42 protein-coding genes and 1 pseudogene (1 of these 43 running past the window's edge) are annotated in these 57,671 nt (G+C 40.2%); 30 read left to right on the top strand and 13 right to left on the bottom strand.

Annotated features, from left to right (window positions below):
• Window positions 1-343, bottom strand: the beginning of a protein-coding gene (locus AC5JM2_RS26435) for an alpha/beta hydrolase (protein ID WP_495837791.1). 542 nt of this gene lie to the left of the window's left edge; 343 of the gene's 885 nt are visible here — the first part of the coding sequence; it begins with the start codon at window positions 341-343; the stop codon falls past the left edge of the window.
• Window positions 344-514: 171 nt separating this feature from the next.
• On the opposite strand from AC5JM2_RS26435, the gene AC5JM2_RS26430 reads away from it, so the two are divergent.
• A complete protein-coding gene (locus AC5JM2_RS26430) occupies window positions 515-1,399 on the top strand; it encodes a helix-turn-helix domain-containing protein (protein ID WP_495837790.1) in 885 nt (294 codons plus the stop codon).
• 36 nt (window positions 1,400-1,435) lie between these two features.
• Here the strand turns inward: AC5JM2_RS26430 and gatA are convergent, their stop codons facing one another.
• Window positions 1,436-2,890, bottom strand: a complete 1,455-nt coding sequence (gene gatA, locus AC5JM2_RS26425) for an Asp-tRNA(Asn)/Glu-tRNA(Gln) amidotransferase subunit GatA (RefSeq protein WP_495837789.1) — start codon at window positions 2,888-2,890, stop codon at window positions 1,436-1,438.
• A 288-nt stretch (window positions 2,891-3,178) separates the two neighbouring features.
• Between gatA and AC5JM2_RS26420 the strand changes: the two genes are divergently transcribed.
• The 3 genes from AC5JM2_RS26420 (at window position 3,179) to AC5JM2_RS26410 (ending at window position 6,261) form a co-directional block, all read left to right on the top strand.
• Entirely contained in the window at window positions 3,179-4,534 is a 1,356-nt protein-coding gene (locus tag AC5JM2_RS26420; protein ID WP_495837788.1) for a helix-hairpin-helix domain-containing protein, read from the top strand.
• A 511-nt stretch (window positions 4,535-5,045) separates the two neighbouring features.
• Window positions 5,046-5,615: a hypothetical protein gene (locus AC5JM2_RS26415; RefSeq protein ID WP_495837787.1), complete on the top strand. Its 570-nt coding sequence runs from the start codon at window positions 5,046-5,048 to the stop codon at window positions 5,613-5,615.
• A gap of 406 nt (window positions 5,616-6,021) precedes the next feature.
• Window positions 6,022-6,261: a hypothetical protein gene (locus tag AC5JM2_RS26410; RefSeq protein WP_495837786.1), complete on the top strand. Its 240-nt coding sequence runs from the start codon at window positions 6,022-6,024 to the stop codon at window positions 6,259-6,261.
• Window positions 6,262-6,550: 289 nt separating this feature from the next.
• Here the strand turns inward: AC5JM2_RS26410 and rpiA are convergent, their stop codons facing one another.
• A complete protein-coding gene (gene rpiA / locus AC5JM2_RS26405) occupies window positions 6,551-7,261 on the bottom strand; it encodes a ribose-5-phosphate isomerase RpiA (RefSeq protein WP_495837785.1) in 711 nt (236 codons plus the stop codon).
• A gap of 186 nt (window positions 7,262-7,447) precedes the next feature.
• On the opposite strand from rpiA, the gene AC5JM2_RS26400 reads away from it, so the two are divergent.
• The 18 genes from AC5JM2_RS26400 to AC5JM2_RS26315 all read left to right on the top strand — a co-directional run bounded on the left by AC5JM2_RS26400 (window position 7,448) and on the right by AC5JM2_RS26315 (window position 38,269).
• The gene (locus AC5JM2_RS26400) at window positions 7,448-7,798 is read left to right on the top strand and encodes a transposase (protein WP_495837784.1); all 351 of its coding nucleotides are present in this window, start codon (window positions 7,448-7,450) and stop codon (window positions 7,796-7,798) included.
• Window positions 7,752-8,270, top strand: coding sequence for a transposase (locus tag AC5JM2_RS26395; RefSeq protein WP_495837783.1), 519 nt, complete (start codon window positions 7,752-7,754; stop codon window positions 8,268-8,270). Before AC5JM2_RS26400 ends, AC5JM2_RS26395 begins: the two co-directional genes overlap by 47 nt.
• A gap of 816 nt (window positions 8,271-9,086) precedes the next feature.
• Entirely contained in the window at window positions 9,087-13,325 is a 4,239-nt protein-coding gene (locus tag AC5JM2_RS26390; protein WP_495837782.1) for an SDR family NAD(P)-dependent oxidoreductase, read from the top strand.
• On the top strand, window positions 13,322-18,196 hold the full coding sequence (locus AC5JM2_RS26385) for an amino acid adenylation domain-containing protein (RefSeq protein WP_495837781.1): 4,875 nt from the start codon (window positions 13,322-13,324) through the stop codon (window positions 18,194-18,196). The genes AC5JM2_RS26390 and AC5JM2_RS26385 overlap by 4 nt, the downstream gene beginning before the upstream one ends.
• A 122-nt stretch (window positions 18,197-18,318) precedes the next feature.
• On the top strand, window positions 18,319-18,918 hold the full coding sequence (locus AC5JM2_RS26380) for a LysR family transcriptional regulator (RefSeq protein ID WP_495837780.1): 600 nt from the start codon (window positions 18,319-18,321) through the stop codon (window positions 18,916-18,918).
• Window positions 18,919-18,927: 9 nt separating this feature from the next.
• Window positions 18,928-19,614 carry a cupin domain-containing protein gene (locus tag AC5JM2_RS26375; RefSeq protein WP_495837779.1) on the top strand — a complete coding sequence of 229 codons (687 nt, stop codon included), beginning with the start codon at window positions 18,928-18,930 and terminating at the stop codon, window positions 19,612-19,614.
• 13 nt (window positions 19,615-19,627) lie between these two features.
• On the top strand, window positions 19,628-20,422 hold the full coding sequence (locus AC5JM2_RS26370; RefSeq protein WP_495837778.1) for an SDR family oxidoreductase: 795 nt from the start codon (window positions 19,628-19,630) through the stop codon (window positions 20,420-20,422).
• A gap of 180 nt (window positions 20,423-20,602) precedes the next feature.
• Complete coding sequence (locus AC5JM2_RS26365; protein WP_495837777.1) at window positions 20,603-25,519, top strand: amino acid adenylation domain-containing protein; 4,917 nt, start codon at window positions 20,603-20,605, stop codon at window positions 25,517-25,519.
• 74 nt (window positions 25,520-25,593) lie between these two features.
• On the top strand, window positions 25,594-26,610 hold the full coding sequence (locus AC5JM2_RS26360) for a fatty acid desaturase family protein (RefSeq protein WP_495837776.1): 1,017 nt from the start codon (window positions 25,594-25,596) through the stop codon (window positions 26,608-26,610).
• 45 nt (window positions 26,611-26,655) lie between these two features.
• Window positions 26,656-27,819, top strand: coding sequence for an aldo/keto reductase (locus tag AC5JM2_RS26355; protein WP_495837876.1), 1,164 nt, complete (start codon window positions 26,656-26,658; stop codon window positions 27,817-27,819).
• Between the two features lie 141 nt (window positions 27,820-27,960).
• Window positions 27,961-28,896 carry an isopenicillin N synthase family dioxygenase gene (locus tag AC5JM2_RS26350; RefSeq protein WP_495837775.1) on the top strand — a complete coding sequence of 312 codons (936 nt, stop codon included), beginning with the start codon at window positions 27,961-27,963 and terminating at the stop codon, window positions 28,894-28,896.
• Window positions 28,897-28,916: 20 nt separating this feature from the next.
• The gene (locus tag AC5JM2_RS26345) at window positions 28,917-30,548 is read left to right on the top strand and encodes a glycosyltransferase family 39 protein (RefSeq protein WP_495837774.1); all 1,632 of its coding nucleotides are present in this window, start codon (window positions 28,917-28,919) and stop codon (window positions 30,546-30,548) included.
• A gap of 68 nt (window positions 30,549-30,616) precedes the next feature.
• Window positions 30,617-31,087 carry a GtrA family protein gene (locus AC5JM2_RS26340; RefSeq protein ID WP_495837773.1) on the top strand — a complete coding sequence of 157 codons (471 nt, stop codon included), beginning with the start codon at window positions 30,617-30,619 and terminating at the stop codon, window positions 31,085-31,087.
• Window positions 31,088-31,109: 22 nt separating this feature from the next.
• Window positions 31,110-32,249, top strand: coding sequence for an SGNH/GDSL hydrolase family protein (locus AC5JM2_RS26335; protein ID WP_495837772.1), 1,140 nt, complete (start codon window positions 31,110-31,112; stop codon window positions 32,247-32,249).
• A gap of 39 nt (window positions 32,250-32,288) precedes the next feature.
• A complete protein-coding gene (locus tag AC5JM2_RS26330; RefSeq protein WP_495837771.1) occupies window positions 32,289-33,809 on the top strand; it encodes an MBOAT family O-acyltransferase in 1,521 nt (506 codons plus the stop codon).
• Between the two features lie 40 nt (window positions 33,810-33,849).
• Window positions 33,850-34,212: a condensation domain-containing protein gene (locus AC5JM2_RS26325; protein WP_495837770.1), complete on the top strand. Its 363-nt coding sequence runs from the start codon at window positions 33,850-33,852 to the stop codon at window positions 34,210-34,212.
• A gap of 161 nt (window positions 34,213-34,373) precedes the next feature.
• Window positions 34,374-35,780: an MFS transporter gene (locus tag AC5JM2_RS26320; protein ID WP_495837769.1), complete on the top strand. Its 1,407-nt coding sequence runs from the start codon at window positions 34,374-34,376 to the stop codon at window positions 35,778-35,780.
• Window positions 35,781-36,238: 458 nt separating this feature from the next.
• On the top strand, window positions 36,239-38,269 hold the full coding sequence (locus tag AC5JM2_RS26315) for an ABC transporter ATP-binding protein/permease (RefSeq protein ID WP_495837768.1): 2,031 nt from the start codon (window positions 36,239-36,241) through the stop codon (window positions 38,267-38,269).
• A gap of 214 nt (window positions 38,270-38,483) precedes the next feature.
• Here AC5JM2_RS26315 and glmS read toward each other — a convergent pair whose 3' ends face one another.
• Together glmS and psaC are read right to left on the bottom strand one after the other, a co-directional pair.
• Complete coding sequence (gene glmS / locus AC5JM2_RS26310; protein ID WP_495837767.1) at window positions 38,484-40,385, bottom strand: glutamine--fructose-6-phosphate transaminase (isomerizing); 1,902 nt, start codon at window positions 40,383-40,385, stop codon at window positions 38,484-38,486.
• Window positions 40,386-40,759: 374 nt separating this feature from the next.
• Entirely contained in the window at window positions 40,760-41,005 is a 246-nt protein-coding gene (gene psaC / locus AC5JM2_RS26305; protein WP_010997613.1) for a photosystem I iron-sulfur center protein PsaC, read from the bottom strand.
• 721 nt (window positions 41,006-41,726) lie between these two features.
• On the opposite strand from psaC, the gene AC5JM2_RS26300 reads away from it, so the two are divergent.
• Window positions 41,727-41,861 (top strand): tetratricopeptide repeat protein, encoded by a 135-nt coding sequence (locus AC5JM2_RS26300; RefSeq protein WP_495837875.1) that lies wholly within the window; start codon window positions 41,727-41,729, stop codon window positions 41,859-41,861.
• Between the two features lie 196 nt (window positions 41,862-42,057).
• Complete coding sequence (locus AC5JM2_RS26295; protein ID WP_210615159.1) at window positions 42,058-42,438, top strand: hypothetical protein; 381 nt, start codon at window positions 42,058-42,060, stop codon at window positions 42,436-42,438.
• 122 nt (window positions 42,439-42,560) lie between these two features.
• On the opposite strand, the gene AC5JM2_RS26290 is transcribed toward AC5JM2_RS26295, so the two are convergent.
• The 4 genes and pseudogenes from AC5JM2_RS26290 to AC5JM2_RS26275 form a co-directional block, all read right to left on the bottom strand.
• A complete protein-coding gene (locus AC5JM2_RS26290; RefSeq protein ID WP_495837766.1) occupies window positions 42,561-42,947 on the bottom strand; it encodes a hypothetical protein in 387 nt (128 codons plus the stop codon).
• A gap of 294 nt (window positions 42,948-43,241) precedes the next feature.
• Window positions 43,242-44,333 carry a saccharopine dehydrogenase family protein gene (locus tag AC5JM2_RS26285; RefSeq protein ID WP_495837765.1) on the bottom strand — a complete coding sequence of 364 codons (1,092 nt, stop codon included), beginning with the start codon at window positions 44,331-44,333 and terminating at the stop codon, window positions 43,242-43,244.
• A 233-nt stretch (window positions 44,334-44,566) separates the two neighbouring features.
• A pseudogene (locus AC5JM2_RS26280) lies at window positions 44,567-44,857 on the bottom strand (phytoene desaturase family protein); the annotation flags it as partial.
• Between the two features lie 348 nt (window positions 44,858-45,205).
• Window positions 45,206-46,063, bottom strand: a complete 858-nt coding sequence (locus AC5JM2_RS26275; RefSeq protein ID WP_495837764.1) for an oxygenase MpaB family protein — start codon at window positions 46,061-46,063, stop codon at window positions 45,206-45,208.
• Window positions 46,064-46,425: 362 nt separating this feature from the next.
• Here AC5JM2_RS26275 and AC5JM2_RS26270 point away from each other — a divergent pair, with 362 nt between their 5' ends.
• Both AC5JM2_RS26270 and AC5JM2_RS26265 read left to right on the top strand, forming a co-directional pair.
• Window positions 46,426-47,820 (top strand): amidase, encoded by a 1,395-nt coding sequence (locus AC5JM2_RS26270; protein ID WP_495837763.1) that lies wholly within the window; start codon window positions 46,426-46,428, stop codon window positions 47,818-47,820.
• Between the two features lie 19 nt (window positions 47,821-47,839).
• Window positions 47,840-48,547: a Crp/Fnr family transcriptional regulator gene (locus AC5JM2_RS26265; protein WP_495837762.1), complete on the top strand. Its 708-nt coding sequence runs from the start codon at window positions 47,840-47,842 to the stop codon at window positions 48,545-48,547.
• Between the two features lie 112 nt (window positions 48,548-48,659).
• Here AC5JM2_RS26265 and AC5JM2_RS26260 read toward each other — a convergent pair whose 3' ends face one another.
• Complete coding sequence (locus tag AC5JM2_RS26260; RefSeq protein WP_495837761.1) at window positions 48,660-49,448, bottom strand: glutathione S-transferase family protein; 789 nt, start codon at window positions 49,446-49,448, stop codon at window positions 48,660-48,662.
• 111 nt (window positions 49,449-49,559) lie between these two features.
• Here AC5JM2_RS26260 and AC5JM2_RS26255 point away from each other — a divergent pair, with 111 nt between their 5' ends.
• A complete protein-coding gene (locus AC5JM2_RS26255) occupies window positions 49,560-49,724 on the top strand; it encodes a hypothetical protein (protein WP_495837760.1) in 165 nt (54 codons plus the stop codon).
• Between the two features lie 145 nt (window positions 49,725-49,869).
• On the opposite strand, the gene AC5JM2_RS26250 is transcribed toward AC5JM2_RS26255, so the two are convergent.
• The gene (locus tag AC5JM2_RS26250; RefSeq protein ID WP_495837759.1) at window positions 49,870-50,310 is read right to left on the bottom strand and encodes a hypothetical protein; all 441 of its coding nucleotides are present in this window, start codon (window positions 50,308-50,310) and stop codon (window positions 49,870-49,872) included.
• Window positions 50,311-51,037: 727 nt separating this feature from the next.
• Here AC5JM2_RS26250 and AC5JM2_RS26245 point away from each other — a divergent pair.
• From AC5JM2_RS26245 to AC5JM2_RS26235, 3 genes are all read left to right on the top strand, one after another.
• Window positions 51,038-52,756: a protein kinase domain-containing protein gene (locus AC5JM2_RS26245; RefSeq protein WP_495837758.1), complete on the top strand. Its 1,719-nt coding sequence runs from the start codon at window positions 51,038-51,040 to the stop codon at window positions 52,754-52,756.
• Between the two features lie 261 nt (window positions 52,757-53,017).
• A complete protein-coding gene (locus AC5JM2_RS26240; RefSeq protein ID WP_495837757.1) occupies window positions 53,018-53,275 on the top strand; it encodes a hypothetical protein in 258 nt (85 codons plus the stop codon).
• Window positions 53,276-53,675: 400 nt separating this feature from the next.
• Window positions 53,676-54,122 (top strand): hypothetical protein, encoded by a 447-nt coding sequence (locus AC5JM2_RS26235; protein ID WP_495837756.1) that lies wholly within the window; start codon window positions 53,676-53,678, stop codon window positions 54,120-54,122.
• A gap of 188 nt (window positions 54,123-54,310) precedes the next feature.
• Here AC5JM2_RS26235 and AC5JM2_RS26230 read toward each other — a convergent pair whose 3' ends face one another.
• A complete protein-coding gene (locus AC5JM2_RS26230) occupies window positions 54,311-55,612 on the bottom strand; it encodes a cation:proton antiporter (protein ID WP_495837755.1) in 1,302 nt (433 codons plus the stop codon).
• A 267-nt stretch (window positions 55,613-55,879) separates the two neighbouring features.
• Entirely contained in the window at window positions 55,880-57,355 is a 1,476-nt protein-coding gene (locus AC5JM2_RS26225) for a hypothetical protein (RefSeq protein WP_495837754.1), read from the bottom strand.
• Window positions 57,356-57,671: the final 316 nt, after the last annotated feature.

Raw genomic sequence — 57,671 nt, 5'->3', positions numbered from 1 at the left:
GATGAAACCAATTTGCACGAGTAACATTTGCACCAATGTTAACACTATTACCGTGCAGGTAAAGCAAAACTTTGGCATTTGGTTGATTTGCTCCTATCCACCAACCATGAATCTGTTCAACCTTACCTGATTTAGCTGACACAGGCAACCAAACATCTTCAAAACGTAAATTATAAAACTCTGGTGTTGTCTCAATAACTGGAGAGGGAAAAAAAATAAATCGCGTTTGCTTGAGAAAAAGAAATATACATACAGCCAAATAGATAATTGCTACAAAAACTGCTACATAAATTAATAATGGAGATATTAGTTGCACTGAATATTGCAGCTTTTTTGCTATCATGTCAGTATTTATAAATACAAGATTTTTAGCCTAACAAAAGAACTCTATCAAGAGGAAGTGAGGAATGAGTTATCAAAAATGATTTAAAATAAGATGAGTTAAAAAGTGTACATAAAATTAAGTATCTTGTGATTGAATGGGAAAACATTAACAATAAACAAGGAGAAGATAGTGAAGCTGTTAAATAAAGATCAAGAGGAGCAACTAGCAGAAATAGTTGCACATCTACGGAAAGTACGAGAGGAAAGATCAGTACGTCTAGAAGAACTCGCAGCTTACACACGTATTCGACCCGCCATATTACAAGCCATGGAAGAAGGGCGATTTGAAGAATTACCCGAATCAATTTATGTCCAAGGATTTATACGTCACTATGGAGATGCTATAGGACTTGACGGTGCGGCTTTAGCACAAAGTGTTGCAAATATTTGTTTGACTCCTGAGGAATCAAATCATGATAATCAAGTGGTAGATGAGAAACCAACCATATATATACCTCTTTTTGTACCTTACGTCCTGTTATTAGCTGTCGCTTCCTTGGGACTATTTTATCTTCTCAATCCACAACGTTCAGTTCAATCTTCTAGTCAAAACAACTTGTCGCCGCTTGCTGCTGAACAAAAAGCGAAATCTGCAACTGTGACTTCATCATTAACATCCTCCAAACCAAAAGCAAGTCCACGTGTCACTTCATCAAAAACCAAGGCTTTATCACCTGCACTAACAACTACTATAACCCCAACTCCATTACCTACACTAACTAATATAACCCCAACTCCATCTTTGCAAGCACAGACAACAACTCCAGTCGAAGTCACTCTTGAGCTTCAGGACAAATCATGGGTACGAGTGAAAGTAGATGGCAAAACTGAGTTTGAAGGGGAATTAAACAAGGGAGAAAAGAAAACCTGGACAGCAAAAAAAGAGTTGATGGTTCGCTCTGGTAATGCTGGTGCGGTATTGATTTCTACTAATAAGAAGCAACCAACACCATTAGGAGGTGTGGGTAGTGTCAAGCAAGTGACATTCACCCCAGAAACAGTGAATAGTCAATAGTGATGAGTCACTACTCATCACTACTAATATAAATGACTATAATTGCGGCGATCGCTCTTTCCAACTCGTTGACTGCTCATAAGCATAAGCGACTTGAAACAGTTGGTCTTCTCGTAGTACATTACTGATAAGCTGTAAACCAATTGGTAGCCCATTGTTATCAAAACCGCATGGGATACTTATACCCGGTAAACCCGCAAGATTAACGGGAATAGTCATCAAGTCAATTAAGTACATACTTAATGGATCTGAAGTTTTTTCCCCTGCTTTAAATGCAGTGGTGGGAGCTGTCGGACAAACTAAAACATCAACTTTCTCAAAAGCTTTTTCAAAGTCTTCCTTAATCAGGGTGCGAATTTTTTGAGCTTTGAGATAATAAGCATCGTAATAACCAGCAGAAAGGGTGTAAGTTCCAATCATAATCCGGCGTTTGACTTCTGCACCAAAACCAGTGGCGCGGGTGCGAGCATACATTGATATCAAGTTATCTGCATCAGGAGCGCGGTAGCCATACTTGACGCCATCGTAACGAGCTAGGTTTGCCGATGCTTCAGATGGAGCAATAATGTAATAGCTGGGTAAGCCATACCGAAACCGAGGACAAGAAATTTCTTGAATTTCTGCTCCCAACTCTTTTAATTGTTTAATCGCCTTGTTGACAGCTTCTTCAACTTGTGAGTCCAAACCTTCACCAAAAGTTTCTTTGATGACACCAATTCTGAGCTTTCCTTTAGGAAGTTCTGGTTTTAAGTTGGCGGTGTAATCAGGTATTTCGACTTTCAGGCTAGTGGAGTCTTTGGAATCGTAACCGGCAATCGCCTTCAATAATATAGCTGCATCTTCCACTGTACGTGCAAATGGTCCAATTTGATCCAAAGAGGAAGCAAAAGCCACCAAGCCATAGCGAGAAACGAGTCCATAAGTTGGTTTCATTCCCACAACACCACAGAAAGAGGCTGGTTGTCTAATCGAACCACCAGTATCAGAACCCAGAGAAACAACACATTCTCCTGCTGCGACTGCTGCTGCGGAACCACCAGAAGAACCTCCTGGAACCCGCGACAAATCCCAAGGATTAGCCGTGAGTTTAAAGGCAGAGTTTTCTGTGGAACCTCCCATCGCAAACTCATCCAAATTTGTTTTACCTACCATCACCGCACCAGCATCTGCCAGTTTTTGGGTGACAGTTGATTCATAAGGTGGTACAAAATTTTCTAGAATTCGAGAGGCGCAGGTGGTGGGAATTCCTTTGGTACACAGATTATCTTTGATTCCAATCGGTATCCCTGTGAGTATGCTGATTTCTTCCCCAGCGGTGATTTTAGCATCCACTTGCTGCGCTTGCTCTAATGCCCTCTGGGCAGTCACGCATAAAAAACTGTGCAATTTCGGCTCTAATGCTTGAATGCGCTCTAGTGCTTCTTGAGTAATTTCAACTGCAGAGCGTTCTTTGTTAATTAGCTGTGTGTGCAACTCGCGGATGGACGCCATGATTACTTTATATTACGACTCAAGTCCTTGATTTTAGTACACTTTGACGACTTCTGCCCACTTGATTCAAATGTGCAGATATTCTATTTAAAAGTCAATTGGAGTGAACTAATTTTATTTCTGTCAACAACTAGGGGCGTAGGCGGATAGGAGTGCACCAAAAGAAAAATTCCCTCTTTCCCTTATACCCTTACACCCTTACACCCTTAGTTTCTGTCAAAATGGGCGTTACACGCTTTTGACAATTTTAGAAATTAATTGATTTTATAGCTTTTAGGGGCTAAGAAAATGGTTAAAATTGTAACTCGAAAAAGTTTAGGGACGCAAAATGTCTATGACATTGGGGTAGAGCGCGACCATAATTTTGTTATTAAAGATGGCTTGGTTGCTTCTAATTGTTTTAATAAATCCCATTCAACGGCATATGCTTATGTCACATATCAAACTGCGTACTTAAAAGCGAACTATCCGTTGGAATACATGGCGGCGCTGTTGACGGCTAACAGCGATGACACAGACAAGGTGCAGAAATATATTTCCAGCTGCGCAAATATGAATATTCATATAGAGCCGCCAGATATTAATCGCTCTGGTGTAGATTTTACACCGTCAGATGACAACATTTTGTTTGGATTGTCCGCTGTTCGTAATGTGGGACAGAACGCAATCGCCTGTATTTTGAAAGCCAGAGAAGAAGGAGGCGAGTTTAAGTCTCTAGCTGATTTTTGCGATCGCATGGATTTGCGTGCTGTCAACCGCCGTAGTTTAGAAGCGCTGATTTCTTGTGGAGCGTTTGACACAATTGACTCCAATCGCAACCAGTTACTTCACGATTTAGAACTAGTATACGACTGGGCACAATCTCGTGCTAGAGACAGAGCGAGCGGACAAGGAAATCTCTTTGATTTGTTCGGTGGTGCATTTTCTACTGCCGTTACTACTAATAAAAACCAAAATAGCTTTGATATAGCTCCCAAAGCTCAAAAAGTTCCTGATTTTCCCCCACAGAAAAAGTTGCAAATGGAAAAGGAGCTTTTGGGATTTTATGTATCAGATCATCCACTCAAAGCTATTCGCAATTCAGCACGTGTTCTAGCTCCAATTAATCTTTCGCAGCTTGGGGAACAGAAAGAAGAAAGTGCTATTTGTGCGGTTGTCATGCTCAACGGTGTTAAGAAAGTCATGACCAAAAAAGGCGATCCAATGGCTATTTTACAAATAGAAGATTTAACCACACAATTAGAAGCGATCGTTTTTCCTAAAATTTACGAGCGGATTCATTCTCTGCTCCAAATTGATTCTAGGTTAATTATTTGGGGTAAAGTAGACCGACGCGACGACCAAAATCAATTGATTGTTGAAGACGTAGAATTAGTAGAAACAGTACAGTTGGTGATGGTGCAATTGAATCCTCAACAAGCAGCCACAATTGAAGAACAACATCGCCTCAGAACAATTTTGCAAGAATACTCAGGAGACAGAGAAAAAGCAAAAGTTCCAGTTATAGGAATTATACAAGCCGGAACTTCCCGTCAACTTGTCCGTTTTGGACGACAATTTTGGGTGCAAGATTCTAGAACAACTGTTCAGGCTCTTCAAAATGCTAGATTCTCTGCTTATCCACAATCGCTTGCTGATGTTTAATCAAAGAGCGATTGTGGTTCATGTCATTAATTGCTAGAGGTTGCAAGATTCCCGACTTCTCCAAGAAGTCGAGAATCTGATGATCTGTAATATCAAGTCAGGTTAATTAGTGATTAGTCCTGCATGTGTGCAAAAATATTACAACATTTTTCGTCTATTTGAACCACAATCTTCTATAAGGCTGCTACGCCCTTACAACGTGGTTTATTTACCCGAAAATTGCTGTAAATTCTAGCAGGCAGTGGGGGGAAAGAATTGGAGAAAAATCATTTGTATCAGGCATTTGGTGAAATGGCATTACTACCAGAGGGTCAGGATGTCACCGTTTTTACGTATTAACACTTATAAAAAAGATGTAATAAATACAATTATGCTCTCAATAATTTACCGTAAGTAAATGAAAATAGGCTCGTTTTTTCATTACTTATGCGGATGTTTTGTTTTTAAAATACAGTGTATATTTTGATGCATGATAAGTGTGTGTTAATAAGGAGGAGGAGACGAAAACTGCATGATCGCAGATGAGGTAAAGAATTTTGTTGTACATTGTAAAAGAATTCAACCCCAATCTCAGGAAGAGATTAAAAGATTTTTTGAGGGTGTTGTGAGTTTTCCTTACGATAACGAACTCCTATTGCAGGCTTATTTGTTCTTGAATATCGAACAGATATTTCCTTTCTGCTGTGAATTACTGTTATTTGAAAAGTCGCCAATCGCTGACTATACAGATTTGGGTAAGTGTGATTTCGTTTATCTAAGTTCCTTCGGTAATATTTTCTTAATAGAAACAAAATTTATTGATACAGAAGCAACAGGAGCAACAGAAAGGAAAAGAAGAAATAAGCATAGAAATAAAGTCTTTGAGCAAGTCATTACTTTGAAAAGCAGATTTAGTGAGTATTGGAATATTAAGCTAGATCAATTAGAATGTGCTGTTTTTACAACAGATTCAGAAGTTGCTTGGCGAGGAACTGGAGTGAATGTTGTCACTAAATCAATTTCTATGGATAAACTTAAATATTGGAGAAGAAATTATAAAACAGAAGTCAGAAGTCAGAAGTCAGAATTCAGAATGAATTAAGTGGGGTATAACAGCGCAACAGAACTGAACGGGAGAACCCTTTCGATCTCTGGTCTACAAGACGCTGCTTTGTATGCCTGTACCATACAAAGCAGCGTGTCCGTAAGTGCAAACTGTACCCATAAGGGCAATGACCCCCTCACCGCTAGCCCCTCTTAGGGGCTAGCGCAAACGCGCTTGGCAGATTTTTCGCTTGTTTTACCCAACCCCGCATCTGCCTTGTTTCTCATCTGCCTTGTGCTCTTGATTTCTCCTACACCCCTTTTTTTGACTTCATAGACTGGAGAGTGCTCATTGTTTTAGTAAGCAGAGTCTGGATACATCCGGAAAATCCTCAACTTGTGCGAAAAATAAAACGTTCCCCTTGAAGCTTTATTAGTAGAACTATATATCTTTGGAGGTATTAATGCCACATTACTCTAGCACTCAGCCAACAACTGACCCCTTAAATACTCACTCTCAGGGTTCTACTGATGCTTATAGTAATAATCTCATAGGGTTGTCTATCATCTCCCTTCCTCTGTTTATGTTACTAGGAATAATTACTTATAAAAAATACCGTACTACTGTTTACCGCAGAAGAATTGCCACTCTAGAAAAAATTTGGTTTATGGAGGTGAAAAATAATACTTATAGACAAGATTAAATACGAAAATAATAAACTGACTTGTGGTTTTGTATAGCCACATACTCACAGCAAGATTTAACAAGGGTTTCAAAGGGGTATAGGGGTATAGGGGTGTAGGGAAAATGCATTTATTTTCTTATTCTCTTATTCCCCCACACCCTTACACCCTTACACCCTCACACCCCTATCTTTTCTCGTGGACAGCAGTTGAACACTTTGCGCAGGGTGTCCGTAGGTACATTTTGAATTTCTCCCATGTGGGCGCAAGGCCGCAGCGCCTGTGCACCCCTATACTCATTTCAAACTGCTACAATTGCCTGACGACAGGCTGACCATCTTTGACTTCGCCTACTAACACCACATCAGCACAGTTGACGAAGATACCATTTTCCAAGACGCCAGGAATATTATTCAATATTTTTTCGAGATTTTCTGGGTCATCAATAGTGTCAAATTTGACATCTATAACCATATTGCCTTGGTCGGTAATCACTGGACCAGCTTTTCTCACACCCATACGCAGTTCTGGTTTGCCACCAAGTTTTTCAAGTGCCAGCGTGACGGGACCAACTGCCATTGGTATTACTTCTACAGGAACTGGAAAAACAGAACCCAGTCGGTCAACTAATTTGGCACCATCTACAACGACAATAAATCGGCTGGCGAAATAATCTACTACCTTTTCGCGGGTATGTGCTGCACCGCCACCTTTAATCAAATTTTTTTGTGGATCAACTTCATCTGCACCATCAATTGCAATATCAATGTGGTCAATAGCGTCTAGGGTGGTGAGTGGAATACCATACTGCTTCGCCAGCACTTCTGCTTGAAACGAAGTGGGGACACCAACGATATCTTTGAGTTCGCCTGATTTGAGGCGATCGCCTATAAACTCAATTGCGTACGCTGTCGTTGACCCCGTACCCAACCCAACAATAGAACCTGATTCTACCAGGGCGGCAGCGGCTTTGCCAACTTCCTGCTTGCTCAACTTTACGGGGTCTGTTGCTGCTGTCATTCCCAATGCTCCTCAAAAACTTGCTATAGAACATAGTAGAGGGCAACCCTGCCGTCGTAGAATCCGTTGCCCTATTGTAAAAAAAAGTACTGCCAAATGAGCTAAATAACAGTCAAAGTCAGGAACCTATCCCACTAATGCCAAAAGATGATAATCTCTTCTTGTACAAGAAGGGTGTATTTGTTCATGGCTGGGCGTTTTGAAGGATTAAGTGACCTTGAATGGAAGCTTTTTGATGATGTATTCCCGTTAGAGCCATCTAAGCGTGGAAAAGGAATGCCTCATGCACCGTATCGTCATGTATTAAATAGTGTATTGTACATTCTAATTACAGGGTGTCGATGGTGTGATTTACCAAGGGGAGATATATGGGCATCTAAAAGTTCGTCTCATCGCTGGTTAAAGCGGTGGCGCTCAGATGGAACATTTGAACATTTAAAAGCACGTATATTGGCGCTGGCGGATGAGAGAGGCTTGATAAATTGGGATTTTGGGGCTGTTGACGGCTCTTTTTCCCCCTGGAAAGGGAGGAGGTGAGGATATTGCTTATGGAGGGAAGGGTAAAGGCGTTTTAATCCATACACTGACCGAGGGGAATGGTATGCCTTTGGCTAACTGTACAACTGCAGCCAACGGAAATGAGAGAGAGCAAGTATTCCCACTGTTAGATAAAGTCAAACTTAAAACTTTAAAACCTGGCAGACCACGTAAAAGGCTGAAGGTGTTAGCGACTGACAAAGGTTACGATTCAAAGGATAAACGTGCTGCTTTACGCAAGCGGGGAATTAGACCTCAAATACCAAAACGAGCTTGGAAAACTAAGAAAAATAGGGGTAGACCGATTAAAATATCAGTTCCAAGGTTCCAGCAGGAACGTTGTTTTGCGTGGTATCAACGTAAGTATCGTTGTTTAGCTGTCCGATGGGAACGTCAAAAAGTATATTTTGATTCCTTCATTGACCTCGCAACCATCCATATATGGATTCAAAGGATTTTATTAGTGGGATAGATTCCTTTTATTTCTGAAAAATACCCAACTAAAGCAGATTGATAGTTTGGTATATGTATAATTGCGTAGTTGGAGTAGAGTTATGCGGTATCAAAAAGTGTGTAAATATATTGATGCAGTAGTTGGTATCCCAAGTAGAAAGTCTACTCTACCAACTTAAATCATTCCGTTGTGTAGTTACACCATAGGATAAAGCGCGCTAAAAACTACTTTACGAGCCTATCGCAGCACATCATACTCTAGTTGTGACTTTGCAGACACGCCCTAGCTGCAAATAAGTAATAGTTTATAACTATTCTTAATTCATTGTTTTAATGATTTTTTAATTCTTTTAAATATCTGCTTAACTGTCTTAACTGTCCATTTACATATCTGCTTAACTGTCTTAAGTTAAGTACAGTTGCATTTTTTTTGTGAAGCTGAGATGATTTATACGCTAAAATTCAAAAGATGTTTTTACAGTGGGGGGGTGTTGTAAGAAAGCTTACAAAGCTAATTACGGAAAATTGTAGAATAGCAGCTAGGATGGGGGATATCAAGAAAAAAAGTTTATGAGTACCTGATAAACTATCGCTTATCATGCTTTTATTACCAGCCACACAGATGTAGATGGTAAGGAAAGCGCATAAGTAAGGCGGCTCTGAGTTACAGGGAACGGCAAGTGATAGAACCGCTAATTACTTCAAAATCAGAGGTTGGTGAATAACTGTGAATATGGGTGAGGTTTAAATGCCATTTCCTACGTCATTCATACTGTATGGCAGTTAGGTAATCTTAATTTTCAAAGAACGGACTTTAAGAAGGATATATAAGCTAATGCAGTTAGATAATGATAGTCAACTTTTTGCAAAATCAAGTCATCAAAGTTTTACATGTAAAGAAATAGAAGTTGCTATCCGGTCGAGTTTGGCTGTAGATGATTGTGTAGTAAGAAAGAAAAAAACAGAAAAGTTAAAACAGGAATTAGTTGCCTATATAGTTCCATCAGGCTTATTTGTACCAGAACAATTGTTGTCTCACCTGCAAACAATTCTGCCTACCGAATTGATACCCACAGCATTCGTAGCAGTTTCCACCATACCCTTAACAGATGCAGGGCAGGTAGATGAAATTACTCTAGCTTCTTTAGAAGTTATTGACACTGACTTAATGCGTCGCCAAGAGGAGCAATTAGAGTCATTGTCAGAAATTGAACGTGTTGCAGTGGTTGTTGAACCCCACGTTAAAAGAATTCCTCCCGTACATTTAGAAGATTTGCTAGGCGGAACTCAGATTGCTCCTGAAAATACTCAGCAAAAGGTACAAGCAACTAACAAGAGTCACAAGATAGAAAACTTGAACTCGTCCAAATCAAAAAAGCTAGCCATTAGTCATGGGGAACCACTGCAATACTCCGAAGACGCTCCCAAAACTTTAGCACAAGTACTGCAAAGAGCCGCCCAGAGTTCAACTAAAGGTATTATCTACATTCAGCCTGATAGTACCGAAAAAGTTCAATCTTATCGGAAATTATGGCAGGATGCTCAACGGATTTTAGCTGGATTGAGAAACCTAGGACTCAATCGAGCTGATAAAGTCATTTTTCAAATAGAAGATAATCAAGATTTCATCTGTGCTTTTTGGGGTTGCGTACTAGGAGGTTTTGTCCCAGTGCCAATCTCCATCGCCTCAACTTATGAGCCAACCAACAGTACCGCAAGCAAACTACAAAATACTTGGCAGATGCTGGGGAAACCTCTTGTACTGACGAGTGCTTCTTTAGCTGACAACATTGATGATTTATCAAAGTTTTTGAATTTAGAAAACTTTCAAGTTGCAACTATTGAGAAATTGCGTGAATGTGAACCAGATTTCAACCTGCATCAAAGTCAGCCAGAGGATTTAGCCATTTTGTTTTTGACTTCTGGTAGCACTGGTATACCCAAGTGTGTGATGTTGAATCACCACAATCTATTGAGTATGACAACTGGCTTAATTTTAATGGGTCATTTCTCCAGCCAGGAAAGCGTTTTAAACTGGATGCCTTTGGATCATGTCGGTGCGCTAGTTTCTCTTAGTATCATGGCTGTTAGTCTGGGTTGTCAACAAATCCATGTGCCTACTAGCTTAATTGTGCAAAATCCGCTCTTGTGGCTAGATTTGATTGATAAACATCAAGCTACGATTAGTTGGGCACCTAACTTTGCCTTTTCGCTGATATGCGAGCGTGCGATAGATATTAACCAAAAACAGTGGAATTTATCATCAATGCGTTTTGTCATCAACGCTGGCGAACCCATTGTCACTAAAGTAGCCAGGAGTTTTTTAAAGCTGCTTCGCCGTCATGGTTTACCAACGAATGCGATTCATCCAGCCTTTGGGATGTGCGAAACTTCTTCTGGTATTACTTATTCTGATAGCTTTTCTTTAGAAACTTCATCGGATGACACTTTATTTGTAGAACTAGGATCTCCAATTGCTGGTGCTTCACTGCGTATTGTTGATGAAAACGAACAAATAGTTACAGAAGGTACAATTGGGCGTTTACAAGTAAAAGGTGCATCTGTTACTTGTGGTTACTATCAAAATCCACAGGCAAACCAAGAAGTTTTTACCCCCGAGGATTGGTTTAATACCGGAGATTTAGGATTTCTCCATCAAGGGCGTTTAACTATTACTGGACGGCAGAAAGATGTAATTATCATCAATGGACTTAACTACTACTGTCACGAAATCGAAGCCGCCGTTGAAGAAGTTAAAGGAGTAGAAGTTTCTTATACAGCTGCCTGTGCAGTAGACTCATTCGGAATAAATATTGATCAACTAGCTATCTTTTTCAATACTTCCCTTTCTGAAGATGACAATTTAGTCACTCTGCTTAAGGAAATTCGCACTTCTGTTGTCAACAAGGTGGGAGTCAATCCAGACTATCTCATTCCAGTAGAACAAAAAATTATTCCTAAAACTGCCATTGGTAAAATCCAGCGCTCGCAACTGAGTCAACGCTTCAATACAGGTGATTTTCAATCCATTATTAAACGAATTGATATATTACTGGGTAACGCTAATACTATTCCTGACTGGTTCTACCGTCAAGTATGGCAGCCCAAATCTCCTATTACTTTTAATTCTTATTTAACTGTTATTAACTCCACTCTAGTATTTCTAGATTCTTTTGGCTTGGGGGCATATTTATGTCAGATATTATCAGAGCATAACCTTCCATACATCACTGTTTCACCTGGAGAAGATTTTCGTCAAATTAATCGCTCACACTACACAATAACTCCAGGACAAGCCAAGGACTACGAACTATTACTTGAATCTCTGGCAGTAGATAACATTATCATTGGGCAGATTCTTCATCTCTGGACTTATGACGAATATAGCGGAGAAATCACAAGCCAAGAAACTCTCCAACAAGCACAAGAAAATGGAATATACAGTTTATTGTTTCTGGTTCAAGCTTTAGCCAAAATTCAATGTTTTGACAATTCTGTCCAATTATCATTTATTTCCAGTCATACTCAATCTATTTCCTCAGATGATTTAATAGCTTATGAAAAATCAGCGGTATTAGGGCTGCTGAAAACCATTCCCCAAGAACTACCAAAACTGAACTGTCGTCACATCGATTTGCCTTTTGCTGAAGTTGAAAAAAATGGAGCTTATATCTTACAAGAGATGCAAGTTTCCTCAAAAGAACGAGAGGTAGCTTACAGGAATGGACAGCGTTTGGTTCCTCGTTTGGAAAAAGTTGATTGGACTAACAAACCGAAATCTCCAGTTACCTTCAAACAAGGAGGAACTTATTTAATCACCGGAGGACTCGGTGGTATAGGTATTGAGATTGCGCGTTATTTGTTGAAACATTACCAAGTTCAGCTACTGTTGGTTGGACGAACTCCAATACCCGATAAAAGTACTTGGAAGATCCATTTAGATAAAGAAGACACTATTGCACAACGCCTGAAAGCTTATCAAGAACTAGAACAGCTTGGAGGAGAGATAATTTACGAAGCTGTTGATATTTGTGACTTAAAACAGTTACAAATAATAGTTGAAAAAGCTAGCTCCCAATGGGGAAAGAATCTGGACGGAGTCATTCATTTAGCTGGAACTTTTCACGAGCAGCTTGTACTTGAAGAGCAAAAGGAAAACTTAGCAGCAGTGTTGCGTCCTAAGGTATTGGGTGCTTGGGCATTGCATCAACTGGTGAAAGATAATAAGGGCAGCATTTTTATCAATTTTTCTTCGGCACATGGTTTTTTTGGTAGCACTGCAGTCGGGGCTTATGCTGCTGCCAATAGTTTTCTTGATCGCTTTTCTCACTATCAAAATTCCAACAGTACCTTACAGAGCTATTGTTTTAGTTGGAGTATGTGGGATGAGACAGGGATGAGCCAGGGATATGAAATGAAGAATCTGATTCGTGCCAAAGGTTTTTATGTCATGTCTTCTTCTCAAGCAATATCTTCAATGCTTGCAAGCTTACAACATCAGCAAACACATCTATTTATTGGTTTGGATGGGAGCAACCAAAACATTCAACGTTGGCAGTCGTCTGCTTTTAATTTACAGAAGTTAACTGCTTATTTCACTGCCAGTAGTAACGAAGTTGTGCAATTACCAGACTTGCGAGTACAAGATTGCTTTGGAACTTCTTGTACTTGCAACTTGGTACAACTGCCCCAAATGCCTTGTCTCGAAAACGGCGAAATTGATCGCGTGAGCCTCATTAAGGGAATTAACACTCACGAAATTAGGAACCGCATTGAACCACGCAACGAGATAGAGTTCAAAATTGCTCAATATTGGCAACAAGTGCTAAAAGTTCCACTTTTAGGCATTCACGATAACTTTTTTGAGTTGGGAGGGAATTCCCTGCTAGCTAGTCAAATTATTTCTCGGTTATACGAAGATTTCTCTGTTGAGTTGTCTCTACAGCGTTTGTTTAAAGCCCCTACTATCGCTAGTTTAGCCCAAAGTATTGAAGCGATTCGAGGGGTTACTCAGGATACGACGAGTGCATCTATTGAGGCAATCGCAGAAGAATATGAGGAAGTAAGAATATGATAACAGAAGAGTTTTTAGCTAACCTGCAAACCAAGGGTGTAAAAATCTGGATTGACGGAGATCAACTTGGCTGTCGCGCTCCTAAAGGAGTCATGACAGCAGCCATCCAGCAGGAACTTAAAGAGCGCAAAACAGAAATCCTTGCTTTTCTCAAAGAAGCTCAAACAGCTACCCAATCTACCTCTTTCCCTCTAATGCCAGTTGCAAGGGATAGGGAGTTGCCTTTATCTTTTGCACAACAAAGGATGTGGTTTCTTCATGAACTAGATAAGGAAAGCCCATTTTATAATGAAAGTCTACAAGTGCGGATTGTTGGAAAACTCTCTGTGATAGCCTTAGAACAGAGTATCAACGAAATTATCCGCCGTCATGAAGCTTTACGAACTACCTTTGCGGTGAGAGAGGGGATACCTTTTCAGGCGATATCACCTACCTTTGCGTTAGCGAAGCGGGCGCTCTGCGCCATCGCCATACCCGTAGTAGATTTGCAAAATTTCTCACCAACTTCACTGCAACAAATAGTAACTCAAGAGGTTCGCAAACCCTTTGACTTGGGTATCGCTCCTTTATTGCGAGCTACTCTACTACGCCAAGAAGCAGAATCTCACTTGTTGATTTTGACTATACACCACATCATTACTGATGGCTGGTCAATGGGGATATTCTTTAAAGAGTTAGAAACCCTTTATCACGCTTTTACTAAAGGTGAACCAAATCCCTTACCAGAGTTAAAGATACAATACGCTGATTTTGCCCTCTGGCAACGCAACTGGTTCACTAACGAAGTTCAACAAAAGCAACTTGAGTACTGGAAACAACAGTTAGCTGGTGCGCCGCCCTTGTTGGAGTTGCCAACGGATTATCCGCGCCCTCCAGTGCAGACTTTCTCTGGTGCTACCAAAAAATTTCAAATCGAAGAGCATTTAACTTCTCAACTTGCAACCCTCAGCCAGAAGTCAGGTGTCACCTTATTTATGACCCTGCTGGCAGCTTTTGCCATTTTACTCCATCGTTACAGTGGTCAAGATGATATTTGTATCGGTTCGCCTTTTGCTAACCGCAATCGTCAAGAATGTGAATCACTAATCGGCTGTTTTGTCAACACTTTGGTGTTGCGTACTCAAATCGAAGATAATCCAAGTTTCTCTCAATTCCTCGAACAAGTCCGCTCTGTTGTTTGGAATGCTCACGCACACCAAGACGTACCATTTGAGCAAGTGGTAGAAGCACTACAGCCGGAACGTTCTCTTGGCTATAACCCTTTGTTTCAAGTGGTGTTTGTTTTAGAAAATTTTTCGCTCGATACTTTAGAGTTACCTGATATTAGTCTGACTCCAGAGATGGTAGAACGGGGTACGTCTCAGTTCGATTTGAGCCTCTCGATTTGGCAGACACAAAAGGGATTAATTGGATCGTGGGAATATAACAGCGATCTGTTTGAGGCGGATACAATTGCTAGGATGACTCTTCATTTCCAGACTTTGTTAGAAACAATAGTTAGCGATCCCTATCAAAAAGTTGGGGAATTAACTTTGCTAACTGAGTCACAAAGGCATCAGTTATTAGTGGAATGGAACGATACTCAGACGAATTATCCTCAAGATAAATGTATCCATCAGTTGTTTGAGGAGCAGGTGCAGCGTACCCCAGATGCTGTGGCGGTGGTATTTGGCAATCAACAACTGACTTATCAACAATTAAACACCCAAGCTAATCAATTGGCACATTACTTGCGCTCATTGGGTGTGAAAGCAGATGTGTTGGTGGGTATTTGTGTAGAGCGATCGCCTTTAATGATAGTAGGAATGCTGGGGATTCTCAAGGCTGGTGGTGCTTATGTACCCCTTGACCCAGCATATCCCCAAGAGCGTTTGGCGTTCATGCTAGAAGATGCTCAGGTATCGGTACTGCTGACCCAGGAAAGTTTAGTTAAAACCCTACCGCCACACAAAGCGCAGGTGATTTGTCTGGATAGTGAAGTAGCTTTGAGCACCAGCACTGAGAATTTTACTCACACTACGACAACAGACAATCTCGCTTATGTAATTTACACCTCCGGTTCCACTGGCAGACCCAAAGGAGTGCAAATTGAACATCGAGGATTGTTAAACCTCGTCTTTTGGCATCAACAAGCTTTTGCCGTGTCTTCTTGTGACCGCGCCACACAAGTTGCAGGAGTCGCTTTTGATGCTTGTGGTTGGGAAATCTGGCCTTACCTAGCGGTAGGAGCTAGTATTTACTTCCCCGATGATGAAACCCGGATTGATCCTGAGCAGCTGCGAGACTGGATGTTGTCGCAAGCAATCACCATCAGCTTTTTACCAACGCCAATGGCTGAAAAAATGCTGTCATTAACTTGGCCAGAAAATTCTGCTTTGCGGACTTTGCTCACAGGTGGGGATCAACTGCATCAGTATCCTTTAGATTCCCATCCCTTTGAGGTGGTGAATAATTACGGCCCAACAGAAAATACTGTAGTTACAACATCAGGTATTGTTCCTAAAAAACAACAAACTTATTTATCACCTACAATTGGTCGCGCGATCGCTAATACCCAAGTTTATATCTTAGATTCCCTGTTACAACCTGTACCCATTGGCGTAGCTGGAGAACTTTACATCAGTGGTGAGAGTTTGGCTCGTGGCTACCTCAACCGTCCCGGCCTGACCGCAGAACGCTTCATCTGCAATCCTTTCGCACCTGAAGGACGGGTTTATCGGACAGGCGATTTAGTTCGCTATCAAGCCGATGGCAATATAGAATATTTGGGTCGCATTGACAACCAAGTTAAGATTCGCGGCTTCCGCATTGAACTTCCTGAAATTGAAGCTACTTTAACTCAACACCCCCAAGTACGCGAGGCTGTGGCGATCGTCAGGGAAGATATACTTAGTGTGAAGAGTTTGGCTGCCTATATCATCCCAGAACTGGCACAGCCTACCAGTAATGAGTTACGCCAGTTTCTCAAGTCAAAGCTCCCCAGTTACATGGTTCCTGCATCCTTCACATTTCTAGAAGTTCTGCCAATTACGCCCAACGGCAAGGTAGACCGTCGTGCATTACCAGTACCGGAGTTTGAGTCTGATGAATCAACAGGTTTTGTTTCTCCGCACACTCACACTCAAGAAGTCTTAGCCAAGATTTGGCAGGAGATTTTATTACTTAAACAAGTTGGTATCCACGACAATTTCTTTGAATTGGGCGGAGATTCCATCATTAGTATGCAAATTATTGCCAAAGCTAATCAATATGGACTAAAATTGACTCCAAAACAAATATTTCAACACCAAACAATTGCTGAATTAGCCAGTGTTGCTGGTACAATTAATTCGGTTCAATCAGAACAAGGGTTAGTTACAGGTTTTATCCCTCTAACACCTGTTTTACACTGGTTCTTTGAGCGAAATCTGCCGGAACTGCATCACTTTAACCAATCTTTTCTGCTAGAAGTTCCCGCAAATTTGCTGCCGGAACTATTAGAGCAGGCACTACGCAAGTTAGTGTACCATCATGATGCTTTGCGTTTGCGATTTGTACAGCAGGATGGACAATGGCAGCAGTACAACAGTGATGCCTGGAATGAGGTATCGTTAGTGAGCGTAGATTTATCACATCTGCCTCAAGCGGAACAGTTAAAGGCGATCGCAAACAAAGCAGAGGAAGCACAAAGAATGCTCAACTTAGCAGATGGTCCGCTGATGCGGGTCGTCCTGTTTCAATTGGGTTATTCTCCCGGACGGTTACTCATTGTCATCCATCACACAGCAGTCGATGGTATTTCGTGGCGAATTTTGCTAGAAGACTTATCTAATGCATATAAACAATTAGAAATTGGCAAAAGTATCCAACTACCTGCAAAAACAACTTCCTTTAAGGATTGGGCAATGCGATTGCAGGATTATGCCCGTAGCCAAGAACTCCGTTCACAACTAGATTACTGGCAGGACTCAATGCAGTTCCCAACGGCTTCTTTACCGTTGGATTATACTGCTGTTGCCCAAGATAACACTGTGGCTTCCAGTCAGATTGTATCTGCATATCTAAGTGTAGAACAGACACGCGCTCTGTTGCAGGATGTTCCCTCAGCTTACAACACTCAAATTAACGATGTGCTGCTAACGGCGTTGGTGCAGACCTTCACTCGTTGGACAAGTTCTCCCTCTTTACTGATTGACTTAGAAGGTCACGGACGAGAGGACTTGTTTGAGGATGTGGACTTATCCCGCACAGTAGGCTGGTTTACCAGTATCTTCCCTGTGCTGTTAAAGCTGGAAAATCAAAATAATTTAGGAGAAGTTCTCAAGTCAGTCAAAGAACAACTACGCCGGATTCCTAATAAGGGTATTGGTTATGGCATCTTGCGTTATTTGAGTATAGATGAGAGCGATAGCGTTTGCGTAGCGCCCCCTATGCCTAACGGCACGCTTCCGCTATCGGGGCTAGCGCTGCTGCGTTCGCGGAGCGGCTCTGAAAGAGCTAGCGCAGATCGCCATCAATTACAAGCCCTCGCCCAAGCCCAAGTAAGCTTTAACTACTTTGGTCAATATGACCAAACGCAGTTAGCAAACTTGGGATGGAAATATGCCCAAGAGTCTAGTGGTTCTATTCATAGTTCCAAAGGACAACGCCACCATTTATTAAATATGAATGGAATAGTTGTTGATGGAAAGCTGAAATTAGAGTGGCAATACAGCGAGAAATTCCATCGTCGGGAAACTATAAAACAGCTGGCTCATGAGTATATAGAAGCCTTAGAAGCTATTATTTCCCACTGCTTCTCTCCAGAGGAAGGTGGTTACACTCCTTCTGATTTCCCGGATGTTGAGTTTAGCCAAGAAGGTTTAGACGAATTATTAGCAGAAATTGACTGAAGCGATCCAAGGATATCAATCTGGTTCCTATTTAACAATGCTCAACTAAATTCAGGAGGTTATTTATAACCAAGGTACCAATAACTCGCCACCAATAAATATCTTGAATATTTAGGAAAAATATGCTGAAATTTAAAATAGAGTTTAAACCTCGTATCCCTCCTTCAAAAAATTTAATCATAGGTACTTTGGGTCCTGCTGGTACTAGTAGTGACTATGTTTCCAAGTATATAATTAACCAGCTATCATCAGAAGATTTTACTGTATCAACTCAGTTATTTGATACTTTTTTAGATGTCAAAGAAGCCTTGCTGCAAGACAAAGTAAATTTAGCGTTGGTTCCTCACGCTTATGACCACATTAATGAGTTTTATATGGAGCCTAATTTTGAATTAGGCTTTATTTTTATATATCCCACTCCCGTTTATGGGTTGGCTAAAAAGAAAGATAAAAAGGCAGTTTTCAATGGATCTAGAATTGTGACTCATCTGGCTCCTCTACCTTTGTTAAAACAACTTTTGCCAGATACTCAAGATAAAGCACAAATCCAAGTTGATTTATCTCCTTCTACTAGCGATTCGGCAATGCAAGTCAAACAGGGTTTAGCCGATTTCGCTATTACTAATGAGAATGCTGTTAAAGCTTACGATTTAGAATTTATTTCTACTTATGGAAATATCCAGATGAGTTGGTCGCTTTTTCAGAAAAAAAGATTACATTAACAACAAGTTATGTCTAAATATTTTCCCCAACCAAAAACTATTATAATTAACTCTAATGTAGAGTTACTCGCCTTTCAATGCCAAGATACCGTTGTGCAGTTAGCTTCTATTCCCCCAGGCGCAACCTTTACATTACATAGCCATCCCGAAAGCCAAATAGGAATGCAAATTACGGGAAGGTTAGAATTTAATCTCAACGGTACAAAAGAAATTCTCGAACCTCTTGAGCAAGTGTATGTAGCTGGTGCTAACGTGCTGCATGGTTCTACCAATCCTTTTGCAGAAACAGCATTAGCATTTGATGTAAAACGCATCGCAAATGTGGAGGAACCTGAAGAGGCGATTTTAAAAGTTTCACCAACTCTCGATAAAATTACAGGTTTTGAATGTCAGTCTGTTATTGGTTCTTGGTTTGAAATTATTATTACTAAAATTGCTCCTAGAGCAATCATCCCAACTCGCCAAGCTGATAGTGACAAAATGGGAATAGTCCTCAATGGTAAACTAGCGATCACCATCCAATACGAACAAAAACAGTTAGAATATGGTAGTATTTATTATGCTCCTGCCGAGGCTTTATACGAGGGATATAATGCTTCTGATGAAACTGTAACTTTAATTGAGATTTTGATTAAACCTTCCTCTACTCTTTCAATTAAAGATGCTTGTTTAAAGACAGCACTAACTGCTTCCTAAAGGAATATTAATTATGGATTTAGGATTAACACAGAAAGTCGCTTTAGTGACAGGAGCCAGCGCTGGTATAGGTTACACCGTTGCTCAAAAGTTGGCAGCAGAAGGTTGTCACTTAGTAATTTGTGGTAGAAATTCTGAACGATTGGAACAAGCTTATCAAAGTTTTGTTGGTTCTCCAGCAAAAGTTATTCCCATTTGTGCTGATGCTCAAAATGCTGATGATTCTCAAAAACTAGTACAAGAAGCTATTACAAAATTTGGCAAAATCGATATTTTGGTCAATAATTCTGAGGGGGCAGCATTTTCTCTTGAACCTATAGAAAAGATCTCTGATGAAGATTGGGAAAATGTCTTTGAGCGCAAGTTAATGGGCTATATTCGCATGACCAATCTGGTGCTACCAACGATGAAAAGTCAGCAATGGGGGCGGATTATTAATATCATTGGCACATCAGGAAAAGAATCTTCTAGTCGTCTTGTAAAATCGGGGGTAGCGAATGCGGCCTTAATGAATTTTACTAAAACTGTGGCGACGCAAGTTGCTAAATGGAATGTGTTAGTTACTGGTGTTAATCCTGGTTTTATTGATACTCCTAGACATAGAGAATATTTAGAAGTATTTGCCCAACAGGAAGGAAAGACGGTTGATGAAATTATCGCCGGAAGTAATAAAATAATTCCTCTTGGTCGTCGCGGTTTATCTAGTGAAGTGGCAAATTTAGTTGCGTTTTTAGCATCAGAATGTGCTAGCTATATAACGGGTGTGACTATTCCGGTTGATGGGGGATTGTCAACTTCTGCTTTTTGAATTTATGGTTTTTATTTAGATTTATTTTTTTAACGTAGACGCATAGCGGCTTCCCGATAGCCGTTTGCGCAGCGCCCCCTTAGGGGCTAGGCGTGGCGTCAGCCATAGGGTAGCGCAGAGGCGCAGAGGGAGCAGAGAGAAAAGAGAAAACTTACATAAATAATATCAATTTTTAAAACAATGGTAGTTGCACAAAAGCCAAACAAAAGTAAAGATATTGAATCTATATATCCTCTATCGGCGATGCAGGAGGGGATGTTATTTCATGCTCTGTATGAGCCGGAATCGACACTCTATTTTGAGCAGTTTCAATTAACTCTGTATGGCAATTTAGATGTAGGTATATTTGAACGCGCTTGGCAAGTTTTAGTAGAGCGACATTCAGTTTTGCGGACTCTTTTTGTTTGGAAGAATCGCAAGCAAGCAGTACAGGTAGTACGTAAACAAGTTAATTTGCCTTGGTCTAATTTAGACTGGCGGATGTTGTCTCAGCAGGAGCAGGAAATCCGGCTAAATTCGTTTTTAGAAGCAGATAAAAAGCAAGGTTTTGAACTTGACAAAGCTCCCATTATGCGGTGTGCATTAATTCGGGTAGCTGATGAAACTTACGAGTTTGTTTGGAGTTTTCATCACTTGCTGCTTGATGGTTGGAGTTGGCCGATTATTTTCAGAGAATTATTTTCTATTTATGAGTCAATTCAGCAAGGTAAACAGTTAAATTTAGCTCCAAGTCGTCCTTTCCGCGATTATATTAATTGGTTGCAGCAGCAAGATTTGGCTGGGGCTAAGGCCTTTTGGCAAAAGAATCTTGAGGGTTTCTCTGCACCTACTCCTTTGATTGTAGAACGACCTATCGGGCAGAGTTCTCACCAACAACTATATATTGATGTTCTCTCCCAAAATCTATCAGCCCAGACGACAACAGCCTTAAAAACTTTTGCCCAACAGCATCATCTGACACTTGCCACGTTAATTCAAGCAGCTTGGGCTTTGTTGCTCAGTCGCTATAGTGGCGAGTATGACGTGGCTTTCGGCACTACTGTCTCTGGTCGTCCTCCGGTTTTATCCGGTGTAGAGTCGATGGTAGGGGTGTTTATTAACACTATGCCAGCACGGTTAAAAATATCTGAGCAAACTGATTGGTTAACCTGGTTGCGGTTGTTACAAGAAGAGTACATAGAACGAGAACAGTATTCATATACCCCACTGGTAGATATTCAAGGTGTGAGTGAAATTCCTCGCACTCAACTTTTGTTTGAAAGTTTGGTTGTCATTGAGAACTATCCTATCAATGCAACCTTGCAGCAACTTCCTGGGAATTTGAGCATCGGGGAAATTCAAGATAGGGGGCAAACTAATTATCCTCTAACAGTGGTGGCGATTCCTGGTGAGGAAATGACTGTCAAAATTAGTTACGATCGCGATCGCTTTCATGCAGGTATCATCGATCGCATGGCTGGTCATTTCCTCACTTTGTTAGAGGGAATTATCGCTGATCCTCATCGCACTCCAGGGGAGTTACCGCTATTAACGGCAGCTGAGGAAGATTTGCTGTTAAGAGAGTGGAATGCAACCGCAGCAGCGCATCCCATTAATCGTTGCATCCATCAGTTATTTGAGGAGCAAGTTGCAAAGAACCCCCAAGCCTTGGCGGTGGTATGTGACAACCAGCAATTGACATATCAGGAGTTAAACCAGCAAGCCAATAAAATCGCCCACCACTTACAACGCTTAGGTGTAAAACAAGATATCCCAGTAGGTATTTGCGTAGAGCGTTCGTCGAAGACGTTGCCGAAGGCATCGCTTGCTGCGATGATTGCTATTTTAGGCACGCTCAAGGCTGGGGGGGTTTGCGTTCCTCTCGATCCCCACTATCCGCCAGAGCGTTTAGCTTTCATGCTTCAGGATTCTCAAACACCAATCGTGTTAACTCAATCACGTTGGCGAGCATTACTTGAAGGTAATACGACTCGTCATCTAATTATGTTAGATGATGATGCGGACGTAATTAGCCAAGAATCCGAGACTAATCCGCAAATTGAAGTTACAACAGATAACTTAGCCTACCTCATCTATACTTCTGGTTCTACTGGCACACCTAAAGGAACGATTGTTCCCCATCGCTCGCTCACCAATTTAGTCGCACACCATCAGGCGAAAATGGCTACAGGTGTGGGTGTGCTTCAGTTTGCTTCCTTGAGTTTTGATGTCAGCTATCACGAAATATCCGTGGCTTGGGGCTTTGGCGGCACATTGTATCTTATTCCAGAGTGCGATCGCAAAGATTTAGATAAATTAATTCAATTACTGGCTAACAACCCAATTGGTAAAGTTTTTCTACCTGTTACCCTGTGGCAGCAATTAGCGGAAATCTACGGAGAGCAAGTACATTTATTTAACAACATTAGGGAAGCGATCGCTTGTGGCGAACAATTGCAAATTACACAGCCAATGATTAAGCTGTTTAAGCGTTTGCCTAATTGTACGCTCTACAATTTCTATGGCCCCACCGAAGCAGACTTAGTTACAGCTTATACCTTTAGCAAAAACCCAGATGAATGGCCGATTTATCCTCCCATTGGTAAACCAGCTGTGAATGTGCAAGTTTATCTATTAGACCGCAATCTCCAACCCGTACCAATTGGCGTATCTGGAGAACTCTACGTCAGTGGTGATGGCTTGGCGCGTGGCTACCTCCACCGTCCAGATTTGACCAATCAAAAGTTTTTACCTAATCCGTTTCACTCAGCACTCAGCAACGCCACTTGCAACAAGAGCGGCACGCCGCCCAACGCAGTGGCTCCTCAGCACTTGTATAAAACAGGGGATTTAGCGCAATACCTGCCAGATGGCAATATCCAATTTTTAGGACGGATAGATGATTTGGTCAAAGTCCGGGGTTTTCGCGTTGAACTAGGAGAAGTTGAAGCTGTTCTGAGCAAACATCTGCAAATTAATCAAGCAGTAGCAAAAGTGTTTGGGGAAAGTGCTAGGGAAAAATATTTAGTCGCTTACTTTGTGCCAATTCTTGGCGAGACAATCAAAGTCGAACAATTGCGAACTTTTTTGAGCGACCAACTGCCAGATTATATGATGCCATCGGCGTTTGTGGAAATGGAATCTTTTCCCCTTACGCCTAATGGCAAAGTCAACCGTCGCGCTTTACCAGAACCATCAAACAGCCGACCAGAATTAAGCCAAACTTATGTGGAACCGCGCACACCCACCGAAGAAATTTTAGCGGGAATTTGGCGAGATGTTTTAGGGTTACAAAAAGTTGGCATTTACGATAACTTCTTTGATTTGGGGGGACATTCTTTATTAGCAACCCAGGTAATTGCTTTAACGCGCAAAGCATTTGGCATAGAATTACCCCTTTTGAGTTTATTTGAGTCTCCAGCGATGGCACCTTTAGCCCAAAAAATCGCCACAGCTAACGCACCAAATCAACGGGAATTAGCCCTCACAAGGTTCTCATCTCAAGGCGAAGCCATCCCAATTTCTTTAATCCAGCTGGAATTTTGGTTTTTTGACCAATTCTATCCCGGCAATCCCATCTATAACTTGCCTTTGATCTATCGGATTACAGGTGCGCTAAACGAAAAAGCTTTAGAAGAGAGTTTAAGAGAAATTGTCCGACGGCATGAGACATTGCGATCAACTTTTCAGGTAAAAGATGGACAAGTCGTTTATGCGATTATTGACGAACCTGTATTCGATTTTTGCGTAATCGATCTGCGTCACATCCCCGCAGCCGAACGCGAAACTCAAGTTAAACAACTAGCTGAGAAAGAAATTAAGCAGCCTTTCGATTTAGCACGCGGACCACTATTACGCAGCAAACTGTGGCGTTTGGATGAACAAGAGTATCTGTTTATTGCCGTCACACACCACATTGTTGCTGATGGTTGGTCTTTTAGTATCCTCACCCAAGAATTAGCCCAACTTTACGCAGCTTTTTGTGAAGGTAAACCTTCTCCCCTAAAAGATTTACCTATCACATATAGTGACTTTGCTCAATGGCAAAGACAGTGGTTAAAAGGAGAAGTTTTAGAATCTCAGCTTCAGTTTTGGCAAAAGCATTTAGGCATTAGTCCACCAATATTGCAGCTACCAACTGATTATCCCCGCCCGCCAGTACGCACCTTTGAAAGTGCAGTTAAATCTGTAGTTATTTCCCAAAAACTAACCGATGCACTTAAAGCCTTGAGTCAACAGGAAGGCGTAACTTTATTTATGACCTTGTTGGCAGCATTCCAGACATTACTTTTTGCCTATACCAAACAGGAAAATATAATTGTCAGCAGTGCTTTAGCTAATCGCACCAGAATAGAAACTGAGGGATTGATTGGTTTCTTTGTCAATTTGCTACCATTCTGTACCAACTTAGGAGGAAACCCCAGCTTCCGGGAATTATTGGGTCGAGTGCGTGAAGTAGCTTTGGGTGTTTACGCTCATCAAGAAATGCCCCTAATCAAGCTAGTAGAAGAACTCCAGCCAGTGAGAGACCCTAGCTACACATTAATCAATCAAGTAATGTTTGTCTTTCAAAATACTCCAGAAGACAATTTAGAGTTTTCCAATCTGATTTTAAAAGAGGAGTTAATTGCTAAAGATACCAAAGATACCGCAGAATTTGATTTAGAGTTAACGCTCGAAGAAACATCAACAGGTATTGAAGGTTTGCTGGTTTATAGAACCGATTTATTTACAGATGCGACTATAATCAAAATGGTCGATAATTTCTTGACTTTGCTAGAAAAAATAACCATTAATTCTAACCAACCTCAAGCTGAACTTATCTTAGTATCTGAGCCTCCAAGCTTACCCAATCAAACTGTTACATTGCCAATATCGAAGGAATTTGTAAAACCGCAAAACCCTGATGAAAAAGTTGTGTTAGCTATCTGGCAAGATATTTTAGGACGAGAGGAGATTAGTACTCAAGACAACTTTTTTGAACTTGGAGGAAATTCTTCTCTAGCTCTTGAAGTTATCTGCAAAATCGAGTCAGCTTTCCAAGTAGAACTTCCTTTAACTTACCTGTTTGAGAAATCTACTATAGTTCAGCTAGCAGAAGCGATTCAAAATCAATAAAACAGCCAAGAATTTGAAATCTAATACTTAGACTTTGCTAACAAATTTGACTTGTAAATGTAAAGGTGAACAATATGGAAGTTACAGCTAATAATCAAAAATTTGAAGAAAACATAGCACCTAGTATTAAAAAAGTAACTCAACTATCTAACGAAGAATTACGTATATTGCACGAAATTCCTAGATTTAGACCGATTCTGCAAACTTTAGTCGTCATTGGTACATATTTCACCCTCTCATCTCTTGGTTTCTGGTTGAATAACTGGGCAGTTTGGTTATTAGTCTGGTTTGTGCAAGGATTTTTATTTGTCTGCATTTTTGCGGCAATACATTATTGTTCTCACAGTAGTTTGTATAGGTCAAAAAATGCTAACCGGTTTGTGGGAACTTTCTTGTCATTAGTATTATTGATGAACTTTTATTTTCACAAATATATTCATTTAGGACATCATCAAGAAACAAGAAATAAAGGTATCATCGTAGGAGATACCTCAGGTTGGCAGACATTTCCCGATATCAAAACTTATTTTCTTGCTTTGACATATTTTTATCCACTCGCGACATGGAAGAATTGGTGGATAGCAACCAAAGGATTGTATATAAACTCTTTGATAAATCCTCAGCAAGAAGAATCGGACGTAGCAATTAAGTTTTACGTGAACTATTTTAAAACCCCAGAACAACGCCAAGTAGTTTTACAAAATAATTGGTTGTTATTGGGTTGGGTTGTTGTAATGGCAGGATTAACAGTAATTTATCCCTGGGTGCTTTTTTGTGGTTACTGGATACCATTATTAACTTTTGCTGCTCCATTCGGCTTCATATTAACTATTACAGATCACTATGGCTGTGAGTCTGGCTTAAATCACAACGAATGGAATAATACAAGAACAATGCTTTCTAGCCCTATCGTTAGGTTTTATTACTTTAATAATAATTACCATGTAGAACATCATCTTTACCCAAGTATGCCAGAGCATAACTATCCCAAGATTCATGAGTTAGTTAAACATCGCCTCAATTCTGTGGAAAAATCATACTTTATGTTTCATCTCAAAGTAATGCAGGGTTTGATTGCGGCGAAAAGTTAGTAGATATGGTTGTATGCTTAAAGTCTAATCAAAACACATTTTATGATGCAAGATCGTAGATTTGGGCGTACAGAGTTGCCAATGCCAGTCTTTTCATGCGGCGGAATGCGCTACGCCTATACAGAAGATAAAGAGCTTAGTCAAGAACAAATTCCCGATGAAAATCAGAAGAATCTAGAAGCTACTATTCATCGTGCTTTAGAGGTTGGCATTAATCACATCGAAACTGCCCGCATCTATGGAACTTCGGAGATGCAATTAGGTGCTATTTTACCGAAGTTGCCTAGAGAAAAAATTATTGTACAAACTAAGGTTTGCCCCACATCTGACTCTGAAGAATTTCGCCGTTTGTTTGATAAATCTTTAGCTTTATTAAAGCAAGATTATATTGATTTATTAACAATACATGGCATTAATTATGAGCCACAGTTTGCCGATACCACTCGCCCTCATGGTTGTCTTGATGTAGCGCGACAATTACAAGCGCAGGGTAAGGTAAAGTTTATTGGCTTTTCTACCCACGCGCCAACAGATTTAATTATTAAAACTATTAAAACCAATCAATTTGATTATGTAAATTTACATTGGTACTACATTAATCAATTCAATTGGCCTGCTATTGAAGCCGCCACGCGTCACGATATGGGGGTATTTATCATTAGTCCATCTGATAAAGGTGGAATGCTTTATAAGCCGCCACAAAAGTTATCGGACTTATGCTATCCTCTCAGCCCGATGGCGTTTAACGATTTGTTTTGTTTAAGCCATCCGCAAGTACATACTTTAAGTTTAGGTGCATCGAAACCATCAGATTTTGATGAACATTTGCAGGTGATAGAACTTTTAGATAAAGCTGATGAAATTTTATTGCCAATTTTAACTCGGTTAGAAACAGCCGCGATCGCCTCTCTCGGAAAAGACTGGTATAGTACCTGGCACATTGGTTTACCCCACTATAGCCAAACTCCTGGTGAAATTAATATTCCAGTTATTTTATGGTTGCGAAATTTAGCGATCGCTTTTGATATGTGGGAATATGCTACAAGACGTTACAACCACTTAAATAATGCCGATCCTTGGTTCCCTGGTAAGACAGCCGAACGAGTTAGAGAATTTGATTTAAGCGATTGTTTGCGTCATAGTCCTCATGCTGACAAAATCCCAGCTTTATTAGAAGATGCCCATAGGTTGTTAGCTCAACCTAGTTAAGAATAAATTGCGGAGTGGTTTACGATATAGTGGCAGTCCGAAATCGTATTCAAAGTATTAAACACTCTACCCTCATCAGCACATTTTGGAACCCTTAGGACCGAAAACTGACTGAAACTAACTAAAGAGGATATCGTTTATATGCAAATTCCGGTCATTGACTTCAATCCTTTTCTAACTGGTGACAAAGTTGCAAAACAAGCTGTGGCTTCGCAAATCTCTCTGGCTATTCATGAAGTCGGGTGTTTTTATCTCAAAAATTATGGTATTTCTCAGAATCTAGTCACTCAAGCCTTTTCACAAGTTGAGAGCTTTTTTGCCCTACCAGAAGATGAAAAAGAACAAGCATCGTTCTTTCCAGACCGGAATCTTCGTGGATATCATAACTTTAAAAAAAATGAAGATCGGCACAACGCCAATGAATTAATGACAGAAGGATTTCATTTCGGTAAAGAAATTACTTACGATGAAGTTAGTGATATTGAAGATCCTTTTTTTGAACCGAATAAATGGCCTAAAAATCCTACTCAGTTTCGTGAAGTAATGATGGAATTTTTCAATTTTTGTCATGAAAGTGCCTTGAAAGTATTGCAAGCCTTAGCTATTGCTCTGCAAATCCCACAAGATTACTTTACAAATTTATATTTAGATCAAAATCACGGTATGGTTTGGCATCACTACCCATCTATTTATCACCCTCCAGAAAAAGGCAAAGTTTATTTGACAGAACATACCGATATAGGAACCCTAACATTTTTATTTCAAGATTCTGAAGGTTTAGAAGTATATACAAATTCTGGAGAATGGGTTGTAGCGCCCTTCATTCCTGGCGCAATTATAGTGTTGGTTGCAGATTTGATGCAACGATGGACAAACGATAAGTTCCGCGCCACACCACATAGAGTTATAGTTCCCACTCAATTGCATAGCGCCAAACAAAGGTACTCATGCGCCTTTTTTACAGGTCCCAATTATGATGCGCCAATTAGCACAATTAAGACTTGCTTAGATAAAGATGAAATTCCTAAGTATCCACCAATTTTAGCCAAAGAATATTTCAAGCAACCAAAAGGATAGCTACAGATTAGAAAAAATCAATGGACAAACTACAATTGCTAACAAAGTCAAATCCTCCAACTTGGTTAAAATTTTTGGTAATTAGCCTGATTGGTTTAGGTATTTTCTTTCGCTTTAGTCATTTGGGACAAAAAGTTTATTGGTACGATGAATCTGCTACATCGCTGGCAATATCTGGTCATACCTTAGCCGAGGTCAAACAAGAAGTTTTTAACAATTGGGACAATAGTAAAGACGTAATTCTTGTCAATACCTTAGACAAATATCAACACATTAATCCAGATAGATATGTGGTTGATACAGTGCGTTATTTAATAACTTCAGATCCACAACATCCACCTTTGTATTATGTGATGGTGAGATTGTGGGCGCAGGTCTTCGGTGATTTTCCGGCAGGAGTCAGGAGTTTATCAGCAGTAATTAGTTTGTTGGTATTTCCTAGTGTGTATTGGCTGTGTTTAGAGTTGTTTGAGTCACCACTAGTTGGGTGGGTAGGAATGGCTGTGATGGCGGTTTCTCCCTTGCAGGTTTTCTTTGCTCAAGATGCACGAGAATACGGTTTATGGATGGTGACGATTCTAATATTCAGTGCTGCTTTATTACGAGCCATGCGCCGAGAAAGTGGCTGGAGTTGGGTTGTGTATGCTCTTACCCTAGCCTTAGGATTGTACACTCATTTATTAACAGCTATGGTAGCGCTAGCTCATGGCATTTATGTAGTTATTACGCAAAAGTTTCGTTTCAACACAACCCTGCGTAATTATCTAGTAAGTTCCATTGCGGCTGGCTTAATGTTTTTACCCTGGCTCATTGTACTCATTACCCAGGTTCATACTGCCACAAATCTTTTGTCATGGATAACATTTAAAACAGATAGTATTTTCGACTTAATTGGTATTTGGCTCAGTCGGATTAGTAGAATATTTTTTGATTATAATTTAGCTTCCGATAATGCTTGGATTAATAATTTACCTTCAGAAAGCCCTTTATATTATAGTCTTTCTACAATAATCTTTATTTTAATATTATTTATTTATATTATTGCTTTTTTCAAAGCTTATTTATCAAATAAAATCGGTTTATTTATTGCTTTACTAGGAGGAATTCCAGGTTTAACATTGCTTTGCTATGATCTAATTTTTGGAGGTATTCGCTCCATTCATTTTCGTTATCAGTTACCGTTATACCTCAGCATTCAAATTACTGTGGTCTATATTTTAGCTTTCCATCTTGTCTGGGCGAAGAACTGGCAAAAAACCCTTTGGCAATTCATGTTGGTGGGATTACTCACTTGTGGACTAGTTTCTGATGTAAAATTTTTTCAGGCTAAAGCTTGGTGGCCGCAAATAGGTGGCAAGAATTTGTTAGCAATGAGTCAAATTATTAATCGATCTAATAGTATTTTATTACTGAGTAACAAAAATGATTATAATTTGGGAGTTTTCCTTACATTAAGTCATAATTTAGAGCCAACAACTCCCTTACTTTCCATACAAACTAACCAATTACCAATGATGGATCAAGATAACAAATCAATTTTCTTCTTTGACGATCTAGAAAATAGTTTAGCCTCTCAACTTCAACAGGATAAAACTAACTCACTGAAACTAGTGTACCCTCTTGAAGGCTTTTGGCAACTTGATAAAAATTAGAAAGCTTGAATACCGGTATATGTGATTGTTGAAGTCTCAAGAAAAAGTATGAAGGAAGTAAAATTTGCATGAAGCAATATATGAATTATTTTAATACTGTCGTTGTCAATTACAAAGCTCCATTATCTACTTATTCAGTACTTTTCAGTCGCTTTACTCGCTTTGCTGTAGTTGGTTTTAGTGGAGTATTTGTAGACTTAGGGACATTCTATTTCTTGCATAGTTCATTGTGTTTAACGTTAACTATGAGTGCTATGCTTTCAACAGAAATAGCAATTATTAATAATTTTATTTGGAATGATTTATGGACGTTTAATGATGTATCTTATCAGCTAAAAAATAATCAAAAATTGCAACGTTTTATTAAATTTAATCTAATTTGTTTAGTTGGTCTTGTTTTAAATAGCCTAATTGTAAGTTTGCTATTTTATAAATTCCAAGTGAATGAATACATAGCTAAATTGATGGCGATAGCTTGTGTAACACTTTGGAATTTCTGGCTCAACCTGAAGATAAACTGGCAACAAGTAAGAGAGTAGTTCTAGATATATAAGAAAAACTATGTTAAAACCACTAGTAATGTTTGGGTACAGTTTAGTTTTTATAATAACTATATTTTTTACTTCCGGCTTTTTAAATATAGTTTTACCCTATTCCCAAACTATCCAAAATCTTGGGGAAATCAGTGTTAAATGGCAATATTTCACTGAACATAAAAATGATTACAATGCTATTTTTCTGGGTCCAAGTACTACTTACTTTGGCGTAGTACCAAAATTATTTGATGAGTACATGACAAAACAGGGTAAAAGTGTAAAATCTTTTAACTTTGGGATATCAGGTGCAAACGTCTCAGAAATAGATTTTTATTTACAGAAAATTCTGGCATTAAAACCAGCAAACTTAAAGTGGATATTTCTAGACTGTTCAGTTGACTTATTCATAAACTTTGGTTCTACTTCTGCTCAGGAGATATACTGGCATACTCCTAGCAAAACATTAGAAAATTTTCAGTTAATTTTGGAATCATCAATCGATAGCTGGACAGTCAAAGTTCCCTATTTATACGCGAACTTCCAAAGCTTTATTTACCAATGGCTGGGTCTCGCTCAGCTTGCTAATTTTTGGCAAGAAAGAATATTAAATTTAGATTTATCTAATGCAGATCCATTAGCAAAAGTATCTGAAGATAAACTGTTACAAGAATCGGGGTATTATGCCATAGATTGGCAGAAAAAAGCAGAGAAATGGCAGACACTGTTCCGAGCGAATGGATTAGATAGTTATCTCAAAAATCTCAAAAATGAACAAGTAAAGTTAGCTAATTTAAATTCAGAAGATGTCTTCAATAATTCATCCACAATATATGGAGTGCAAATGATGAAAAATATTGTTGCCCGGATTGAACAATATCAGCAAATTAATAAAAATAAAATTGACGCTATATTTTTCATTCCTCCCCTTTTAGAAACTGATTCCAACCCCTCTGCGCTTTACAAAGCTTACGCATCAGGATATATCAATACTTTATTTGCTTTTAATAATCCTAATAATTTTCCTAATTTATATGCAGTAGACCGCCGAATTGATAGCGCACATCTTAATCATCAAGGTGCAAAAGAATTCACTTTTTTACTAGGATCACAATTTAATCAACATTTAAATAATTCAGAAAATAAACTGGTAAGTTCTAGGAGTTGAATAACAAGTTCAATAACTATTAGTACAATGTAAATCAATATGATATTCACAGAATTTCGATTTGTATTTTTCTTCCTGGTTGTTTTCTGCGTCTATTGGGCTTTACAGAAACACAATCATCGTAAATGGTGGCTGCTAATCTGTAGTTATATATTTTATAGTGCTTGGGATTGGCGATTCCTTTTTCTGCTCTTGCTATCGACAATCATTGATTACTTTGTCGGGTTAATGCTATCCAGACCACAGATTAGTGATGTGTCAGGCAAAGAAATTACCAAGTCTGAGGTAGTACAAAAACCAGAAACTACAGGTTTAGGATATTGGAATGCCTTGCTGAACAAGCCACAAAATCAGCAGCAACGCAAGGCATGGTTGATACTTAGTTTAGTAGCGAATTTAGGAATATTAGGTTTTTTTAAATACTACAACTTCTTCAGCGATTCTGCTGCTAATTTATTAAGTTTTTTGGGTTTACCTATCAGCCTGAAAACTATAAATATTATTCTCCCAGCAGGAATTAGTTTTTATACTTTTCAAACTCTGAGTTATTCCCTTGATATCTATCTAGGTAAACTCAAACCTGTGAAAAACTTTTGGGATTTTTCTCTCTTTGTAACTTTTTTCCCGCAACTGGTTGCGGGACCAATTGTTCGTGCATCAACCTTTTTACCCCAACTGCTAACCCCAAAAAATTTAAGCGAGGTAGATTTTCGGGGATGTTTCATGCTGTTTCTTGTAGGGTATTTGAAAAAAGCTTGCATTTCAGACAATCTTTATCCTGTAATAGAACAGTATTTCCAGAATCCAGAAAATTATACTTTCGTGAGTTGTTGGATTGCTGTTATTTCTTTCGTCATACAAGTATACTGTGACTTTTCTGGTTATTCTGATATGGCGATAGCCTCTGCCGGTTTACTTGGATACAAACTACCTCTCAACTTTAATTTTCCCTACCTTTCTAGTAATATCACTGAGTTGTGGCAACGCTGGCACATTACCCTCTACAGTTGGTTGCGAGATTATGTCTATATTCCTTTAATGAGAAAGCGACCAAAAGCTCAACGAACAGAACTATTTGAATATAGAAATCTTCTCATTTTGATGCTTCTATCAGGACTATGGCATGGAGCTGCTTGGCATTTTGTAGTTTGGGGAGGATTGAATGGAATCGCTTTAATTATTCACAAGCAATGGTCATCTCGAATCGCTCCTTATAAGGGATTATTAGCACTAAGAAAGATGCTAGGTATTCCCCTAACAATGTATTGGTTTTGTGCTTCTGCCATCTTCTTTCGGAGTAATGATATTAGCAGTGCTATACAAATAGAAAAATCCTTTTTATTCTTGACTTCTCTTGGCTCTCAAAACCTCAATCTCCAAATTGCATGGATTTTTGTACCTTTAATTATCCTCCACTGGGCAGCTTATAAAGGTTGGTTTACTCAATGGTGGCGTCAAATTCCTAGCTGGAGTTTTGCTGTTGTTTTTGGGGTATTGGTTTCCGGCTTATTTCGGCTGACAGTTATCAGTCCTCAACCGTTTGTTTACTTTCAGTTTTAGTGTGCAATAAAGCAAATAAAGAACCATAGAGACGTAGATAATGCTAGTTGTTGCGTGGTTGCGAAAAACCCTTAAGGTAGAGTTACCTATAAGCTGTTTGTTTGATTATCCAACGATAATCGAGCTAAATCGGCAGATTTCAGAATACCGCGAAAATGAGTTGAGACTCCTAACTTCATCTGTTAAACCATTACTCCGGACAAAAAAAGAGTTGCCAATTTCTTTGATTCAGCTGGAGTTTTGGATATTAGCTCAATTAAATCCGGGTATTCCCGTCCATAACATTCCTCTGGCTTATCGGTTAACGGGTTTACTCAATGTCACAGCCCTAACACAAAGCATCGTTGAAATTGTGCGTCGTCACGAAGCCTTGCGAACTACTTTTGCGATCGCAGAGCGGTAACTCAGTTTCTATTGTTACTTGAACTGATAATTACTAATCCCGAATCTGGTCTGAGTGAACTTTCCTTATTATTTCACAAGCGTAATTCTCCATACCGTGCTATATAAATACACATATTAATTATTAAAATATACAAAATCCTGATTTAGAAAACAAAAATTATGTCAAACATGATGATGGAAGAAACAAAGCTGACTATTTTGCGAGAAATGCGACTATTTCTCGTTGTTTGGGTAGGACAGTTGATTGCCCTAATTGGTTCAACTACCACTGGCTTTGCCTTAGATCTTTGGGTTTACAATCGCACTGGGTCAGTCACCCAGTTTGCATTTGTATCCCTGTTCAATACTCTACCTTACGCTTTAATTTCCCCTATAGCCGGACCTCTGGTAGATAGGTGGGATCGCCGTAAGACAATGATTATCGCTGATCTGTTGGCGTGTTTAGGAACGATCGCGATCGGCGTTTTATTCATCATGGGTCGGTTAGAAGTTTGGCACATTTACCTAGCCAATACCTTCACTGCTGTTTTTATGGCTTTTCACGCACCTGCTTATACAGCATCCACAGTTTTACTAGTACCGAAACAGCACCTCACCCGTGCTAACGGTCTGATGAGTCTGCTGTATGGCATTTCCATCATCATTGCACCAACTCTAGGAGGTATTCTACTTAGTATTATTCATTTGCAAGGGATTATTCTGCTTCACATCGCCAATGTTTGTATTGCTGTTGTCTCCCTAATGCTAGTCAGATTTCCACAAGTCAATACAACTGCTATTGTAACCGCCAAAAGTTCATTGCTAAATGAAATAACCTACGGATTTAAATATTTGATAGCTAGACCTGGACTGCTAGGACTAATGTTGTTCTCTGCTTCCAGCCTTTATCTGGTGGGAGGGATTAATGTCATAACTATACCTCTGGTGTTAAATTTCGCTTCCGTAAACGTTCTAGGAACTATTATGTCGCTATTTGGCATTGCGCTTTTAACTGGTGGCTTGCTGATGAGTATCTGGGGAGGGCTAGAACGAAATGTATATGCGATCTACGGTTGTATGCTTTTGAATGGTATATTTATTTTCATAGCCGGTGTGCAACCTTCTCTTATCGTCTTCACTGTAAGCATTTTCTTATTCTCCTTGACACAACCAATAGTTTCCAGTTCTACGCAAGTTGTGATTCAAAATAAAGTAGAACCGAGCGTACAAGGTAGAATTTTTGCACTCAAAGGAGCAATTGAAGCTACAGCTTTACCTATAGGTCAAATCACGATTGGGGCTTTAGCTGAGAAAGTTTTTGAACCCTTAATGGCTACTAATAGTTATTTCGCAGAAAGCATTGGACAAATCATCGGTGTTGGGTCAGGTCGTGGTATGGGACTTCTACTAATGATGATGGGAGTATTGACAATTTTAGGAACCTCTATGGCCTACTTGTACCCTCGCCTACGGTTTGTCGAAGATGAACTGCCTAATGTTAGTCATGCAGTGGCGATCTCTGCTGATACAATTTATAGAGCGTGCGATCAATTAAATCCAGACCCTTCTGAAAGCCAAGCTTTTTAACTTTAAGTATGAATTAAGCAATAAGATCTATAATTTTTAATTAGCAGGCTTTGTAGTACTAATTCATGACCAGTCCTAAGATTTTCAAATACTATCTATAGCAGTCCTATTTCATTTGTGAAAAAAAAAGTACATTTGTACATTCTTCCCTGTTAAGAGTTCCCTGTTAAGCGTTCCCCCACCTCAACGAATAATTTCACAACTCCTGCACGGATTGCTATATATGTTTCAATAAATATGCACGCACAAGGAATAACAATCTAGTTTATGGGCTTAAGTGGTGCAGATAAAATCACAATTTTTAGAGTACTATAGCAAATATTATAATTTTTTTTCAAGTCAGTCATTTCTAGAGAAATCTTTAGTGAGACACTGCATATTCATGAGAGTATATTTTATAAAGTGGCGGATGTTATCATAATTTTTGATCCAAAAATCTAGTCAGTCTATTTTAGAATATGCAAACCAAATCTGTTACCAATCAATCCTTAATGAACGATACTTCTCCTCCATCTGCTAATAAATTTTGGGATAATCTAAAAGTTATCGTCGTCTCTTACTGGTATCCAACAGAGTCTGGAGAAAGAGCATTTCCAGAGGTGCTTCGTATGTGGGGAATGCTCTTTATCCTGATTATATTAATTGTTGCACTGGTGAGCGTAGCTGCCTTTAATAGCTTTGTTACTCGCTACTTAACCGATGTCATTGAAGAGAAAGATTATTCTGGCTTTATTAAGACGCTAGTGCTTTACAGTGCTGCTCTTATCTGTGTAACACTCTTAAATGGATTTTCGAAATTTGTTAGAAAAAAAATTGCATTTGATTGGTACAAATGGTTAAATAATCGCATATTATTAAAATATTTAGGCAATCGTGCTTATTATAAAATAAACTTTAAATCTGATATAGATAACCCTGATCAACGAATATCTCAAGAAATCGAACCTTTGACCAGTAATGCTCTCTCGTTTTCAGCTACTTTTCTAGAAAAAGTGCTAGAGATGACGACTTTTTTAGTAATTCTTTGGTCAATCTCCCAATTTATCTCAATTGTTTTGGTTGTTTATACGATTATAGGCAATTTAATTGCTTTTTACTTGGGTCAACAACTAAATAAAATTAATCAAGAAGAACTAGAACTTAAAGCAGAATACAGTTATTGTCTGACTCATGTTCGTAATCACGCTGAATCGATAGCTTTTTTTCAGGGAGAAAACCAAGAATATAATATAATTCAACGCAGATTTGATAAACTGCTCAAAAATATTTTACGCAAGATTGATTGGGAGAGAAATCAGGAGTTTTTTGACGGAGCATATAAGTCTGCTATTCAAATATTTCCATATCTGGTACTTGCACCTTTATATATAAGTGGTCAAGCTGATTTCGGAGAAGTTGTCCAAGCCAGTATAGCTGGTAATCAGTTTGCCTCAGCTCTGGCAACATTAATTAGGGAATTTGGAAATTCTGGACGATTTTCTAGTTACGTTGAGCGTTTATCAGAATTTTCCGAGGCATTAGCAGAAGTTAGCAAACAACCAGAGAATGTCACTACCATTAAAACAATAGAAGAAAACTGTCTGGCATTTGAGCATGTCACCTTACAAACGCCAAACTATGAACAGGTAATCGTCGAAGACTTGTCACTTGTTGTTCAACCAGGAGAAGGTTTATTAATTGTTGGACCAAGTGGACGAGGTAAAAGTTCTCTGTTGCGAGCGATCGCTGGGTTATGGAATGCAGGTACTGGTCGGCTGGTGCGACCTCCGCTACAATCCGTTTTATTTTTGCCGCAACGTCCTTATATAATTTTGGGAACTTTACGCGAACAGTTACTTTATCCTAATACAAATCGTCAAGTGAGCGATGCAGAACTCGAAGAAGTTTTGCAACAAGTCAACCTGCAAAACGTGCTCAGCCGAGTCGAAGGCTTTGATACAGAAGTTCCTTGGGAGAACATATTATCGCTGGGAGAACAACAACGCCTTGCATTTGCACGATTGCTAGTTACTCATCCTAGGTTCACTATATTAGATGAAGCAACCAGTGCTTTAGATTTGAAGAATGAAGGACATTTATATCAACAGTTACAAGAAACCAAAACAACTTTTATCAGTGTTGGACATCGAGAAAGTCTATTTAACTATCATCAATGGGTTCTAGAACTTTCACAAGATTCCAGTTGGCAACTTGTGACCGTACAGGATTATCAGACTCAAAAAGCAAAAGAAATTGTCACTAATCCTCCTGAAAATACTCAAATCAAAATAGATGATTTTTCCAATAATGAATCCCAAATCCAGCCAGAAGTAGCGGCAGAAATAGGCATAATCGAAGGGCTTTCTCATAAAGAAATACAGATATTAGCAGACTATTCACTTGGCACCGTTAGAAGCAAGGCAAGCAAAGGTCAATCCATCACTACTAAGGACGGCTTAACCTATCGCTATAATAAAGATCCAAAGGTATTGAAATGGCTGAGAGTTTAGTAGCATATCGGTTAAAGGGGGAAAGGGTAAGAAAAAACCTTTAACCCAAACCCAGTAACCTTTTCCCCAAACCCAATTCGCAAAGTGAGAAATGCTTATCACCAAGCGTATTGTGGCGACTGCTATATGTAGCGGTATTTATAAGATCCACCCTTAGGAGAAATTGTACAACTTTATTATGTTTCCACAAAAGTGCAGAATATCAGTTGTAAAACTATTCAACCGTCACAGACTTCGCTAAATTCCTAGGCTGATCGACATCCAAACCGCGAAGCGCCGCAATGTGATAAGCCAATAATTGTAGGGGAATAACTGTGAGAATTGGAGAAAGCAATTCATCAACTTTGGAAACCGGAATAAAGTCATTAAAGATTTCCGCTGCTTCTCCCCCATTGAAAGGAGTCACACCAATTAAGCGAGAATCACGCGCTTTGGCTTCCTGGGCGTTAGAAATCACTTTTTCGTAAACACTTCCAGGCATGGCGATCGCCACAACTGGAACTTTTGCATCCAACAAAGCAATCGGTCCGTGTTTCATTTCCCCAGCCGGATATCCCTCTGCATGAATATAGCTAATTTCCTTTAATTTCAACGCTCCTTCTAAAGCAATGGGGAAGTTAATTCCTCTTCCTAAAAAGATGAAATCTTTGGTTTCTGCAAACTCATGCGCTAATTGTCCAATAGAGTCCTCTTGTTTTTCCAAAGTTGCTTCAATTTCACCTGGGATTTGCCGCAACCCGTTAATAATCTCCTGCAATCTTGTTGAAGAAATGCTGTTGCGAAGATATGCCAAATCTAATGCTAATGCATAAAATGCCATCAACTGAGCAATAAAAGTTTTCGTTGCAGCGACTCCAATTTCAATTCCCGCGAGAGTATTAATAATTTGAGATACCATATGACCTAAGGTACTTTCTGGGCGATTGGTAATTCCTAATAATCGTGCTTGATATTTTGGTTCTTTATCTTGACGACGTTCTTGTTCCATCGCCAAAGCTGCTAGCGTATCAGCCGTTTCACCAGACTGCGTAACGCCAATAGTCAAGGTATTAGGTGTCAGGGGTGTTGGTGCATAACGAAATTCTGAAGCGTAATGCACTTGCGTTGGAATTCCTGCCAGTTGTTCTATTAAATATTTACCCACTAATGCTGCGTGCCAACTCGTACCGCAAGCAACAATTTGAATTTGTTCTAAGTTAGCGTAAATTTTTTCTGGTAAACCAAGCTTAACCGGAGAACTGGTTGAATCAGCAACATTCCAATTAGCGTTGAAGTAAGCATCCAAACAAGCCCGTACTACCCCTGGTTGCTCATAAATTTCCTTGAGCATGAAGTGCTTGAATCCCTGCTTTTCCACCATCATGGGATTCAAATTAAGCAGGCGGGGCTGTTTTCTCAACCTTTCACCAGCAAAGTTGTAAACCTCAACGCCCAGAGGTGTCAGACGTGCCAATTCTCTATTTTCCAGGGGTAAAACCGCACGGGTATGAGAAATAATCGCTGGTGTGTCGGAAGCGCAGAAGAATTCCCCTTGCCCAAAACCAATTACCATAGGTGCTTGTTGTCGGACGACGATGAGTTCATCGGGGTAGTCAGCACTGATGAGTGCGATCGCAAACGCCCCCCTTAGTTTATGAACAGTATCCCGAACAGCCTCAAGCAACAGAGAAGGGCAGAAGGGAGGAACAGAAGAAGGGGGGTGCTTGAAAAACTCAGCGATCAGGTGGGGAATAACCTCAACATCAGTCTCTGAGAGAAACTGGTATCCTTTCTGTTTTAGTTCCTCGCGCAACTCGCTGTAATTTTCAATAATCCCATTCACGACTACTGCTATTCGCATAGCCGTATCCATATGAGGATGGGCATTGTACTCTTCAGGTTTACCATGAGTTGCCCAGCGAGTGTGACCAATACCAATTTGAGAGGGTGTTTCTACTTGTTCTAGCTTAGAACGCAGATTGTAAAGTTTGCCTTTTGCCCGCACACAATTCACTTCACCTTCCCATATCGTGGCGATTCCCGCAGAATCGTATCCCCGATACTCTAGTTTTTCCAGCCCAGATAGCAAAATTTCTGTTGCCGCTTGAGTGCCAATATACCCAACGATTCCGCACATTTGATCACACCACTCTTGTTATAGGACTAATAAACCCAGTATAGTCAATAGCACAAAGGTAGCATTTTGGCAAAAAAATGACTTTGTTGTATATAGGGAACAGGGAACAGGGAACAGGGAACAGGGAACAGGGAAGTAGAAGTGTACGAAGCTTCGCAAAAATCTTTGGAGGAGTCCTATATATGAAAAAAGCTTGTCAGTGCGGGCAAGCAGATGCAATCTACCAGTATTGCGATTTCTTTCAAATTTTTACATTAAGTTTATAAAATTGCAGGCTGGACATGACTCACCATTGTTGTAAATGGTACGTAATGCCCAGCCTCCACTACTAAAAGTGCTTGCTATCGAGATAATGTGCGCTCCGAAGGGAAAATTTAGTAAGCCAGACCCATACTGCGAGTTGTTTCGGCTCCTAAATAAACGCGGATGCTTAAAAAGTCGGTAGGACAAGCCGTTTCACATCGCTTGCAGCCCACACAATCTTCTGTACGTGGAGAAGAAGCGACTTGAGCAGCTTTGCAGCCATCCCAAGGAACCATCTCTAGTACGTCAGTAGGGCAAGCACGAACGCATTGTGTACAGCCGATGCAGGTATCGTAGATTTTTACGGTATGAGACATTGAAAAAAAGCTCCTTTGAGAGAGTTTTTCTGGTTTGAAAGAATCATAATCATGGCTTAGTTTACCGCAGTGGCTGATCGTCCGTAATTAAAAGGCTACATAACTTTAAAGAATGTAATAAGCACCTTTAAATTGCAGTCAAGCTATTGTGCATTTCAGTAAGGATGTATTGCGTAGCTCTAATGACTGTCTGGCATGGATTTGGTGAGCGTGAATTTTGAGTTTTGGATTGCCTAAGTTGAGTATTTAGTCTTATATCAATCTCCTTTCAAGCACCAGCTTTTTGAGCACGGGTTGCATTATATAGACATGTTAATCAAAAGTCAACAATAAGGAGCGCTTGGGGGCGTTAAAGATATAACTTGTTTGTTAGTAACCTTTTCAAGAAATTTCAGTTCTGCGTATTCAAATGACTGAGATTTTTATCAAAATATTAATTAATGTAAATAATCTTAGTAAAGGTTTGGATTCATCATATAAGCGATAAGTCTCTGGACTTCGGCGTGAGCGCTCAGTCGAACGTTTGACGTTGAGTTCCAAGGGGACATGCGCAAAGGTGAAAATACTCGTTTGCGTCATTATCTGGCAAGACTACAATGCCTTCGGCACGCTACGCGAACGAAAAACATTATGCTATTCCAAATCTGGAGATATGCTCAAATTCTCGATTCGATTGTTACTTCACTACCTAAAGTATAGAGAAATACCTGTATTTGGCTGAATCATCCCGGATTTATGCAACGCCGAATTTCATTTAGGAAACTTGAAAGCAGCGCTTACCGATTTTAACTCGACGCTGCGGCTAAATCCTAACCACGCGGATGCTTATACAGGTAGAGGAACAGCTTATGCTTAATTGGGAGATTTCCGCGTATTGCTGCACGAAAAGTAAAAGGCAGTAATCGTCGCAGAAAGGCTACAAGAATTCTAGCTAGGGAAACAAAGTTGTGGTGCGCATTGTCAAACTAGATTATTTCAGGAAAAAATTCACTTGCTCTTTTGACAGTGAATGGAATAACCTGAACGCTCAAGCACGTTTTTCAAGGAAACCCATGAACAGAAAACTTATACTGAATTTGCTTTCTAGTTCCTCCATTTTTGTATCTCTGATGTCTACACTGGGAGTGATCAATCCCGCCCACGCTGCTGGTATGACTCAGCGACTAACGCATACCAGCGATGGTCGTACTTGCATAACACATCCCCACGCTAGTTACAAAACTCCTGTATGCATTAAAGATTCTGAAAGAAATCCAAATGCTCCGCCTGTACGTTCAACAACTATTACTACAAACAAATCAGATCAGAACGTCGCCATGCTGAACTTTACTGAAGAGGAAAGTAATGCTGCGATGCGCTTATTTAGCTGTGACTGTCCCTATTGTATAAATTCTTTACGTCAACTGCGCGGTACTGGAAATTTGGTGTATTAGAGCGTTTGTTGCTATTCGCTTAAACCGCGAAAAGCCCTACACTCTATCCACTGGGTGAGTGTTGGGATTAATCAAGGTGTATTAGGGAGAGAACTTCTTCACCTCCCTCATTTTTTCTACTTTTACTTTCCTGTTGCTTTCTCAACCGCTTTTTCAGCTTTTTGAATCAAATTTGGCTGCGGATGTTCCTGCTCGTAAGCCTTCTCATTCCTTTCGTAAGCTTTCTCAACAGTTTCTAGGTTTTGAGAGTCTTTTACTGCTTGCTCATATTCCTGTTCTCTATCTTCTTCCTGAATACCAACACCAGGGTCATATTCGTTAGCACGGTTAATCTTTTCTTCGGGTGTGAGTTTTGGTCCTGGAAATGCTGGTTTTTCTGATGTAAATCCTATTGCATAGCTAGGCTCAACAAAAAAAAATACACTTGATAAGCTGATTAAAGCCATCAACCCTACAACTACAATACTCTGGCGCAAAGCTTTCTTTAAAATAGCTAAAATGAACTGCATGGCAATACTCTCCTTGTCTTGTTTTATTTGTTTAAGTTTGGCAGGAATGAAAATCACAGGAATATTACGTGGTTTAGTAAAACTTTGCCTCCTGCTTTGAGGGTACATTAACAATTCTATGTTCAAAGTGTCGCAGGTTCGCACTAAGCTATGCCTTGTGAGCATGCTACTTTGTACTCCTAGCGAGGCTCATGCCTTTAAAAAATACCAAATTTAAAAGATATCCCGTGCTATAAACTAAGTTTTTCTACGTGGGTAATGGTTTTCTATCTGTCTCTTACGTAGGATTTGCATTTACAACCATTCGTGACTAATGTCAATACCCCGACTCTGCATTGTTTGCTCAAATAAATCTGTTGGCAGTGCTTCTTCAACGGGTGAAACACCAGGTTTTTTCAACTTGCCATCTAGTAATAATTGAGCAATGCTACCCGTGCCACAGCCCGAAGCTACTGCGGTATTTTCATGCACTAAAGTAGAGCAAAAAGTTGCTATTTTATTATCTTTGTGACCTGTAATTTCTGAGCGAACTGTAACTCCAATACCACTGAAAGGATTGGTCACATCGGTCATAAAATGACTAACATGAGCCAAAAATTCAATAGCGCTTTTCTGTTGCATCAGTTGCTTAGGAAAAATGTGGGCAGCTATCCAAGTGAGGTGATTATAAAAATCGGGAACTGAACCAAATTTTGTAATAACAGTTTTTACTGAGGGAAAAGCATGAGGAAGTGTAAAAGTTTCTGGCATATCAAACCAGTACACTCCGCTACGACCATATGGAGGTGGAAAGTCAAGATTTTCGCGCTGGCTATAGGGTTTGACTGTTTGCCATTCACCATCTATCCAAGCATCAAAAGGTTGTTGTAAACCTAAAAAGGTTGTTCGCATGACGGTGACACCAGCCCCGCCAGAACCAGATACTAAATAACTCAAATGAATCTTTTCTGGTGTATCAAATTGCTCAACACCCTGACGTACCATGCTGTTAGAAATGCCGGGGAAGATACCAGTGTTAATGACTGCTGTAACATCTGCAGATACGGCTGCATCGTTGTAGGTGAGAGCCTTACTGGTATAAGAACGGTGGTCACTGACATCTACATAGTTGACGCCATGTTCAATACAGATCTTGAGAACATTGGTATCTCGGTAGTGAAAAGGACCAGCACAGTGAACTATCAAATCGGTAGAGGCGATCGCCTTCTTCAGTTTCTCCACATCAGCCAAGTCCAACGCCAAATGTTCCACTCTCGGGTCGCCCGTTTTGCCACCTGGTGTGCGTCCTGTGATAGTCACTTGTGCTTGTGTATGGGTGAGAAGGTCTTTGGCAACGCTACCACCGATCCGCCCACGTCCTCCTAGAATTAAAACTCGCTTAGTCATCGCTCTGGCATTGACATACAGCAGTCTTATTACATCAATTTTTACAGATGTTTGTCATCGCTAATGAGTATGAGGTTTGCTTGCTCACAAAGGAAGATGTCTTATGAAAATTAAACTTGTAATAAGCGCTCTTTGCGCTTACTACAAACTCATCATTCGCGACCGAGAACAGTTGCAACAGTAGATTTTATCGAATGTTTTGCATCTTTTAACGTTTGTGTCAATGGTTCTTGAGGATGAGGGCAAAAGGCGACTTGATCACAGGGAAGATATTCCAAGCCGTACTTGTGCAATTCTAATTCTTGTATGACTGATCCAAGGAAAATAAATAAGTGGTTGATAGCGCAGGGGTTGAATTTGAAACCAGGCGCTTCTTGTGGCATAAGTTCTTCAGTTGTTGCACCACCACCAGGAGTTGAACGCCCCTCCAATAGTAGGACGCTGTACCCAGCTTTGAGGAGATAGGCAGCACAAACGAGGGCATTGTGACCAGCACCAATAATCACAATATCATATACTTCCATAGCAGCAACTTGGGGAGTAAGGGTTTATTCACAGATGTTAGAAAGCGCTTAAAAAGTGTAAATCTTTCGTGGATTATAATCGGGGATTAGGTATTTGCTGTAATTTAGCTTTGGAATGCCATAAGTCTGCAGGAGGATGTCAACCACTGATGACTTGGTGTCTCAAGCAACAATGATAACTGGTTATTCATTCGCAGCAGCACTTTTGCAAGCTATCTCTTATGGTTGAAACAGATGTGAACAAGGTAACCAGTCTCCAGTCCCCAGTACCCAGCACCCTTGAATGAATAATGAATAAAATTTATTTCGCTTTTACTCCAGCACTAGAACAAACTTGGTAGAAAATATTTAACTTCTCTTTTTTTCTACTGACCCCAAATTTGCTATCTCATATCCACTAGGATAACTGCGGATTGGAGAGTCGATAAAGAAGTTAGACGAATTGCGAGGTGGTAAGAAACGCAATACTCTACCACGAATTTTCAAGCTGGTTTCTACACCCATTCGCAGCAACTGGGAAGGATGTTCAAAACCAAACGCATTGAGCATTGTGTCATCAAATAAAGTATAAGTTACAGGTTTGAGAGACGATTCCATCCACTTGGGAAACCAACTCAAAAATAAATCACGAGTTGCTTCACCTACTCGACGATTCGTGTCTGAATAACAAAACTGGGTGCGTTCGTAGTCGAGGTTATACTGTTCCAATTCCTCGTAGGTTTCTGGAATATTTTCAATATGCATCCGCTTACCGACTTCCCGCCAAAAGTAAAATGAGGCTAATCTTTCTTGTTCGCACATCAGCCGCCAGCCAAAACGGGCATTCCAACGGACGGGTTCATAAATAAACGTCGAAAGTACGTAGAGGAAATCTGCATTGTCAATCTTGAAGCGGGAGTGGATAGCATTCATGTGTTGAATGGCTTGACGACCTCGCTCGCTGTCGTAACCCCACTTGCAAAACTCTACAATAATTATTGCTGTATCGTCGTAACGTTTTTGCGGACGTTTGTGAAACTCCCCGGTTTTATCCAGTAATTTAGAGATACTGGCAACACAGTAAGTTTTCATCAGGGCAATTTCGTGCGATTTCTGCACGTCCCAAGGAAATTCGTAGCCCAACATAAGATGATAAATCTCACAGTGGTCTTGTATGGGATCGAGTTGCTGAATCCGACGAAGATTGTCGTAGCGATGGAAATACATCTCAATTTTATCCTGAACTTAGGAAAATATGTAAATGATTGTATATGCTGGCAAGTAAGTATGTTTCAGCGCTTGCCCTTGTTTAGCTTCCATCAAATTCTCAAATTTTACAAGCAAAGATGACCTTTTTGACAGCAACATAAATATTGATGCGAGGAAATGCAGGATTTGAGAAACCCAGTGTTTGTGAAAAATCGCGTTTCCAACGAAAACGTAAATACAATAGAACTAGTGTAATATAACCCTGGATATACAAAATTCTCTTTTGGTTATAAAACGTAAAAATTGTAACCTTTTTGAGAGTGTAAAACAAAATCCAATCCCCAAAAACAGGGGATTTTTGTTTAAGAGGTCTTGTTTCAATGAATAAAGTTGATCTCGCTTTTACTTCAGCACTAGAACAAGCACAGTTAATCCGACACCGAGAGGTATCGCCGTTGGAGTTGGTGGAAGTTTATTTAGAACGTATTTCTAGGTTGAATCCTCAGTTGGGAAGTTATTTTACGGTGATGGCAGAACAAGCGATCGCAGATGCTAAAGCCAAAACAGAAATACTTTCTAATACCTCGGAACTACCACCGTTTTTTGGAGTGCCAATTTCTATCAAAGACCTCAACCCTGTTGCAGGTGTCCCTTGTACTTACGGAAATCCCGCATTACTGAATAATATTCCTGACTATGATGATGGTGTCGTAGTCAAGATTAAGCAAGCTGGATTTATTCTTTTGGGTAAAACAGCAACTTCAGAATTTGGTTCATTTCCTTACACAGAACCTACGGGTTTTCCTCCAGCCAGAAATCCGTGGAATTTGGACTACACTCCAGGTGGTTCTAGCGGTGGTGCAGCCGCTGCAGTAGCAGCAGGATTATGTGCGATCGCTCAAGGTTCTGATGGTGGTGGTTCAATTCGTGGTCCTGCAGCTTGTTGTGGTTTAGTGGGAATCAAGCCATCAAGAGGACGGGTGACTCATGCACCGGTGGGCGATCGCCTCAGTGGTATTGCAACGAATGGTCCAATAGCACGTACTGTTGCTGATGCGGCTGCTCTTTTAGATGTCATGTCTGGATACGTCACGGGTGATCCATATTGGTTACCCAATCCAGAACCATCGTTTGTTGCTTATACAAAAGAAACACCTGGTCGTTTGCGAATTGCTTATGCAACAAGTACCCCTCCTATAGGGAAAGCTGATGCTAACTGTGAGCAAGGCGTTCTGCAAACAGTACAATTATTGCAAGAACTTGGTCACACAGTTGATGCGACAAGCATAGATCTTAGTGGATTAGCTGAACCATTTCAATTTGTTTGGCAAACGAGTATCGCTGCGTCGGGAATACCTGCTGAGGCTTTACAGCCATTGAATCGTTGGTTGTTGGCTAGAACTGGTTCTGCGGGTGAGTATCTGCAAGCAGTTTCCCAAATGCAGGTGGTCGCACGACAAATTGTCGCATTATTCGACACGATTGATGTGCTTGTGTTGCCAGTTTACTTACATTCACCCATTCGCGTGGGAGAGTGGGCAAACTTGAGTCCAGAAGAGACATTCCAAAAGATTGTTGGTTGGGTTGCACCTTGTCCACGAGCGAATGCAACTGGACAACCGGCGATCGCTCTTCCTGTAGGTTTTGATGAGCTAGGTTTACCGATGAGCGTCCAGTTGGTGGGACGTCCCGCAGCCGAAGCCACTCTCATTAGCTTAGCAGCACAACTGGAAGCCGCAAAACCTTGGATTCAGCATCGTCCAGCTTTAGGATGAATAATTTTCCTAAATCATTATGCAGGCAAGCATTGAACAAATTTCACAAATTGCCGTGTTTGTAGGTTTAGAGCCTTCAGATAAATTGAGTTTGCAGCCTCACACCCAAGTGCGACGTTATCTTAAGGGAGAAATTATCCTGCATGAAGGCGATGCTCTACCAGATGTATTGTTTGCTTTAGTTAGTGGTTCGATTCAAATGACAAAAACAGCAGGAACGGGGAAAGAAACGATTCTTCGCACGCTTTCTGCTGGGGAAATTTTTGCTGATCCTGCACTGTTAGGAAATGGTATTGCGCCTGCAACCGTGACAGCTTTGAGTGATTGTGAGATTTTGACTGTACAACGAGATACTCTACTCAAAGCTATTCAAGAAAACCCTGATATTGCTCTACGGATGCTGATGGTTTTTAATTCGAGAATTCAGCAATTGCATGAAACAGTTCATGGATTAGTTTCTGAAAGAGCCATTGTCAGGTTGGTAAGAATAATTCAATATTTTGCTAAGCATGATGGTACAGAGTCAACTCCGCAAGGAGAAGTTTTGAAAATCCAATTGCCTTACTATCGAATTGCACGTAGTATTGGCATTACTTATGAAGAGTGCGTACGCTTAATTAAAAGTCTTAAGTCAGTCATTGCTTACAGTCGGGGTGGAAAGATAACGATACTTGATGCAAAAAAACTAGAAGAAGTTGCGGCGTTGCATAATGGCAGTATGAATTAAGGTCAATTCTTATGCAATGTCCTGAATGTGGGTCAACAGTAATTCATACCTTGATTCCGCAACGTCGAAAATCCTTTGAGGCTTTTGGTGTCGCAAAGTATTATAGTTTTTCTCAAGAGAAATCGTTACCGAATCGGATGTTGTCTTTCTCAATGCCGTCAAGTACAACTTGGAGTCCACCCATACGAATCATCCACTCAAGACGATGGTCACGGTATTGACGTTTGAACAAACCTTGTTCAACGAAATGCGAAAATTGCTCCAATCCAGCAACTGAGTCGTTTGCTTCCTGCAACGTTTGAGCGACGCTTGGACGCACACTAACGCGCTTGAACCAATCGGCAAGTGGAGAGTTTGCTTCTGGTGCAATCCCGAATATGAATGACGACGAGTTAATGTGAGGAACGACACAAAGATCGCTCCAGCCAAAACGGTCGCCGTTGAACCATTCGCGATCGCCTAGCTGCTTCGTCAGCCATTCACGGCACTTCGCAGCCTGTTGTTTGGCATTCCCAACGATCTTTTCAGCAAGCGAACCCTTCGCCCGCCCAAACAAGTTGATTTCCATCACCCCCCAGTTGATCGGCTCGTAGTAAGTGTCCATGACCTCTTCAATCATGCGGACACGGGCTCGATCTGCCGGATTGCTCGGCAATAGCGGTTGCGCGGACCATTTGTCTTCGATGTACTCAAGGATGATTGTAGAGTCGAAAATCTTGACGTCGCCGTCAATGAGGACTGGCATCTCCGCACGAGGATTGGCTTCCAGAAACTCGCTGCCCCCAAACCCGCCCCCACTCACGTCAGGCGTCTTGATCTCAAATTCAACCCCCTTTTCGCGCAAGGCGATTTTGGTCTTCTGTGCATACGGAGATAGCGGGTGTTCGTAGAAGATGATCATTGGTCAAATTCTCAGAGCTACAGTTACTGCTTGTGTTCTTGATTCCCAATATTATTACTAAAGACCATTCGTGACAATTTAAGACAATACTGCATTTGTCAATGAGCAATATTGCTTAAATCTTTAACATGGGTCAAGCGATCGCGAAGCGGCTCCCTGCTGGAGCATCGCCGCTTCATTTCACCTGTAAAAATTGCGGTGCAAAATCACCCTCTGAGAACGCCCGTCGCCTACGTCGGGAAACAAGGACTGCATAGCGCTGGTCTCACAAGTTAACGGGTTCTAAGCCCGTGTTATTGACGAAAAATCGCCTCTGTCTGAAGTCAACTAGTATACAACATAAAGATGTTTTTTAGGGTTTATACATGCGTAGCAATCATTTGTTGAATTGGTATTATTATGGGCAAACAATCTACTTCACTTACTGACTACCTTTACCAGAAGTCCACTGACTGACATTCTTGACTGAAGTGTGAGCTTCTACAGAGGCTGATTGGCTCTGTTCAACACGTGTTTTTTCTGCAATTTTGTCTGCTAGGCGACATTGCAGCACTACAGATGATAACTCAAAGAATGCTCCAGGACGATTGTCATTTCCCATATCTGACAACGCCCGTCCTACACCTTCTAGACAAATATTCATAATCACAATGTCTGAATTTTTTTTGTTGAGTCTCTGGCGGAGGCTTTGAAGTTGTTGGTTATTATCATTTAGCTGGCTGTGTACTTTTTCAAGATTTTGTTGGGTTTTCTTCAACTCAATTTTGGCGTTATCTAAATTTTGCTGTAACATGCACCCGTGTATTGTCAAGAAGCTGACGATACCAATAGTACAAAAATTTAGCCGAAAAGAGTTATGCATAATAGAAACACTCTCGTTCAGACATAAATTATTTTCTGACTCTTTTTGCATATATTACAAGCTATTTTCCTACAAATATTAAAAAATAAATATCGTGTTGATGGGAATTGAGTAAAGAAAACTAGTGACTACCCGTATTTTTTCTAGTTCTTATTAGCTTTAATTTAAAATTAAACTACCAATAACTACTTATGTGTTGATATTTTTACCTGTGATTTTATGAATCTTTTTTAGGCAAACCAAAGATTACTTACGTATCTGATCGAAATTGCTATAAAATTGACGATATAAGTTAGTTATTAAACTTACAATCAATTAATGAATTTTTGTGAAGTATGCCAAACTGGCAACATTAGTGTCTTGGATTTGTTATTCATTAATGTACCAGGATCATCTTATTTATCTCTGCCTAATGAACATCACAAAGCTTTTTATTCAAGTTACTGTGATAAAGAGAATAGGATTAACTACCCATGATATACCTCATTTTCACAAAAATTGTTAGGAAAAGCAGGCACTCTGAAAAGTTTGATAAAATGTCTTGATGTCATTCATCAAACTTTTCTGTAGTTATAAACCTTACCAAATAGGTAGAAGAGTATAAAGTCTAAACGAGAAGTAAAAGAGAGAGTATAGAAATCAAAAAATATATTTTTTGACTTCACTTTTTCTTTGAGTCTCTAAATGTAAAAGCGTTACAGTTATTTTTTTAAATCACCGTTACAACATGATTGGTCAGTTACTAGCAGGACGTTACAAAGTCCTTGAAGTCTTGGGTGAGGGGGGGTTTGGGCAAACTTACATTGCAGAGGACGTTCACCTCCCTGGGAACCCTAAATGCGTCCTCAAACATCTCAAAACTTCTAGTACCGACCCTGATATTTTAGAATCTGTCAGAAGGCTTTTTCAAAAAGAAGCTGAAACTTTGCAACAGCTGGGCAACCACGACCAAATACCCAGACTTTTAGCTTATTTTGAAGAAAAGCAAGAATTTTACTTGGCACAAGAATTTATCAGTGGACATCCTGTGAGTATGGAGTTTCCTCCAGGAAGAATATGGACGGAACTCCATATTCTTGAAATGCTAAATTCGGTACTGGGTATTTTAGAATTTGTTCATAGCCATGGGGTCATTCATCGTGATATCAAACCAGATAATATTATTAGACGTGCTTCAGACAACAAATTAGTTCTGATAGACTTTGGAGCAATAAAACAACTGCAAAGTCAAACAGCGGTTGGGACAAGACAAAACCACATCACTCTGATCACCGGAACTCGGGGATATATGCCCTCTGAACAAATCAGACGTTTACCACGTCCTAGTAGTGATATTTATGCACTAGGGATGATGGGTATTCAAGGATTGACAGGGGTGCATCCACACGAACTCCAAGATGATCCCAATACAGGAGAAATACTGTGGCAACATCTGGCAACTGTCAGTCCGGGGTTAGCTGCTATTCTTACTAAGATGACGCGCTATCACTTTAAAGATCGTTACCAGACTGCGACTGAGGTGCTGCTAGCGCTACGGGAATCAGCGACAAACCCTGACAAATTGCCGACAGAGGAAGCTTGTTTTACCACAAATATCCTTCATGAACTCTCTTTAGAGTGGGAGGAAAATGGACAAGTCAAAAATCGCAAAATTCTTGAAAAGCAACAAAGTAAAAACCCCAGTCGAGGAGTCCGCATTGGTCGTGATCCTCAAGTATGCGACATTGTTATATCAGATCCAACAGTCTCTGCTTTACATATTGAAATCTTCTTTCATCAGCAAAAGCAGAAATTTTACTTGCGGAATTTGCGCCAGATGAATCCTCCTATTGTTGATGGACAGTTACTTTTAGCAGGCGAAATGCCTCTTCGTATTGGTAGTAATATACGCTTGGGGCAACAAAATTTTCAGGTGAGTGCCATTGTTTGCAACGAGTATCCGGGTGGATACGTACCCATAGAATACTCGATTGTTCCGATCGCACTGCAACAACCTATTAACCAGACGATGCGAATTCCAAAAGTCAAGAAGGCTGAAGAAAATTCACAAGAAGTTTTGTTGACTCCTCCGTCAGTATTATCATCTTCAGCGATCAAAGTACCAAAATTACTTGGGATGAGTGTAGCAGCTTGTATCAGTGCTGTTGGTGGCTTTAGCTTTTTGAATCCTAACAACATGATTGGAAGTCATGCACAACAGAATTTCATCTCACAGCAACCACAACTGTGTCGTGTTGTTTCTCCCCCTGGTGGCAGATTTGTTGCTAAATTACGCCCTGAACCTCAAACAGAGATTGGCGCTGTCAAACAACTGAATCTAGGCGTAATGGTTTTATTTGTTCAAGTACGTGGTGATTTTGTAGAAGTTAAACTGCCTGATGGAACTCAAGGCTGGCTTTTTAGGGATGAAGTACAGCCTTGTACTCCATCACAAATAACCCATTAAGAATGAAACATGAAGGAATTGACACATAGATGTCCAAAGTCATGAAAAATTTTATACTTCTTTTTTCCTGTTTTCGCCTTCAGTTCATACTTTAAATTACCATTTGTATAGATGTCAGTACTAGGATGTCAAGAAACAATAGATTCTAATCAACGTCTTCAACATTCGTCCGTATGACCACCCACAACTGTTGAAAAGATTATTAAAACCGGAATTGTTTTGTTAATCAATGTAACTTTTATTACTTTAAAGGGAAAATCTATGTCGCTGGATCAGGTAAATGCTTTTTACGAGGTCTTAATGTCGGATCAAGTCATTTATGAGCAGTATCACCAGAAGTGCTGCGTTAAAGGCTTATTTGGTATTTGGGATTGGGATAAAACCAAAATTGTTCATTTTGCTTCTACTCTTGGCTATACATTTACTGAACACGACTTAGATGAAGTATGGTTTGGTGGCGAGTCTAGTGTTTCTGAGAGTTCCTTAAATGTATCAGAATATCAGCGTTATATGGTATGAATTATGGACTACCAAATTCAAAATATGTAGTTTGATATGGTTTATCTGAAAGCTTTTAGCAATTCGTGATTTTACTAGCTATTGTGTCTGAAATCTTTATTCGCGCTAGTGGCGGTTATTGAGAAATAACCGCCATTAGCATGTTGACAAGCAAGTGCCGCGCTTTGTCATGGTTTACCCTAACGCCAACGGTCAGACGAGCGCTCTTGGTAGGGTTTCCAACGCCCTCTAGGGAAGACCTCAGGTCTTTCCCGGAGGATTGGAGGTATTAGGGTAATCGTACAGGACAATGCCTCAATCCACAACTTATGACGGCAGAACCTCTATCTGGGGAACGATTTGACTTCGGAGCCAGATGAAGTAAAAATAGGATGCTAAATAAAAATGGAGCTTGTATTCAATGAAATTGAATGATGTGATGAAACGGCTTTCGACTGTAGGACGCTTTCTGGCTACAACTCTGTTTTGTGTGTTGGCGATCGCCTTCGTTTGGCAAGGTGCGTTTTTCTCGAACACCGCAGCAATGGCTAATCCCGCTACAAACTTAATCGCAACAGCAGACTTGGATAATCAGGTTAAAGGTAAAACCAGTGAAGATGCTGGACGAGCCAAAGGTTTCATTGAAGATACGAAAAATAAGGTTAAGGAAACTGCAAACAAAAATGCTGATCGAGTTGACAAAGCAACCGATAATGGTAGTTTTCTTGAGCGCAAAGCAAACAGAGATGCGGCTCGAATTGAGCAAAGAGCAGATGAAGATGCCGCTCGGACTAAAGAAGCTGTAGACAACACAAAGAATGCTGTTGAACGCGCTGTTGATAGCATCAAGGATGCTTTTGGCAACTAGAGAATAGATAGGCGTTGCGATAGTAAGCAGACATAACACAACGCGCCTAAGCATAAGATAGGTTATACGTTCAGATTTAGAGAAAACTGGACGTATAAACCTGAAAAAACCGAGCCGGAGCGCTAAAAAATCAGGCACGTGTAACCATCATCTTGACCAGAGAGCTTAAAATCTTTCTCGGTTATGCTTCATTCAAATTCATCAATGGTAGCTGGAGAAGAAGAATTTTCGTGCTTGGCAAGATTACGCTCATACCAATTCATTAATGGAGTTGAACTGATTCCGTGTACAATCACGGAAACAACAATAGTGGTGTAAGTTATCCAACTTATTTGCTCACCTATTTCACCTTTTAAACCTTTGCCAAAGGCATATGAAAGATAATATAAAGAGCCAACACCACGAATACCAAACCAACCGAATAACAAACGAGTTCCTGAATACCAAGTTCGACGACGGTACGCTTTTCGGGAATTTCCACCAATTGTGCTAATCCAGGCTCCTACAGGTCGGATGACTAGGAATAATAAGACTATCACTAATAAAGATTGGCTAGCATATTTTAGCATTGGCTGGACTAATAATATTGTCCCCAATATTAGTATTGTCCCAACCTCTAAAAGTTTTTCCAATCTCTCTATAAATTCCAACTGTGCCAGTGGTGTTTCTGAATTTCTATGACTCCGTTGGACAACTAACCCTGCAGTAAATACAGCAAGAAATCCATAGCCATTAACAATTTCTGTTAGAGAGTAAGTTAGTAAAACTGTACCAAGGGCTATAAAATCTTCCATAATTTCATCGCTACGACCCATTTTTTGGATTTTTTTCTCAATCCAAACAACCGCTTTGGCAACGACAAACCCCATTACAATACCAGCAGCAATAGCCCAAATGATATCAACTGCAACCCACTGTTTCAGCCAGTTGTTCCAGTTGTTATCTTTTAACGCATGAATACCAAAATAAATAAAAGGAAAAGCTAAGGCATCATTTAAACCGCCTTCAGACGTCAAACCAAAGCGTAATTCATCTTTGTCATTTTTATCACTTAGTTGAACTTCTGAAGCTAAAACTGGATCAGTTGGTGCAAGAATAGCTCCTAATAAAATAGCCTCTCCCCAATCCATCCCTAAAAAGAGTTTACCTACAACTGCCAACCCAAAAATTGAAATTGGCATCAAAAAAACAATAAGTCGCGTCGTAATATTCCAGGCTCTAAATTGTAGCGGACGTACAATTTTTAAACCACAGCTAAAGACAGATATAATCACGACAAATTCTGCCAGCCGTTCTAACACCTCGGCGTTTAATACTCCAGGACGGCGTAATTGAATCAGTCCAAAACCATAGGGACCTAATAAAATACCTACTATTAGGTAGATGATGGCAAAGGAAAAAGGTAAACGCGAAATCCATCCGGATAATAAGGTAACAAATAGCAGCAATGAACCAATAAAAAGTAAATCAATAATATAGCTATCAACCATAAAAATAATTTTTATTACAAAGCGACGCACCAAGAGTCTACTTGTGAATTGTTTTGCGTTTACATCACCTTACGATAGATTTATTTAAGACACCTCACATAACTTTTCTCTAATGATTCACGTACTCGCTACACCGATTCTGCTGGTATAGAGGCACGGCAATGCCGTACCCCTTCCGGGCTGCATGTATTCTATGCAGGTGAGAATCGTGCTTATTTACAACCACAGATGCACAATGATGTTGGAGCGCTTATAGTATCAGATAAATTAACGAACCCAGTACTCGGTGTCCGTCTTGGTCAACTTGGTTGGGAAGTCAGATGGCGTAACTTTACGTCTAAAAATCATTCTCTGGCTACGTCGCTGTCCATAACCAACCAACAACAATATAATTACCAGCGCAACAAGCGGTGTTATTGTTGTTGTTGGCTCGGGTACCTTCTTAACTTGCTGTCCCGGCGGAAAATTCACAGGAGGAGTGGGTGGTACTTCAATGATTTGGTTGTTACCACCAGGACCACCGCCTGAAGGAGGGATAGATCCACCACCAGAACCACCGCCCGAAGGAGGAATAGATCCACCACCAGAACCACCGCTTGAAGGAGGGATAGATCCACCACCAGAACCACCGCCTGAAGGAGGAATAGATCCACCACCAGAGGAAGGTGGAGTGCTAAGTAGGGGTGTACCTGATCCCCGACCGGAAGAACTACCTCCACCACCAAAAGCCAGAAGAAGTAAGAGCAAGGCAAGACCACCTAGGGGCCAGGTGGGAAATGAGCTCCCTGATGATCCTTGTTGCAACACGACATCTTCTGCAAGGTTTGAGGGAACATCAATCCCTATTCCTTCTGGCTGCAATGATACTGGAATCCCTATTCCTTCTGGCTGCAATGATACTGGAGTTGTCCCAACAAAGGTATCTCCAGGAAGAGTTTCCCCAATCAGCGAATCACCGGCAGGAATGCCAAGATTTGGACGTCCGAATTCTGCAGCTTCTGGTGAATATGGCATCGAAAGGTCTCTAAGAATTGTCTCTTTGAGAGACTCTTGATCACCAGAGTTCAACACACGCATCGAATTGGACAGTTTTTGGGAGTAAAACTTGGTCAGTTCTGGTCCTAAATTCAAAGATTGAATCTGCTGCTGTGCATTGGGAATTTTTGCCACCTCTTCAAGCAACAGACGCCCATAAGAGTATTTCAAATCAAGCAACCCATTACGTGGATCGAGTGAGTTTCCACGAACAGCAGGTGCCCAATAAAAGTTTTTGGTGACTTGTCCCAAACCTTCTTGGGGAGTTTGACTGACTGTTTGTCCAAACAGATAGCGATACCCGTCCACGATATTAGGGTTGTCGTTCTGCCAGAATGAGGCGTACGGTATCTGAGAAATATTGGGATTGTTTGCGTAAAGGGAAGCAAAATTCTGGTAGTTTTGTTCCCCACCAGCAGCTCGCATCAGCAACTGCTCGTAGCTTGGCCCACCATTTGACTCAACTAATTTTTGGAAGACTGCTCCTGCTTTGTTACAAGCGGCACCAAATCCCACACTACATCCAGCAATACCTCGCATTTGGGTCAAATCTCTGCCCGATAGCTGGTACTGAAGGTAGTTTTGCTCCAGCCCTGGTTGAATACCATAACGTCCAAGCACGAGCTGGGCTGAAGCAGATTGACATGCAGTCAGTACTGCTGTAATGGATGATACTGCAATTGCAATTTTTTTGGCTGTTGACTTCAAGGGATTTACCTCCAGTAAAAAAATGTGAGGTCATGGGAGTATAAACTGTAAAGGACAGTTAAATTCAAAAATTTTTTCTTTTTTTCTTTTTTTATTTTTGAATTTTTTATGAACCCACCCTGTCCGTAATAAATGTAACTTAACTAATCTCTTGCACCTATCCGTAGAAAAGCGTAGAAGTTAAAAAGATGTAAGGGTAAGTAACATGATTTTTCTTGGCAATTCTTAGCTCAATATTAGGATTTTTTGTTTAATACTGAGTGACCGAAACAATTTTAGATTTGAAATTTTAGATTTGAAATTGGGGAGCCAATAC

The organism is Brasilonema angustatum (assembly GCF_059505445.1).
The sequence above is the reverse complement of the archived record's forward strand: the minus strand, read 5'-3'. Positions and strand labels throughout refer to the sequence as shown.

What these genes read in the sequence shown, in the direction of transcription:
- AC5JM2_RS26380 (WP_495837780.1), top strand. Translation starts at nt 18,319, where the DNA reads ATGCTGAAATTTAAAATAGAGTTTAAACCTCGTATCCCTCCTTCAAAA.
- AC5JM2_RS26235 (WP_495837756.1), top strand. Translation starts at nt 53,676, where the DNA reads ATGAAATTGAATGATGTGATGAAACGGCTTTCGACTGTAGGACGCTTT.
- psaC (WP_010997613.1), bottom strand. Translation starts at nt 41,005, where the DNA reads ATGTCTCATACCGTAAAAATCTACGATACCTGCATCGGCTGTACACAA.
- AC5JM2_RS26325 (WP_495837770.1), top strand. Translation starts at nt 33,850, where the DNA reads ATGCTAGTTGTTGCGTGGTTGCGAAAAACCCTTAAGGTAGAGTTACCT.
- AC5JM2_RS26265 (WP_495837762.1), top strand. Translation starts at nt 47,840, where the DNA reads ATGCAGGCAAGCATTGAACAAATTTCACAAATTGCCGTGTTTGTAGGT.
- AC5JM2_RS26320 (WP_495837769.1), top strand. Translation starts at nt 34,374, where the DNA reads ATGTCAAACATGATGATGGAAGAAACAAAGCTGACTATTTTGCGAGAA.
- AC5JM2_RS26275 (WP_495837764.1), bottom strand. Translation starts at nt 46,063, where the DNA reads ATGTATTTCCATCGCTACGACAATCTTCGTCGGATTCAGCAACTCGAT.
- AC5JM2_RS26415 (WP_495837787.1), top strand. Translation starts at nt 5,046, where the DNA reads ATGATCGCAGATGAGGTAAAGAATTTTGTTGTACATTGTAAAAGAATT.
- AC5JM2_RS26390 (WP_495837782.1), top strand. Translation starts at nt 9,087, where the DNA reads ATGCAGTTAGATAATGATAGTCAACTTTTTGCAAAATCAAGTCATCAA.
- AC5JM2_RS26385 (WP_495837781.1), top strand. Translation starts at nt 13,322, where the DNA reads ATGATAACAGAAGAGTTTTTAGCTAACCTGCAAACCAAGGGTGTAAAA.
- AC5JM2_RS26345 (WP_495837774.1), top strand. Translation starts at nt 28,917, where the DNA reads ATGGACAAACTACAATTGCTAACAAAGTCAAATCCTCCAACTTGGTTA.
- AC5JM2_RS26340 (WP_495837773.1), top strand. Translation starts at nt 30,617, where the DNA reads ATGAAGCAATATATGAATTATTTTAATACTGTCGTTGTCAATTACAAA.
- AC5JM2_RS26400 (WP_495837784.1), top strand. Translation starts at nt 7,448, where the DNA reads ATGGCTGGGCGTTTTGAAGGATTAAGTGACCTTGAATGGAAGCTTTTT.
- AC5JM2_RS26420 (WP_495837788.1), top strand. Translation starts at nt 3,179, where the DNA reads ATGGTTAAAATTGTAACTCGAAAAAGTTTAGGGACGCAAAATGTCTAT.
- AC5JM2_RS26230 (WP_495837755.1), bottom strand. Translation starts at nt 55,612, where the DNA reads ATGGTTGATAGCTATATTATTGATTTACTTTTTATTGGTTCATTGCTG.
- AC5JM2_RS26330 (WP_495837771.1), top strand. Translation starts at nt 32,289, where the DNA reads ATGATATTCACAGAATTTCGATTTGTATTTTTCTTCCTGGTTGTTTTC.
- AC5JM2_RS26350 (WP_495837775.1), top strand. Translation starts at nt 27,961, where the DNA reads ATGCAAATTCCGGTCATTGACTTCAATCCTTTTCTAACTGGTGACAAA.
- AC5JM2_RS26410 (WP_495837786.1), top strand. Translation starts at nt 6,022, where the DNA reads ATGCCACATTACTCTAGCACTCAGCCAACAACTGACCCCTTAAATACT.
- AC5JM2_RS26270 (WP_495837763.1), top strand. Translation starts at nt 46,426, where the DNA reads ATGAATAAAGTTGATCTCGCTTTTACTTCAGCACTAGAACAAGCACAG.
- AC5JM2_RS26260 (WP_495837761.1), bottom strand. Translation starts at nt 49,448, where the DNA reads ATGATCATCTTCTACGAACACCCGCTATCTCCGTATGCACAGAAGACC.
- AC5JM2_RS26250 (WP_495837759.1), bottom strand. Translation starts at nt 50,310, where the DNA reads ATGCATAACTCTTTTCGGCTAAATTTTTGTACTATTGGTATCGTCAGC.
- AC5JM2_RS26315 (WP_495837768.1), top strand. Translation starts at nt 36,239, where the DNA reads ATGCAAACCAAATCTGTTACCAATCAATCCTTAATGAACGATACTTCT.
- gatA (WP_495837789.1), bottom strand. Translation starts at nt 2,890, where the DNA reads ATGGCGTCCATCCGCGAGTTGCACACACAGCTAATTAACAAAGAACGC.
- AC5JM2_RS26375 (WP_495837779.1), top strand. Translation starts at nt 18,928, where the DNA reads ATGTCTAAATATTTTCCCCAACCAAAAACTATTATAATTAACTCTAAT.
- AC5JM2_RS26370 (WP_495837778.1), top strand. Translation starts at nt 19,628, where the DNA reads ATGGATTTAGGATTAACACAGAAAGTCGCTTTAGTGACAGGAGCCAGC.
- AC5JM2_RS26355 (WP_495837876.1), top strand. Translation starts at nt 26,656, where the DNA reads ATGCAAGATCGTAGATTTGGGCGTACAGAGTTGCCAATGCCAGTCTTT.
- AC5JM2_RS26290 (WP_495837766.1), bottom strand. Translation starts at nt 42,947, where the DNA reads ATGCAGTTCATTTTAGCTATTTTAAAGAAAGCTTTGCGCCAGAGTATT.
- AC5JM2_RS26285 (WP_495837765.1), bottom strand. Translation starts at nt 44,333, where the DNA reads ATGACTAAGCGAGTTTTAATTCTAGGAGGACGTGGGCGGATCGGTGGT.
- AC5JM2_RS26295 (WP_210615159.1), top strand. Translation starts at nt 42,058, where the DNA reads ATGAACAGAAAACTTATACTGAATTTGCTTTCTAGTTCCTCCATTTTT.
- AC5JM2_RS26240 (WP_495837757.1), top strand. Translation starts at nt 53,018, where the DNA reads ATGTCGCTGGATCAGGTAAATGCTTTTTACGAGGTCTTAATGTCGGAT.
- AC5JM2_RS26335 (WP_495837772.1), top strand. Translation starts at nt 31,110, where the DNA reads ATGTTAAAACCACTAGTAATGTTTGGGTACAGTTTAGTTTTTATAATA.
- AC5JM2_RS26360 (WP_495837776.1), top strand. Translation starts at nt 25,594, where the DNA reads ATGGAAGTTACAGCTAATAATCAAAAATTTGAAGAAAACATAGCACCT.
- glmS (WP_495837767.1), bottom strand. Translation starts at nt 40,385, where the DNA reads ATGTGCGGAATCGTTGGGTATATTGGCACTCAAGCGGCAACAGAAATT.
- AC5JM2_RS26365 (WP_495837777.1), top strand. Translation starts at nt 20,603, where the DNA reads ATGGTAGTTGCACAAAAGCCAAACAAAAGTAAAGATATTGAATCTATA.
- rpiA (WP_495837785.1), bottom strand. Translation starts at nt 7,261, where the DNA reads ATGACAGCAGCAACAGACCCCGTAAAGTTGAGCAAGCAGGAAGTTGGC.
- AC5JM2_RS26245 (WP_495837758.1), top strand. Translation starts at nt 51,038, where the DNA reads ATGATTGGTCAGTTACTAGCAGGACGTTACAAAGTCCTTGAAGTCTTG.